Origin of the sequence: Bacillus sp. JJ1533 (genome assembly GCF_036965045.1) — a bacterium.
Classification (GTDB): Bacteria; Bacillota; Bacilli; order Bacillales; family Bacillaceae_L; genus Ferdinandcohnia.
Genome location: NZ_JBALOV010000020.1, coordinates 1 through 57,671, shown reverse-complemented (window position 1 = coordinate 57,671; position 57,671 = coordinate 1). Strand labels below are relative to the sequence as shown.

The window sequence follows — 57,671 nt, the reverse complement described above, 5'->3', positions numbered from 1 at the left end:
TCGAACTTGACCGTGAGAAAAACAGAGTTATCTTATCGCACCGTGCTGTTGTGGAAGAAGATCAAAAAAATAAAAAGCAACAGCTTCTTGATTCATTACAGGTTGGTGCTGTACTAGAAGGTACTGTTCAACGATTAACCGATTTCGGTGCTTTCGTTGATATTGGTGGCATCGATGGATTAGTTCATATTTCTCAACTTTCACACGAACATGTGTCAAAACCATCTGATGTTGTTGAAGAAGGTCAAGTAATTAATGTAAAAGTTTTATCTGTTGACCGTGACAATGAGAGAATTTCATTATCGTTGAAAGAAACATTACCTGGACCATGGGAAAATATCTCCGAGAAGTTATCAGTTGGGGATGTAGTTGAAGGTACAGTAAGAAGACTTGTCTCTTTCGGTGCGTTTGTTGAGGTATTACCAGGTGTTGAAGGACTTGTTCATATCTCACAAATTTCTACAAAACATATCGGTACACCTCATGAGGTATTAAAAGAGGGGCAAACAGTAAATGTGAAGGTACTTGAACTAAATGAGTCTGAAAAACGTATTTCTTTAAGTATGAAAGAACTTGAAGAAAATGTCGAAGAAGACTACAGTAAATATCAGCAACAAGAGGAGACTTCAGGTTTCCAACTTGGTGAAGTCATTGGTGACCAATTAAATAAATTAAAGTGATCGTTCAACAAAAAAGCTCTCACCCAATTGGGTGAGGGCTTTTTATTTCGGATTCATTTGATTCATTTCTCTAGCTTCTTCAGGTGTATCTAATCTTGTTGCACCTTTATTGTTAAGGGATTGGTCTCGGTCTGACTCAACTATACGTGCCTTTTTAAGTTTTCTTTCCTGTCTATCTCTACCCACTTTCAAATCCTCCTTTATCACTCTACATAAGTTGCTGTGATTGGGGAACTTTATGCAGAGGTTATCGAATTCATTTTATCCCGCATTAACTATGCAGTAAGACCCACAATAAGGGTCAACTTCCAGTAAAAGCCCGATTGGTTCAACTAACATTTAGTGGGGGATGAAATAAATCCCCTCTAAATGAAGTTTCACTTTATTGTTTCTTAAAAGGAATTTAGGTATGCAAGTAGGTTAAAATTCATCATTTTGAGCCATAATGGAAATAATAGGAGGTGGAGGAATGGACGGAGCACTATTTTATTGGATTTGTTGGATGGCATGGGTGTGTAGTACATTTTTAATGAAGAAAAACAGAGAACGGTTACTCCTGTCTGTTTTGTTTTTAATGACAATCATCCTATCACCATACTATGTCATTTTTGCTGGGATTAAAATAAATTGCAGTATCATGCTAATTTTCTTTTACTGTTTGAAGGAAATTTCGAAACGGCCCAAAAAACAATTATTATATTTGCTCATTTGTATTCTTACCATTTCTTTAGCATATTGTAGCTTCTTATTGTTTGAATTATATGACCCAGTGTGGCTGCTTTTTAATCGAAATTTAATGCTTGGAGCTGCATTAATATACGTAACCATCATGCTGTTAAAGGATTTTCGTTTACGCTTAGCAGGGCTATTAATCGGTGCTATACAGGGAGATATTCTATTTGGATTTATTATTAAAAATGTCAATTTTCCATACGAAATTGGTTCATTTGTATTTTTAGATGTAATTTCAATTAGTTTTTGCTTTATTTTTATATGGTCATCATTAGAAATACTTTTACATCATGTCGATGTAATGGTTCAAAAAAATTCGAAGGAGAAACATGGTTAGATGAATGAATATACATACCCGATATTGTTCGGGGTTATCTTTGGTGTTGCTGTAAGAATGTATATGCTACGGACAGATTATCGTCAATATCCCACTTACTTGCATGGGAAAATCATACATGTTGCATTAGGGTTTATAGCAGCAGGATTAGGAACTGTGGCTGTTCCTTCAATTATGGAAGAAGAGTTTACTGCGATTACGTTTTTAACGATTGCCGCCTCACAATTTCGTGATGTACGTAATATGGAGCGAAATACACTTACGGAACTGGATTCATATGAACTAGTTCCGAGAGGGAAGACATATATTGAGGGAATAGCAGTTGCCTTTGAAAGTCGAAATTATTTAGTTATTTTTACTTCCTTTTTTTCTACATTTGCTTACCTAGCTTTTAATTGGTGGGCAGGAATTGTAGTAGGTATCATTTGTCTATTGGTATGTAAAAAGCTTATGGCAGGAAGTAAACTGCAGGATATCGTTGAAATTGAGTATGTTGAGCCACATTTTAAAGATGCTGGCTTGTATGTAGATAATATTTATATTATGAATATCGGACTTCCAGCACGGCAAGAAGAGGTTCTAAAATATGGGATGGGGTTTATTCTAAAGCCTAAAACATTCGATGCGCGAGCAACTATAGCAAATTTAGGACAGAGGCAAGCAATTTTACACGATGTTTCAACAGCGTTAGGAATTTTCAGAGACTCTGGTACGCCTGCACTAGTGCCATTGGCAAAAAGAGATTTGGATGATGGGCGAGTTGGAATTTTTGTTTTACCCCAGCAAAAGAATGTGGAGCGGGCCATTGAAGTAATAGGGCGTGTGCCTACTCTAGAAAATGCAATTCGCATGCCTACGGAAAGAGACGAAAAATGAAAAGGGGTTGCCGCTTAAGTGAATATTGAAAAGTTTATCCTAGCCGCAATCACAATGGATTCGTCTAAAGTGAAAATCTCTGGTGGGACACCGGTGTTTACATGTTCAACCAAGGAAGAAATGGAATCTGTTGCAGCTAGTTTAGAGGCCATTATCGATGGAATTGCTCATGAAATCAGCGAGAATTTATACATAATCGTAAAACACTAAACAATTGATTGTTGTAAACACGTATTTTTGATAGAATAAAAAAGCATGACCCTTCTGACGTAGAAGGGTTTATTTTTTACATATGTTTGATTTTTGATATTTTTTATGTGATATATGTAGTATGAGATTCGTTTAGAAGGGAAGAACGCCTGTGGTAAAACCAGTTGTGGCAATTGTTGGTCGTCCAAACGTAGGGAAATCAACAATTTTTAATCGTATAGTTGGAGAGAGAGTATCGATTGTAGAAGATATTCCAGGAGTAACAAGAGATCGCATCTATAGTTCTGGAGAGTGGCTAAATCAAGAATTTAACATTATTGATACAGGGGGTATCGACATTGGCGATGAGCCATTTCTAGCTCAAATTAGGCACCAGGCAGAAATAGCAATTGATGAAGCAGATGTGATTATCTTTTTGACAAGTGGACGTGAAGGTGTGACTAGTGCAGACGAAGAGGTTGCCAAAATCTTATATCGATCAAAAACACCTGTTGTATTAGCAGTTAATAAAGTGGACAACCCTGAGATGAGAGCAGATATTTTTGACTTTTATGCACTAGGCTTCGGTGAACCGATTCCTATTTCGGGATCACATGGAATTGGTCTTGGTGATCTATTGGATGAAGTTATCAAACATTTTCCAAAGGGTGGAAACGAAGAATATGATGAGGACACAATCAAATTTTCATTAATTGGTCGTCCGAATGTAGGAAAGTCATCCCTTGTTAATTCCCTATTAGGCGAGGAAAGAGTAATAGTGAGTGATATTGCTGGTACGACAAGGGATGCTATTGATACAAAGTACACAGTTGATGGAAAAGAATATGTCATAATTGACACAGCAGGTATGAGGAAAAAAGGAAAGGTATATGAAAGTACCGAGAAGTATAGTGTGTTAAGGGCTCTTAAGGCTATTGAACGTTCTGATGTCGTCCTTGTTGTCTTAAATGCTGAAGAAGGAATTATTGAACAGGATAAAAAAATTGCTGGTTATGCTCATGAAGCTGGAAGAGCGGTTGTAATCGTTGTAAACAAATGGGATGCCATTGATAAGGACGAGAAAACAATGAAGGAATTTGAACAAAAAATTCGGGATCATTTCTTATTCCTTGATTATGCACCAATTGTGTTCTTATCGGCAAAAACAAAACGACGCATCCATACCTTAATTCCAATGATTGATATGGCCAGTGAAAATCATTCAATGCGTGTCCAAACAAATGTTTTAAATGATGTCATTATGGACGCTGTTGCAATGAATCCAGCGCCTACGGATAAGGGTAATCGTCTGCGAATTTATTATGTGACACAAGTTGCGGTTAAGCCGCCAACCTTTGTTGTGTTTGTAAATGATCCTGAGTTAATGCACTTTTCATATGAACGGTTCTTGGAAAATCGCATCAGGGATGCTTTTGGATTTGAAGGAACACCAATAAAGCTTATTGCGAGGGCTAGAAAATAGGAGGGGAAGACGTCATGGAGAAAGTAACAGTTATTGGAGCAGGTAGCTGGGGAACTGCACTGGCGCTTGTTCTTGCTGACAATGATCATGAGGTTCGAATCTGGTCGCATCGACAGGATCAGGTTGATGAAATTAATACAAAACATACGAATTCTAAATATGTTCCCTCAATTGAACTACCAAATACGATCAGTGGATATGCGAATTTAAGCGAGGCCTTGGAGGATGTAAAGACGATAGTATTAGCTGTTCCAACAAAAGCAATTCGGGAAGTTCTTCAGAAAATAAGCCAAATTACTACAATGCCATTAACGGTTATTCATGTAAGTAAAGGGATTGAACCAGACACATTAAAGCGAATTTCTGAAATGATTGAAGAAGAGATGCCAGCGAACCTCTTAAAAGCTGTTGTTGTGCTTTCCGGACCAAGCCATGCTGAGGAAGTGGTGCTTCGTCATCCAACAACGGTAACTGTTTCATCTAAAAATATGGAATCGGCTGAATATGTTCAGGACTTATTCATTAATCAGCATTTCCGCGTTTATACCAATCCTGATATTGTTGGTGTTGAAATAGGTGGGGCATTAAAAAATATTATTGCCTTGGCTGCAGGAATTACAGATGGTCTTGGATATGGGGATAACGCAAAGGCTGCTCTTATTACTCGAGGATTGGCTGAGATTTCACGATTAGGTATCAAAATGGGAGCTAACCCACTAACCTTTGCCGGATTAACTGGAATCGGGGATTTAATAGTCACGTGTACAAGCGTCCACTCAAGGAACTGGCGTGCAGGAAATTTACTTGGTAAAGGGCAAAGCATTGAAGAAGTCCTGGATAACATGGGGATGGTCGTTGAAGGTGTCCGCACGACAAAAGCTGCGTATCAATTAGCTAAACAAATGGATGTGTCAATGCCAATCACATTTGCCCTATATGACGTTCTTTTCAATAATCAATCGCCTAAAGATGCTGTGGATAAACTTATGGCTAGAGGAAAAACCAACGAAATGGCTGACCTCTTTAATTATTTTGAAAATGGAACAACATTGTAAAAAATTATTACACAGACTCCCTTTTGGTGCATATGATAGCAAGGAGAATACTAAATAGCGGGATTCCTAACAATTTCGCACAGCAAGAAAATTCCAGTGATTAAAACTTTGCACTTTCTTGCGAAAAATAGGCATAAGACGATACATTTCATGACATTTTCGCATAAAATGCAACGTAGTATACTGTGGGTCTGAGCAACTGGGTTAAAGGGAATATTTAGTTTACGCTTGCTGAAGTAAAGGTGCCCCTCTTTACTTCAGCTTTTTTGTTTTACAATTAAATATATTGCCTTAGTTTAAAGATGCTTATTATGATATAATATTTGACGGAATGTTAGAGTTGGACAAGGGAGTGAACAAGGTGACACCAGGATTACTAAAAATGTGGATTTCATTCGCAGGAATGGCATTTATGTTGATTGCAATTATATCTATTTATCTTAGTCGATATAAACTTAAGGGCTTCCTAAAAGGGATTGTGGCCACGATTGCATATCTTTTTATGATTCTAGCAGGAATTATTATTTTCTTTGTAGTGTTTAGTGGACCTGTTAGTGAGTAGAGTTACAAACATAAGGATGGTATTAAATATGAAAGTTACGTTACAACTGTTGATCATCGTTTTTTCATTATCAATGCTTACAGGATGCCTATACCCGAAAGAAAAGCTTACTCAAAACCAAATTCCCTATGAGGATCAAATTGCGGCTGTTCAAAGAGCGGTAGATCAATTTAAAGAAGATTCAGGGGGACTTTTACCAATAAAAAACAGGGATATGGAGACTCCCATTTATCAAAAATATCCGATTGATTTTTCTCGGATTTCTCCAAAATACATAGCCGAACCACCGGGTAATGCTTATGAAACGGGCGGGGTTTATTTATATGTATTAGTCGATGTTGAAACGAATCCAACAGTAAAACTTTTAGATGTTCGAATTTCAGAAAAAATCAGCGAACTAAATTTGAGAGTGCAAATGTATCGTTCTTCAAATGGTTATGCGCCATTTAAGGAACAGCTCCAAACGAATGTATTTACATTAGATTATAACAAGCTTGGCTTGAAAGAAGAGCCTTTTGTTGTAAGTCCATTCACAGGAAAAAACTTACCTCTGTTGATAACGAACAACAACGAAATTGTTGTAGATTACCGTATAGATTTATTTGAGTATATAGGCAAGTACGAGCATACCTATAAAACAGGCGATGATATTCGAGCTCTTTTAGTCGAAAACTCGATGTTTGTTCCGACTAATTCTTTGCCATATACGATAGATGATAAAAATGAACCAATTTTTTTAGATAATTAAGTCATGAACCCTTCTTTTAGACATAAACTCTAAAAGAAGGGTTTTTATTTTGTAAATTGTTCAAAAAGTGTAAGAAATATAGCTTGCTAGGGTGGTATAAAGACGGTCTTTTTGAACTGAATTTTGCTGCTACATATTATGGGGGGATTTTTTTTCTAGAAATAGTCATATTTAATTAGGACAACGTCATACAAATATAATGTCCTAGAATATGTAGTAAAAGGATAAAATTATCCCAAGAACTGTAAAATCGGGAGGGATCACACTTGGAAAAGGTAGATATTTTTAAAGATATCGCTGAGCGCACCGGTGGCGATATATATTTAGGAGTCGTTGGTGCAGTAAGAACAGGCAAATCTACTTTCATAAAGAAGTTCATGGAATTAGTAGTCTTACCGAATATCGGTAGTGAAGCTGATAAGGCTCGCGCGCAGGATGAATTACCACAAAGCGCTGCTGGAAGAACCATCATGACAACGGAACCAAAGTTTGTTCCAAACCAAGCTGTTTCGGTCCATGTTGAAGAAGGGCTAGATGTGAACATTCGCCTTGTGGATTGTGTGGGATACACAGTACCAGGTGCAAAGGGTTATGAGGATGAGAACGGGCCACGAATGATTAATACTCCATGGTATGAAGAACCAATCCCGTTCCATGAAGCAGCGGAGATTGGCACAAGAAAGGTCATTCAAGAGCATTCTACAATAGGAGTTGTTGTCACAACAGACGGCTCAATTGGGGAAATTCCTAGACGAGATTATATTGAAGCAGAAGAGCGAGTAATTGCTGAGTTAAAAGAGGTCGGAAAACCATTTATCATGGTGATTAACACTGTCCATCCTCATCATCCTGAAACGGATGCGCTAAGACAGGAATTAAATGAAAAATATGATATCCCAGTTTTAGCAATGAGTGTTGAAAGTATGCGTGAGGCAGATGTATTTAATGTTTTACGTGAAGCACTTTATGAGTTTCCAGTCTTAGAGGTAAATGTAAATCTACCAAGCTGGGTTATGGTCTTACGCGAGGATCATTGGTTAAGAGAAAGCTATCAAGATGCTGTAAAGGACACTGTTCAAGATATCAAGCGTTTACGCGATGTGGACCGCGTCGTTGGACAATTTAGTGAATATGACTTTATTGACCAAGCGAGCTTAGCTGGTATCGAAATGGGGCAGGGAGTTGCAGAAATTGATTTATATGCTCCAGATGATTTATATGATCAAATTCTTAAAGAAGTTGTGGGTGTTGAAATCCGCGGAAAAGATCATCTCTTACAGCTTATGCAAGATTTTGCTCATGCAAAAGCAGAGTATGATCAAGTGGCCGATGCATTAAAAATGGTAAAGCAAACAGGCTATGGAATTGCAGCACCTGCGCTATCAGATATGAGCCTAGATGAGCCTGAAATCATACGCCAAGGTTCAAGATTTGGGGTTCGTTTAAAAGCTGTTGCACCATCTATCCACATGATAAAGGTGGATGTGGAGTCTGAATTTGCACCGATAATTGGCACAGAAAAACAAAGCGAAGAATTAGTCCGTTATTTAATGCAAGACTTTGAGGATGATCCACTATCAATCTGGAATTCAGATATCTTTGGTCGATCACTAAGTTCGATTGTACGAGAGGGCATTCAAGCTAAATTATCCTTAATGCCAGAAAATGCACGTTATAAGCTAAAAGAAACCCTTGAAAGAATCATAAACGAAGGTTCAGGCGGATTGATCGCTATCATATTATAAGATGTAGGCTCCTTAATTAGGAGTCTTTTTTTTGTAGAAAATGAATCCTTTTCGTCAATAATCCACTTTCAATGCGCTTGCGCATTTGATGTGATTTGCTTACTAAATATGAATATGATAAGCTTTGTACAAAAAAATAGAGGTTTTTTGGTGAAATATACATAATAAGGTAAAATTTCTGTTGAAATATATTGAATTATGACTAATAATCGTTTATTATAAGGCATGTTAGCATCAAGCTGACGTTGGTAGATACTTGATGACATAAGGCTTATAGGGTAATGAATAATCATTCATATGATTTGTATTTTTAATTTGGGAGGAGGTGAATGTCATGAACAAAACAGAATTAGTTAACGCTGTAGCTGAAAGTGCTGAACTTTCTAAAAAGGATGCTACAAAGGCTGTTGATGCAGTTTTTGATTCAATCCTTGAAGCTCTTAAAGGTGGAGACAAAGTTCAACTAATCGGATTCGGTAACTTTGAGGTACGTGAGCGTGCAGCTCGTAAAGGTCGCAACCCTCAAACTGGTGAAGAAATCGAAATTGCTGCTAGCAAGGTTCCTGCATTTAAACCAGGAAAGGCGCTTAAAGATGCAGTAAAATAATTTTACATAGAACCTATGTGAAAGATACAAAAAGGGTCGCTTGCGACTCTTTTTTGTTTTCTATCCGTAAATATGCTAGAATCAATGAACTAGTAGTATGCGACAAGAGGAGGGGTTGGCATGACTTCCATAGACTATAAAAAAATAGAGCAAGCCGTTACCATGATTTTAGAAGCAATTGGGGAAGATCCGCACAGAGAAGGGCTACTAGATACGCCAAAACGTGTCGCTAAAATGTATGCTGAAGTTTTCTCAGGCTTACAAGATGACCCGAAAGAATACTTTCAAACCGTCTTTGGAGAAGAACACGAAGAATTGGTACTTGTGAAAGATATTCCGTTTTTTTCGATGTGTGAGCACCATCTCGTTCCATTTTATGGTCATGCACATGTTGCCTACATACCTAAAGGCGGAAAAGTAACAGGCCTAAGCAAGCTTGCACGAGCAGTAGAAGCAGTGGCAAAAAGGCCACAATTACAAGAAAGAATCACTTCAACAATAGCTGATTCCATTGTTGAAACACTTCAGCCACACGGGGTTATGGTAGTCATTGAAGCGGAGCATATGTGTATGACAATGCGCGGCGTTAAAAAGCCAGGGGCAAAAACCGTTACTTCAGCTGTCCGGGGGATACTGCAACAGGATCCTGCAGCCCGCAGCGAAGTGCTATCATTAATAAAGAATTGACATCCTCAATAAATTACGAGATAGTAAAAAAAGATATGGATTTCACTCAACTTCCAAATAGTGTTGAATGAGTTGAAATGGTTCCTTACATAGCATTCATAGGAGTTGAAAAGGATGAATAATAATTCAAACTCAGAATTTATTGTAATCAAAGCAGTAGAAGATGGAGTGAATGTAATCGGTCTAACAAGAGGTTCTGATACACGCTTCCATCATTCAGAGAAACTAGATAAAGGCGAGGTCATGATTGCACAATTCACAGAACATACTTCAGCAATCAAAGTACGAGGTCATGCCATAATCCAAACTAGTCATGGAGAAACTGAATCAGATTCAAAAAAATAAGCAGGTAAATCCTGCTTTTTCTTTTGGAATAAATAAAACTAAGGGAAAAACTAAGGGATGTATGTTATAATTAACGTTGTTTTATAAAGACTAATATAAAGAACTTTAAAATAGATAAATGGATTATTTAAATTGGGGAAACAAGGGTGATTGATTTGCATGACATCAAGGAAATAATTGCCAATCTCAAGGAGCGTATTGAGAACAAAACAAAGCACTCATACCTTCAAAGATATATGGAAACACCTAGTATAGATGAGGATAAACTATTATTGTTATACTCCATTTGCGAGGATTTGCTTTTGCCAAAAGAGCAATTAACAAACTATATAGTCACTACTATGCTTGTTCAACAGGCGTTAGATACCCATGAAACGGTCCCCAATCGACTTTCTTATTCAGATGACCGTATGCGCGGTCAACAGTTGGCCGTTCTGGCGGGAGACTATTTTAGTGGATTGTACTATAATCTCCTTGCCGAAGCGTCTGATATCACCTTCATTCGAATACTTGCAGAGGGTATTAAAGATGTAAATGAGGCAAAAATTTATTTGTACCAAATGGATCATGAACAAATCGAGAAGCTTATATCATGTGTGACAGCTGTGGAATCTGCTGTTTTCCAAAAAATCGTGAAAAGCTTTCAAATAAAAAAATGGGATGACCTCGTTCAACACTTTTTATTACTCAAAAGACTGTTATTTGAAAGGGATCAATATTTAGAAAATGGCAATTCGATTCTTATTAAGACCCTTAAGAAAATAGTTCCGGGGGAAAAACAAGATCATATAACCAATGTAATGAATGAATTTAACATGCAAATCTTTCTTGTAACTAAAAAGTTAGAACAATCCTTAGAGAAACCCCCAAAACTAAACAAAATGTTGAGTAACCGTATTGATGAACTACTTCTTGTTGGTACTACATTATCATTGAAAAGATGCGTGGAAGAAGGGTAATTATGGAACAATCGAAAGAACAACGAGTACATCATGTATTTGAAAAAATCTATAAAAACTATGACCAAATGAATTCCGTTATCAGCTTCCAACAACATAAAGCATGGCGTAAGGATACAATGAAACGGATGGATGTTAAAGCCGGTTCGGCTGCACTTGACCTTTGCTGTGGTACCGCTGACTGGACGATTGCCCTTGCTGAGAAGGTAGGCCCACAGGGAAAAGTTGTTGGTCTTGATTTTAGTAAGAACATGCTTAAAATTGGTCAAGAGAAAGTGGACAGGCTAAAGTTAACTCAGGTAGAGTTAACCCATGGGAATGCAATGGAACTTCCATTTGATGATAATTCATTTGATTATGTAACAATTGGCTTTGGTCTTCGTAATGTTCCTGATTACATGACGGTATTAAAAGAAATGCAACGGGTTGTAAAGCCAGGTGGTAAGGTTGTTTGTTTAGAAACCTCACAGCCAACGATGGTCGGTTTTAGGCAATTATATTTTATGTATTTTCGTTTTATTATGCCGATTTTCGGAAAGCTTTTTGCTAAGAGCTATCAGGAATATTCATGGCTCCAGGAATCTGCACGTGATTTCCCGGGTATGAAAGAGCTTGCAAACATGTTTCGGGAAGCAGGCTTGACTGACATCGAAGTGAAACCATACACTTTGGGTGTAGCGGCAATGCATTTAGGTTATAAAAGAAATAGTTGATCGCGTCATATTTTTTAGACTAAGGTGAAACTGATGAAATTATCTTTGACGTATTCGTATTTGAATACAGATTTAGCAATTATAGAAAAAGAATTGGAGTCTTCCATTAAAGGAAAGCATCCCGTTCTTCAGCAAGCTGGATTGCATCTATTACAATCTGGTGGTAAACGACTACGGCCCGTTTTTGTCCTTTTAGGAGGAAAATTTGGGAACTATAATATTGATATCATTAAAAATGTTGCTGTGACACTTGAACTTATTCATACAGCATCTCTTGTGCATGATGATGTGATTGATGACGCGGACATTCGACGTGGTAAGCCTACCATTAAGGCGAAATGGGATAATAAAATAGCCATGTATGCTGGGGATTATATTCTGGGTAGCTCTCTTGAAATTATTACAAAGCTTCCAAATCCCTTATTACACAAACTCCTAGCACATACTATTGTTGAGGTATGCTTAGGTGAAATCGAACAAATCAAAGATAAATATCGTTATGATCAAAACTTACGCTGTTATTTACGAAGAATAAAACGGAAGACAGCTCTATTAATTGCAAGTAGCTGCCAATTAGGAGCGATAGCAGCAGATGTACCTGCAGAGGTCCATAAAAAACTGTTCTTATTTGGTTATTATGTGGGGATGGCATTTCAAATTACAGATGATATTTTAGACTTCACTGGCACAGATGAACAATTGGGGAAACCTGCTGGCAGCGATCTGCTTCAAGGCAATATCACTTTGCCAGTTCTATATGCGATGAAGGATGAAAACCTTAAACAACAAATACTCCAAGTATCAGAACGTACAACATCTGCTGAAATAAAGCCTTTAATAGCATCTATTAAACAATCAGATGCTATCAAACAAGCCGAGGCGTTAAGTTATCGATATTTAGAAAAAGCGTATGGGATCTTAGAAGAATTACCTGCTTGTCGTGCTAGAAATACACTGTATAATGTTGCGAGATATATTGGGAAAAGAAAATTTTAGAATAACATTGCGAACCAATCAAAATAGTGTTACTATTTTGATTGGTCGCTAAAAAATGACTATTATACATATTTTTGGTGGGGTGGAGATTGGTATGGAAAAAACATTTTTAATGGTTAAGCCTGATGGCGTACAGCGTCAACTAGTTGGAGAAATTGTATCACGCTTCGAAAGAAAGGGCTTTCAACTAGTGGGAGCTAAATTGATGGCGGTTACAGAAGAACTGGCAGGGGAACATTACGGTGAGCATAAGGAACGTCCATTTTTTGGAGAACTAGTTGACTTCATCACATCAGGACCAGTTTTTGCGATGGTTTGGCAAGGTGAGAATGTAATTGCAACTGCTCGACAAATGATGGGTACTACTAATCCAAAGGATGCCCTTCCAGGAACAATTCGTGGCGATTTTGGATTGACAGTTGGAAAGAACGTTATTCATGGTTCTGATTCACCAGCAAGTGCTGAGCGTGAAATTGGATTATTCTTCAAAGAAGAAGAATTAGTAGCTTACGATAAGTTAATCAATAATTGGATTTACTAATCTAACAAAAAACCAGCTCTCATTTAGGGCTGGTTTTTCTCAAGGAACAAATACCCCACGAGAATGATGTGTTTTTGAGGAGAAGACATGGATAAGAATTATAATTTATTTACTGAACAGATAAAAAGAAAAACGGGAATTGATTTACGGTTATATAAAGAAGCCCAAATGGTAAGAAGACTGACTTCCTTGTATGAAAAAAGAGGATTTTCAAGCTTTCAAGAATATTATAAGGGAATAGAAAAAGACAAAGAACTTTTGGGTGAGTTTCTGGACCGAATGACGATCAATGTTTCAGAGTTTTATCGAAATGCGAAACGCTGGGAGGTACTAGAAACGAAGATTCTTCCAAAACTCCTTCAGTCGAATCGAAAGTTAAGAGTATGGAGTGCAGCCTGTTCAGCAGGGGAGGAACCGTACACACTAGCTTTGATTCTCTCAAAGTTTTTGCCTTTAAATCAAATATCCATTTTGGCCACGGATATAGATGAAAATATTCTTACAAGAGCAAGAATGGGGATATATCCTGAACGCTCACTTCAAGAGCTGCCGTCTGACATGAAAAAGCGCTACTTCACCCAAGATGGTGCTTTTTACACGATTCATCCAGATATAAAAAAGGCAGTGACGTTTAAAAAACAAAACTTATTAGCGGATTCCTTTGGAGCAGATTTTGACTTGATTATTTGTAGAAATGTTTTAATCTATTTTACGGAAGAAGCTAAAGATATGCTTTATAAAAAATTCAGTGATGCTCTAAAAAGCAATGGAATCTTATTTGTTGGAAGTACCGAACAAATATTTAATCCAGCCTCGTATGGCTTGGAAACAGAAGATACATTTTTTTATCGTAAAAAATAAAACGTCAGAAAAATGACAAATCTAAAAATGTTTGATAAGATATAGAAATCGAATTTGCCTTTTGGTAAATTCTTTTTCTTTATATTCAGGAAACGAATCATAGAATTTTTGTAAAAATCTATCCGAAAATACAAAGAATATGTTATATTGTTACATAATCGCTTTAAATTACGAAAGTAAACTTAATTTTCGCTTTATCATATTAGGGGGTAGCATAGATGAGGTATTTAACAGCTGGAGAATCACATGGACCACAGCTTACAACAATTATTGAAGGTGTACCTGCAGGCCTTGAATTAACTACAGAGGATATAAACTTTGAACTTGCTCGACGTCAAAAAGGGCATGGTCGAGGAAGACGAATGCAAATTGAAAAAGACCAAGTCAAAATCGCAAGTGGTGTAAGACATGGTAAAACATTAGGCTCGCCAATTGCTTTAGTGGTTGAAAACAATGACTGGAAGCACTGGACAAAAATTATGGGTATTGAACCGATAACGGACGAAGAGGCGGATGAGATCAAACGTAAAATTACACGTCCACGTCCTGGACATGCAGACCTTAACGGAGCCTTGAAATACGGGCATCGAGATATGCGTAATGTCTTAGAACGATCATCTGCACGTGAAACAACTGTCCGTGTTGCAGCAGGGGCTGTTGCTAAAAAATTCTTATCTTCTTTAGGAATCGAGGTAGCAGGTCATGTTCTTGAAATTGGTGGTGTTCGAGCGAAGGATGCGGAATATTCGAGCATCGAAGAGCTAAAAAATAAAACAGAAGAATCACCAGTAAGATGTCTAGATGAAGAAGCTGGCGAACAAATGATGAATGCTATTGATGATGCGAAGAAGAATGGTGACTCAATTGGTGGAATTGTAGAAGTCATCATTGAAGGCGTTCCAGCTGGTCTAGGAAGCTATGTCCATTATGACCGCAAACTTGACTCTAAAATTGCAGCTGCAATGGTAAGCATCAATGCCTTTAAAGGTGTTGAATTTGGAATTGGTTTTGATGCTGCAAGAATTCCAGGTAGCCAAGTTCACGATGAGATTACTTGGGATAAGGAAAACGGATATAAGAGAAGAACAAATAATTTAGGTGGCTTCGAAGGCGGTATGACGAACGGAATGCCAATCGTTGTTAGAGGTGTCATGAAGCCGATTCCAACTTTATATAAGCCACTTAAGAGTGTAGATATTGAGACAAAGGAAGTTTTTGAAGCAAGTATTGAAAGATCCGATAGCTGTGCTGTTCCTGCCGCTTCCGTTGTTGCAGAAGCTGTTGTAGCATGGGAAGTTGCTAATGCAATTGTTGAACAGTTTGGACAGGACAGAATCGATTTAATTCAAGAAAATGTTTCGAAAATGCGTGAGTATCAGAGGGAATTCTAATGGATAAGTTGACCATTGCGACAAAATCAAAGACATATCCAATGTTCATTGGGACCGAAATTTTGGAACAACTGCCCAAAGTGATACTGGATACATGTAAATCGGTATCAAAGGTGCTCGTCATAAGTGATGAGTCTGTTGCTGCACTTTATTTAGATAAAGTGCTCGACATCCTTAAGCAGCAATTTGATAAGCCCTTATCATTTGTGATCCCTGCTGGAGAAAGTGCAAAATCTTTTGAGATGTATTATCGCTGTCAAACCTTTGCGCTTGAAAAAGGATTGGATCGTTCGTCGGTCATCCTAGCCCTAGGTGGGGGAGTTGTTGGGGACTTGGCTGGATTCGTTGCAGCAACCTTCATGAGAGGTATTCCGTTTATTCAAATTCCAACGACATTACTTGCTCATGACAGTGCTGTAGGAGGTAAGGTTGCAATCAATCATGAACTCGGAAAAAACATGATAGGTGCCTTTCATCAACCAAATGCGGTTCTATATGATATTAATTTAATGAAGACCTTGCCTAAAACAGAGCTCCGTTCAGGTTTTGCCGAGGTAATAAAGCATGGATTAATCTGGGACCCGGAGTTTTACCGATGGCTAACAGAGGAAATTACATCCTTTGATGACCTAAAAGATGATAAACTTCAATATGCTGTATTAAAGGGTGTAGCTGTTAAAGCTAAGGTTGTATCTGAGGATGAGCAGGAAAAAGGGCTCCGTGCCATCTTGAATTTTGGCCACACTTTAGGTCATGCCATTGAAGCAGAATCAGGATATGGAAAAATCACACATGGTGACGGTGTAGCTATTGGAATGATTTTTGCTTTAAAGGTAAGCGAACAGATCTTTCATATCAATCTAGCATCTGAAAAAATTAGACAATGGTTTGGTTTATTTGAATTTCCTACGACTATACCTAAAGGACTAGATCGGGAAAAACTGTTAGAGCGTATGAAACATGATAAAAAAGCAACCTCTGGAAAAGTGAAAATGGTCTTGTTAAAAAATATTGGAGAAACTGTCATTCAAGACATTGACGATCAGGAATTACTTCGTTTCTTGAAAGACTTTCATTGAGTAAGGAAACGCACAAAGGAGGGGCGAAGATGATAAGGGGAATACGTGGTGCTACAACAATTGAACATAATAATAAACAAGATATATTAGCTGCTACTGAAAAGCTATTACGTGACATGATATCTGAAAACAAGATTGAAGCAGATGATGTTGCGCAAATTGTCTTTTCTGTAACAGAAGATATTGACGCAGCTTTTCCTGCTGCTGCAGCTAGGCAAATAGAGGGTTGGGCATTTGTCCCGGTAATGAGCATGAGAGAGATTCCAGTTCCAGGGTCATTGCCTATGTGCATTCGTGTGATGATGACAGTGAACACTTCCGCCAAACAAGAAGAAATCCAACATATTTACCATGGCGGATCCGTAGTACTTAGACCAGACCTTACAGCCGTTAAAGAAAACAATTAAAACTATGCATTGACAAATATGGAATGCATACGATAAAATAATGAAATAGTTAGAGTTTAGTAAGTTTTCAGTTTAGTTTTAGAGTTAGTTTTAGAGCTTAGTTTAGGGTAGATGAGAATGAGAGAGTTTAGCTGAGGTTAGCAGAGTTAATTATGTTTACTTCTACCCAAGGATACGTATGTGTCTTTGGGTTGTTTATTTTTATCGTTTTTTCAAAAAAACGATTCCAATCTTTATATACCTCCTAAATCCTCATTCGCCATATTACATGGAGGAGTGAGCAAATTGAATACGTATGATTTTTCCTCGTTTGAGTCCGATGCGAAACAATATCGGACAATACCAATCGTCAAACGTTTCTTAGTGGATACGTTGACACCCATTCAAATTTTTCAAAACTTAAAAAACGAAGCATCTTTTCTGCTGGAAAGTAAGGATCACGAATCCGAGTGGTCTCGGTATTCATTCATTGGTTTAAAGCCATTTCTGTTCTTGGATGAAAATAAAGGTCAATATTACGTGAAAAATGAAAACCAACAAAGCCTCGTAAAAAAACAAACAATGAAGGAAGCCTTTAATTGGATCAAGGATTATCTCGTCTTAAAACCACTTGATATCGAAATCCCCTTTTACGGAGGGGCAGTTGGTTATATTGGCTATGACGCAATCTCAACCTTTGAAAAGGTTGATGAACACTCAAACAATGATTTAAACATGGAGCGCTACCAATTTTTCTTTTGTGAAACGATTTTAGCCTTAGATCATCATTCACGTGAATTAATTGTGGTTCATTTTATTCGATTAAATGGTGATGAAGATAAACGGATTCAAAAAGCTGTTTTTGAACATGCCAACTCAAAAATTAATATGTATTTATCACGAATGATTCAAAACAAAGAGCAAAGTGAAATGTTACTGCTTCCAAAATTACATGAAATACCGAATGTGACAGATATTAAAACAAATTTTGAGAAACAAGATTTTCTAAACGCGGTTGTTAAAATAAAGGACTATATCACAGCTGGAGATATTTTTCAGGCCGTTTTATCTCAGCGCTTTGAAATTCCGATTTCTGTGAGTGGATTCCAAGCGTACCGTGTCTTACGGATGGTAAATCCTTCACCTTATTTGTTTTATATCAAGATTAATGACATTGAAATTGTCGGAAGTTCTCCTGAACGGTTAATAAAGATTCATAATAAGCATCTTGAAATTCATCCGATTGCAGGCACAAGACGAAGAGGGAAAACAACGGAAGAAGATGAAGCCCTTGCTACAGAATTACTTCAAGACGAAAAAGAAAAGGCAGAGCATTATATGCTAGTGGATTTAGCAAGAAATGATATTGGAAGGGTATCTACATTTGGTTCCGTTAAAACACCTGTATTAATGGAGGTCGGTCGGTTCTCACATGTGATGCACATCATTTCGAAGGTAACGGGTGAATTAGATGAGAAAATTGACCCTTTAGACGCCTTACTTGCGGCCTTTCCAGCAGGAACTGTTTCTGGAGCACCTAAAATTAGAGCGATGCAAATTCTTTCAGAACTCGAACCTACAGCTAGGAACTTATATGCAGGTGCCATTGCTTATATTGGATTTGACGGAAATATAGATTCGTGTATTACGATTCGGACAGCAATCATTAAAGATGGTGTTGCTTATGTCCAAGCAGGGGCAGGAATCGTTGCAGATTCAGTCCCTGAACATGAGTGGATGGAAACAGTTAATAAAGCTAGTGCATTAATTCAAACAATCCAATTGGCTGAAGAAGCTTTTCAAAAGGAGGATATTCATGTTTAAGCAACTTTTAAATAAATGTATCAATGGTGAGGTTTTAACAGAAGAGGAAAGCTATCAAGTAATGGACGTGATTATGTCTGGCAATGCTACAGCGAGTCAAATTGCAAGTTTGCTTTCAATCCTTCGCTTCCGCGGTGAAACAGTCGATGAGATGACCGGTTTTGCAAGAGCGATGAGGGAGCATATGATGCAGTTAGATTATGAAAGTGATCAAGTGATTGATACGTGCGGAACAGGAGGCGATGGTGCTTCCACCTTTAATATTTCAACAGCTTCGGCGATTGTTGTTTCTTCCTTAGGGATAAAGGTGGCGAAGCATGGAAATCGAGCGGTATCGTCAAAAAGCGGTAGTGCTGATGTTTTAGAGTATTTAGGGGTTGAAATACAATCAACCGGGACAGAAGCAAAAGAAGCATTAAACAAACGAAATATGAGCTTCTTGTTTGCGCCTATTTACCACGCAGCAATGAAGCATGCGGTTACACCAAGACAGGAAATCGGGTTTCGAACCATATTTAATCTTTTAGGGCCAATGGCAAACCCGGCTAGATGCAAAAAACAGGTACTGGGAGTTTATTCAACAGATTATGCTGAAAAAATGGCCCAGGCTCTCGGAAAACTAGGTTCTGAGCACGTTTTATTTGTCTCGGGTCGTGATGGTCTAGATGAATGCAGTATAACAACAGAAACTGATATTGTGGAATTAAAAGATGGTGAGATTACAAGATTTGTCCTTTCCCCTGAGGATGTCGACCTGCCACGTGGAAACATGAAAGATATTCAAGTATCTTCTGTCGTTGAAAGTGCAAACCTGTTGAGAGATGTGTTGTATAGTAGAGCTAATCAAAGTGCTACAAACATTGTGTTATTAAATGCAGGTGCAGCGATCTATATTTCAGGAAAAGTAAACAGTATTCGTGAAGGGGTAGAGATGGCAAGGGAAGCGGTTGTTACTGGAATTGCAAGAAATCAATTTGAGCAACTAAGAAGTCGCGAGGTGGAGTACTATGCTAAATAAAATACTTGAACAAAAGAAAATTGAAGTAGCAAACTTAGACTATCCTGAAATAGATTGTGAGGTTGAAAGAAATTCTTTATATGATGCACTTTCTAAACCAAACCGTTCGCTTGGGATCATTGCTGAAGTGAAAAAAGCGTCACCATCAAAGGGTTTAATACGTAAGGATTTCCATCCTGTCTCCATTGCAACTGAATACGAGGAAGCTAGAGCGGATGCTATATCAGTTTTAACAGATGAACCATTTTTTCAAGGTTCAATAAACTACTTAATGGACATTAAGAAAAAAGTAAACATCCCAGTGCTACGTAAGGATTTTATTGTAGATACAAGGCAAATTGAGCAAAGTGAAAAAATGGGAGCCGACGTCATTTTGTTAATTGGAGAAGCATTAGCTCCTAATCAACTACATGAATATTATTGCGAAGCCTATGAAAGAGGAATGGAATGTTTAGTAGAAGTTCATTCGCGGGAAACGTTAGAGCAGGTTTGCAGCATTTTTACCCCGAAAATTCTTGGGATTAATAATCGTAATTTAAAAGTATTCGAAACTTCAATTATTCATACAGAACAAATTGCAAAAGATGCACCATCAGATAGTTTGGTTGTAAGTGAGAGTGGAATTCACACTCCACAGGATATTAAGGCTATTATTCAATATGGAGCTAAGGCGGCATTAATCGGTGAAGCTTTTATGCGTGCAAAGTCCCCTGGAATCGGGATAAAGCAGATGTTTGGAGAGGTTTTCGTATGACACAACCTCTCATTAAATATTGCGGGAATAAATCACTTGCGGATGTGCATGCAGTTGCTGAAAGTAAAGCCCATTATATCGGTTTTATTTTTGCTAATAGTAAACGTAAAGTTGATCCCCTTCATGTAAATGAGTGGTTGAATAAGGTAGATATACGGGATAAAAAAACAGTCGGAATCTTTGTGAATGCTGGACTAAAAGAAATTGAAGCGGTATTGGCAAAAGTATCTTTATCCGTTATTCAATGTCACGGGACAGAGTCGGTTGATTTTATTAAACTAGTTAAAAGCAAAACCGGCTTAGACGTATGGAAAGTTATCCATCATGATGAGCAAGGTTTCAAGAAGATGAAGGAGTTTGCGGGTGTTGCTGATGGATATGTTGTTGATACAAAGGTTGAAAATATGTGGGGTGGTTCTGGTGTTTCTTTTGATTGGAAGTCCATCCCAGGTTATCAGCAGGAGGCACGAATACAGGGTGTTCCTTGTTTCATAGCAGGCGGAATTGATGCAACCAATATCAAATATCTCCTTAACTATGAGATTGATGGATTTGATATCTCTAGCGGAATTGAAAATGAAGGTAAAAAAGATCCCGCAATCATACAAACTATAGAGAAATGGGTGGATAAATGTGTTGAACGTACCGAATGAAAATGGTAGATACGGTGATTTTGGAGGTAAATTTGTCCCTGAAACACTGATGAAGCCATTGGAAGAAATCGAAACAGCGTTAGAAGAAGTATACAGAGATGAACAATTTCATAATGAATATATTCGTATTTTAAAGGAATACTCAGGTAGGCCAACAGCAATTACATATGCTGATCATTTAACTAAAGAAATAGGCGGAGCAAAAATTTATTTGAAACGTGAGGACTTAAACCATACTGGTGCTCACAAAATAAACAATGCTATCGGTCAAGCTCTGCTAGCAAAAAGAATGGGTAAGAAAAAGATAATCGCTGAAACAGGAGCCGGACAGCACGGTGTAGCCGCTGCTACAGTTGCTGCAAAGTTTGGATTGCAATGTAAGGTATTTATGGGTGTGGAGGATATCGAAAGACAAAAACTTAATGTCTTCCGAATGAGACTGTTAGGTGCAGAAGTAATCCCAGCTACAAGCGGTAACCAAACATTAAAGGATGCAACTAATGAAGCCATTCGATACTGGGTACAGCATTGTGAGGACCACTACTATATGATTGGTTCCGTCGTTGGTCCACATCCATATCCAAAAATGGTCCGTGACTTTCAACGAATCATTGGTGATGAGGCAAGACAACAATTTCTAGAGCGGGAAAACCAACTACCAACTGCTGTTGTTGCTTGTGTAGGTGGTGGAAGTAATGCGATGGGGATGTTTTATCCGTTTTTAAAGGATGATGTTCGTTTAGTCGGTGCGGAAGCTGCGGGCAAAGGTGTCGATACTTCATTGCACGCAGCAACAATAACAAAAGGTACAAAAGGAATCATCCATGGCGCACTTACGTATCTTCTGCAGGATGAGCACGGTCAAATCACAGAACCATATTCGATATCTGCTGGGCTTGATTATCCAGGGGTTGGTCCTGAACATGCTTACCTTGCCAATAGTGGACGAGTACAATATGAAAGTGTAACAGATAAGGAAGCACTTGATGCCTTACAAATGCTAACTCGAATTGAAGGAATTATTCCGGCGATTGAATCTGCTCATGCGATGGCAAAAGCAATCCAAATGGCGAAAGAAATGTCAACAGAAGAATCAATTCTCGTTTGTTTGTCTGGACGCGGCGATAAAGATGTCCATTCACTCATGTCTTACCTAGAAGAAGGAGGAGCTATTCATGAACACAACCTTTACGAACCGATTGCCCAAGGCTGAAAAATTATTTATTCCATTTATCGTGGCGGGGGATCCACATCCAGAAGTGACCATAGAAATTGCTCTTACCTTACAAGACGCCGGTGCTTCCATACTTGAACTAGGAATTCCATATTCCGATCCATTAGCTGATGGACCTGTCATTCAAAGAGCCTCTGCTCGAGCGTTGAAACAAGGGGTTACATTGGAAAATTCCATGAATCTTGTATCAGAAATGAGAAAAAAAGGTTTAAAAATTCCTGTAATTATCTTTACCTATTACAATCCTGTGCTACAATTAGGGGAAGAAAACTTTTTCGCTTTAGCGCGACAAAATGGTATAGACGGCTTGCTTGTACCAGACCTTCCTTTTGAAGAAAGTGAAGACCTCAGAAGAAAATGTGAGAATGAGGGATTGAAATTTATCTCATTAGTTGCTCCAACTTCTTCAAGTCGAATTGAAAAAATCGCATCACATGCACAAGGGTTTTTATACTGTGTTTCATCTCTTGGTGTTACAGGTGTTCGAAATTCATTGAATAATGAGGTATACTCGTTTTTACAAGAGGTTAAACGCTATAGTAGTGTACCTGTAGCAGTTGGGTTTGGTATCTCTAACGCTTCCCAAGTAGAAGCACTTAAAGACCATTGTGATGGGGTTATTATGGGAAGTGCCCTGATCCAAAAGGTGGAAGAGCATCTACAGGAATTAGTGAATGAGGAAACAAGAGCTACCGCCTTATATCATTTCAAAAAATTTGTAAGTGAAGTATTAGATCCTATCAACAATTAAGAGGTGTAGCTTCAGATGAATGTCAAGGAACAGTTATTAGATTTAAAACCATATCAACCAGGAAAACCAATAGAAGAAGTAAAACGTGAATATGGCCTAGAAAAAATTGTGAAACTAGCTTCAAATGAAAATCCATATGGATGCTCTGATCAAGCAAAAGAAGCAGTAAAAAATAGCTTAGATTCATTCGCAATCTACCCTGATGGCTATGCAACAGAGTTAAGGGAAAAACTTGCAAAGCATTTAGGTGTAGATGGCACACAGTTACTTTTTGGAAATGGGTCTGATGATGTTATTCATATTCTTACAACTGCATTACTTGCGCCTGGGAAAAACACAGTCATGGCGAATCCATCATTTTCCCAATATAAGCATAATGCCATTATTGAAGGGGCAGAGGTTCGTGAGGTTGAGTTAATTGATGGCCATCACAATTTAGATGGAATGCTTGGACAAATCGATGAAAATACGGAAATTGTCTGGGTATGCTCACCAAACAATCCTACAGGGGTGTATGTAAGCTCAGAAAAGCTCCACGCTTTTCTAAAAAAGGTTCCAAACCATGTACTAATTGTTATGGATGAGGCTTATTATGAGTTTGCAGCTAATGAAGAGGATTACCCGAATACAGTAGCTTTATTAAATGACTATCCAAATCTGCTTATATTAAGAACTTTTTCGAAGGCATATGGACTTGGTGGACTACGTGTTGGTTATGCCATCGGAAATGGTGCTTTTATTAATAAAATTGAACCTGTACGTCAGCCGTTCAATTCCAACCGTGTTGGTCAGATTGCTGCATCGGCTGCATTGGATGACCAGGACTTTATTTCAGCATATGTTGAAAAAAATAAAAAAGGTCTGCAGCAGTTCTATACATTCTGCGAGGAAAATAATTTAACTTATTATCCATCGTTCGGAAATTTCATTTTGATTAATTTTGAACAACCAGGGGATGATGTGTTTCACTATTTACTGGAGCGTGGTTTTATTGTCCGCTCAGGAAATGCTTTAGGTTATCCGACAAGCATTCGAATCACAGTTGGAACAGAAGAACAAAATAGTGAACTCATAGCAATCCTTACAGACATGCTTAAAAATCAAAAGAACTAAGACTATGGGGGTTAGAACGTAACCCCCATTAGTTGTTTCTATATTCGGTGGTGATGGTATGAAGGCAAATGTGCTTGTAATTGGACTTGGATTAATTGGAGGTTCAATTGCGCTCGCAATCAAGAAGGAACATCCGGATGCTACAATTTATGGTTTTGACAGTAATAAAGAATCATCACTACTTGCAAAAACATTGAAGGTGATTGATGAGGCCGTATTTGAGTTAGAGGATGTCGTACATACATGTGACTATATTTTTATTTCAGTTCCTGTCAAACAAACTGTAAACATTATTCATGAACTAAGTTCCTATTCATTAAAAAAAGAGGTCATTGTGACAGATGTGGGCAGTACAAAACAACAAATCGTTCAAACTGCGGATTCTATTTTTGGGAATCTTGGAGTAACCTTTGTCGGCGGACATCCGATGGCGGGTTCCCATAAAAGTGGGGTTGTTGCTGCAAAGGAACATTTATTTGAGAATGCTTTCTACATATTTACACCTAATAACGAGAAACCTTCAAGTAATGTAGCTGTTGAACGGTTGAAAGCCTTGTTAAATGGTACAAAAGCAAATTTTGTTGTTATGACTCCTGAAGAGCATGACCGAGTGGCAGGTGTCATTAGCCATTTTCCACACATTGTTGCAGCGAGTCTCGTTCATCAAGCACAAAAATATGATAAAGAAAATGAACTTGTCCGTCCATTAGCGGCAGGAGGTTTTCGAGATATTACTAGAATTGCATCTAGTAATCCATCAATGTGGCGTGATATATTATTACAAAATCGGAATGTATTATTGGACCTTTTTGATAAATGGATCGACGAAATGGAACAAATCCGAAATTTTGTGGCAAATGGTAATGCAGAACATATATATGAGTATTTTATGGATGCCAAAAATTTTCGTGATGGACTGCCAACACGGACAAAAGGTGCAATCCCTTCCTTCTATGATTTATATGTTGATATTCCAGATTATCCAGGTATTGTCTCTGAAATTACTGGACTACTTGCACAAGAAAGAATTAGTATTACCAATATCAGAATTATCGAGACGAGAGAGGAAATTTATGGAGTACTAAGAATAAGCTTTCAAAGTGACGAGGATCGTCAGAAGGCTAAAATATGTATTGAAAGCAAAACCAGTTACGATACATATAACGGTTAATGGAAAATGCTTTTAGGGGTGGTAATATGGATTCACTAAAACTACGAACAAATATAGCTGGTTTAAATGGTTCAATTGATATTCCCGGGGATAAATCAATTTCCCATCGTTCCGTTATGCTCGGTGCCATTGCACAAGGTAAAACGATTGTCGATAATTTTTTACTGGGGGAAGACTGTTTAAGTACGATAAGTTGTTTTGAAAAATTAGGTGTAAAAATTACACAGAATAAGGATCATGTTGAAATTGAAGGTACTGGCTACGGTGGGCTTCGTGAGTCAAGTGAGGTATTAGATACTGGCAACTCGGGAACAACCACTAGATTAATGGTAGGTCTTCTATCTGGTGTACCGATTCATACTTGCATGATTGGTGATGAGTCAATTGCCAAAAGACCGATGAAACGTGTTACTGATCCACTGCGCCAAATGGGGGCTAAAATAGACGGACGAGAAGATGGCAATTTTACCCCGTTAGCCATTCGTGGTGGCGTTTTACAGGGGATTGACTATGTTTCACCAGTAGCAAGTGCACAGGTCAAATCCTCAATCCTTTTAGCGGGTTTAAATGCTGCAGGTGTAACATCTGTTACTGAGCCGCATAAATCGAGAGACCATACCGAACGCATGCTACGTGCATTTGGATGCGAGGTAGAGGAGGATGGTCTAACTGTCAAACTAACAGGTGGTCAGCCATTAACAGGTACTACAATTCTAGTTCCTGGGGATATATCCTCTGCTGCATTTTTCCTCGTTGCAGGGGCAATTGTGCCAAACAGTCGAATAACGTTAAAAAATGTTGGAATGAATCCAACCAGAACGGGAATTATCGATGTTTTAGTTAGAATGGGAGCTCGTTTAGAAATTGAAAACGAACGAATCAAGAATAATGAACCTATTGCTGATTTAACCATTCAGACTTCTGAGTTAAAAGGGATTGAAATAGAAGGGGATATTATTCCTCGTCTAATTGACGAAATTCCTGTTATTGCGTTGTTAGCTAGTCAAGCACAAGGTAAAACGATTATCAAAGATGCAGCGGAATTAAAAGTAAAGGAAACAAATCGAATTGATACAGTTGTTACTGAACTTTCCAAACTCGGTGTAAACATTGAACCAACCGATGATGGGATGATTATATATGGGGAAAAGAAACAATTGAGCGGTGGTAATGTTCATAGTCATGGAGATCACAGAATCGGTATGATGCTTGCTGTTGCAGCTTGTATGGCAAATGGTGATGTGTTTCTTTCAGATTCTGAATCCATTTCGGTTTCCTACCCAAGCTTCTTTGAACACCTAAATTTATTAATTGATGTAAAATAATGATTTATAAGCCCGTGGAAAACGATATTCCATGGGTTTTTTTCGTTTAAAAGAATATCTAACATACATCCTCCACTTTTTGCATAGCTTGTCTTAAGGGGATTACGAAAGGGGGGGTTTGATGCCATATATATTAGAAAAAGCGAATGTCCTAAAGAATAATAAGGTCGTTACTTGTTCGATTCTTATAAAAAATCAACGAGTTGATTATATGAAAGAAAACCTCAAAAGACTTTCTTATATGAAAACGAACTTATCACAATATTTATTAACACCTGGACATGTTATGATGAACTACTCCTTTGCGCAAGAACAATCATTTCAATCATTTAAAAAGGAAATGACTGAAAATTATTTGCGTAAAGGTTGTACAACCTTACTTGTCGTGAGTGATGTAAAGAATGAAAAAGAAATACCGAATCGACTTAAGAACACAAGACATTTTTTATTAAATAGCCCAGTTGACTATTATTTAGGCATCCGGGTTCCACTTGAAAGCTTAACACCATCATTCCTTGTCGCATGCAGGCGACAAAAAATCCCAGTCATAATTGTTACGATAAAAAAACTCGATGATGTATACAAGGTCCCATGGGGATGGATTAGAGAATCTTATCATTCCTATCATATTCCAATCATTCCAGAGTGGAAAATGAAAGAGAAAACCGTTTTTACTAGCAGTCGAAAAGAAATGATTTGGAAGGAGATTACCGAAGAAAATCGGATCCCGACAATCCCGGTCTGCCCGAGTACGGATGAGCCACTCTCTATTGATATCTTAAAAAAGATTGGTATTTATCCGGATAAAGGCGATATTCGTGTTGGTGGGGAATTGGATTATAATCTGTATGAGCATGATTCAATAAGCTATTCAGTTGATGAAAAGCCAACTCTCGATTATCATAAACTTATACCTACTATCACCATGCACAAGGGAAATTTTACAAAAGTAGACGCCAAGGTATACTTTCGTTCTGGCTTTGGTAATGAATGTAAAGTAAAAAAACCTGGGTTTTTTGTTTCATCCTTTGATAAGGATGTATTGGTGAATGAGAGATAATAAGAGGAGTTAATAATTCATGCATAGATTAGAGGATGCAATTCAGCTAGTAGAAGATGGAAAAGTTGAAGAAGGGCTGAAAACCTTAAAAAAAATTAGAGAATACTCAAATGATGATGAAAAATACACAATCGCTGAGCATTATTTTAAGTGGGGCTTTGCCCAGAATGCAAAAGAAATTGTTGAGGAACTGATTTCACGGTACCCTGACGAAGGCGAATTATTTGTCTTTTTAGCAGAAATTCTAATTGACCTTGATTTAGAAGAGGAAGCAATCGATATCTTAGAACAAATTACTGAGGATGACCCCGTATACTTAGAATCCCTTGTTTTACAAGCTGATTTATTCCAAGTGCAGGGTTTATTTGAGGTCAGTGAACAGAAGCTATTGTTAGCAAAGGAAAAATCTAATAATGAAACAATCATTGATTTTGCTTTAGCCGAACTGTATTCAAGTCATGGTGAATACAACAAAAGTATACCATTTTATGAGAAGGTACTACAGGAAAATGACGAATTAGCAGGTGTAAATGTTAACGCCCGCATAGCAGAAAGTTATAGTACAACAGGCAAATTTGAAGATGCTCTTCCGTATTATGAGGAAGCCATTAAAAAACAGGAAGACAGCAATACATTGTTTGGGTTTGGTGTTACAGCTTATCAAGCGAAATATTTTAAAAAAGCAATTGAAGTTCTCGAACGGCTAAAGGAGCTCGACCCAGACTATGGTTCACTTTACTTATATCTTGCAAAGGCATATGAAGAAGAAGCAATGCTAACTGATAGCTACAAGGTATTGTTAGAAGGGCTTGAAGTGGAATCACTAAACAAAGAATTGACTTTCTACGCTGGTAAAATATCTATGATGCTAGGTGACAAGGAAAATACGGAAAAATACCTTCGGGCAGCTGTGGCAATTGACCCAGGGTATGTTGAAGCAACACTACAGCTATCCAAGTTTTTATTGCGTGAAGAAAGATTTGAAGATGTCGTGGAATGCCTTAATTCCGTTATGAGCTATGGTGAATACGATGAACGGTTCGAGTGGGATCTAGGCTTTGCAAAAAATAAATTAGAACAATATTCGGATGCATTAAACCATTACCGTCATGCATATACTTCTTTTAAAGAAACTCCAGAGTTTTTAGAAGAGTTTGGATACTTCTTAATGGAGGACGGTAAGAGACAAGAGGCAATCGAAGTATTTAAAGAACTCTTAAAGCTCGACCCTATGAAATATGAGATTGAAGCATTAATTTCCGAACTGGAGTAAGCTAAATTTTAATGTTTAGAAGGATATTTTGATGTAATTGTTGAAGTATATCAGTATATTTATTTTTACTCATTTTACTCAATACTAGCAGAGGAGGGAAGCACGCGATGACTACCCCTGTATCTGTCAACGAGAAAAAAGATTTTATTCGCTGGTTTCTGAATAATTATCAGCTAAAGAGAAGAGAGTGTGTTTGGATACTTAACTATTTAATGAGCCACGACCAACTCATGAAAAATGTCCACTTTGTTGAGCAAGCCCAATACTGCCCTCGAGGGATTATTATGTCGACGCATTGTGTAGATGATGTACCTTTCCGTTTTTATAAGGAAAATGTTATGACAACTGATGCTGAAAAATCATTCCATGATATTCGACTTAACAGGGAAGAAGAAATCTATATTCAACTTAATTTCAGATCCTCCTTCCATTCTCCGAATTATGTGGCTGTACTTGAAGAAAATCCTTACATGCCGAAGCATCTTCAGGTGAATGAACAGGATAAAGAGCTTGCGAAAAAGTTTCTTGAGGAATCCATTCATATGTTTCAAAAGGAACATCTGTTAAAGCGAATTGATGAGGCGCTTGACAAACAGGATGAAACAGAGTTTAAGAGGCTGACTGAACAACTTAAACAATTATAATAGGGAAATGTCATTTAGGGGCTGACAGCGTGTCAGTCTTTTTTATTTATCCTAAATATGGTATGGTAGTTTGGGAGTTTAGCTTTGAATCTGTAAAGTAAACGCAAATGACATAGTACAGTTAATGGGAAAGGAAGCATACATAATGAAATGGGTAACTAAGGATATGGATGTCTATCTGCAAGCAAAGGAATATGTTGATACAGCTGTTATTCCATTAATTCCAGTTTCTCTTGAGGGAAATTTGAAAAATACAGTTTCAATGGGGGAGTTCATTACCATCCTTTCTAATGAAGTTGAACGACAATTTAAAGGAAGAATCATACTTTTTCCCGCCTTTACCTATTCAAATGGGGAAGAGCTGGAAAAGGCAAAAAATCGTTTGAATCAATGGACTAGCGATTTATTTGAAGGTGGGATGAAGCACACTATTTTTATCACATCTGATACCACCTGGAAGCAAGTAGAGTCTGACTTAAATGGTTCACTTATTTGGCTGCCCACCTTACCACTTGAATATGTAGAAGAAAAATATAAGCAAACGATGCTACAGGATCAAATGAAACAGCTTGTGACCTTGTTTACAAACATCTGGCAAAAGTGATTTTTTAACGTTATGGAAGAATAATGATAAAAAATTCCTTACTTTTCCTAAGAAAGTCACATAGTTGCCATTGTTTCGGCAAATCCTATTATTGACCTCTACCAAATATTGATATATCATGAGAATGTCCTAGTTTTTAATGTGTACAATTATGTCCGGATTGGACTTAGCTTAGCATAGAGGGGGGAAAAAAATGAGCGAGAATAAACAACGGGTATCAAGACGCCAATTTCTAAACTATACACTAACTGGTGTAGGTGGCTTCATGGCAGCTGGAATGTTAATGCCAATGGTCCGCTTTGCAATTGACCCATTACTTCAGCCTGAAGCTGAACATGACATGGTACAAGTGGTAAGTGTTGATAAGATAACAAACGAACCACAAAAATTTGATTTTAAAGTAAATCAAGTTGATGCTTGGTACGAATCAGACGTCGCATATTCAGCATGGGTTTATAAAAATGATAACGGCGACATCATTGCGTTGTCACCAGTTTGTAAACACCTTGGATGTGCAGTTTCTTGGGCTGAGGATCCAGCTAACCCAGATCGTTTCTTCTGTCCTTGTCACTACGGTTTATATGAAAAGGATGGTAAGAACGTGCCTGGAACACCACCAATGGGCCCATTAGATTTATATGATAGTCAAGTAAAAGATGGTTATTTATATTTAGGTAAAACAAAGCCAAATCCTATAGGAGGAAAGTAATCAATGTTAAATAAGATATTTGATTGGGTTGATGAACGACTTGATATTACTCCTCTATGGGCAGATATTGCAGACCACGAGGTTCCTGAGCACGTAAACCCAGCGCATCACTTTAGCGCATTCGTTTATTGCTTTGGAGGACTAACATTTTTTATTGTTGTCATCCAAGTTCTTTCTGGTATGTTCTTAACAATGTACTATGTACCAGATATCATCAACGCATGGAATTCTGTCTACTATTTACAAAATGAAGTAGCATTTGGACAAATTGTTCGTGGAATGCATCACTGGGGAGCGAGTCTTGTAATCGTTATGATGTTCCTACATACTCTCCGTGTATTTTTCCAAGGTGCTTATAAAAAACCACGTGAGCTTAACTGGATTGTTGGAGTATTAATTTTCTTTGTAATGTTAGCTCTTGGTTTAACAGGTTATCTATTACCTTGGGATATGAAAGCGTTATTTGCAACAAAGGTTACACTCGATATTGTTAATGCAACTCCAATTTTAGGGCCATACTTAAAGACGTTAATTGCTGGCCACACAGAAATTGTTGGTGCTCAAACATTAACACGTTTCTTTGCGATTCATGTATTCTTCTTACCAGCAGCATTATTTGGTTTGCTAGCTGCTCACTTTATCATGATTCGTCGTCAAGGTATTTCTGGTCCACTATAGGATGCAAGATTTTTTCTTCATGAAGTGTAAAGTGAACATGATTTTGAACAGAATATCTAAATTGAGATGTTCTTGAGTTTTACTCAAAAAAATAATGAAAAATACGTACAATCTCTTTTGAATGAAAATTCTCTAAAAAGGAGGGGGACCGATTATGCATCGCGGAAAAGGAATGAAATTTGTTGGGGACTCCCGTGTTCCTGTAAGTAATAAAAAGCATATTCCTAAGGATTACTCTGAGTATCCTGGAAAAACAGAAGCGTTCTGGCCAAACTTCTTATTAAAAGAATGGTTAGTTGGTTCTGTATTCTTGGTAGCTTTTTTATGTTTAACAGCAGCACACCCATCGCCATTGGAAAAAATCGCTGACCCTACTGCGTCAGGATATATTCCACTACCAGACTGGTATTTCTTATTCTTGTATCAATTGCTTAAGTATTCATATGCATCAGGTCCATACACAGTAATTGGTGCACTTGTAATTCCAGGACTTGCGTTCGGAGCACTTTTACTTGCTCCATTCTTAGACCGTGGTCCAGAACGTCGACCATCTAAGCGCCCAATTGCTACTGGTCTTATGCTTCTAGCTATTGCTTCAGTTTTCTACTTAACATGGGAATCTGCTTCTCAAGTTGACTGGGAAGCAAGAGCTGAATCCGCTAAAATTGTAGCAGAAGCGGAAATTGATAAGGAATCTGAAGGCTACTTGTTATACCAAGAAAAAGGTTGTATTGGATGTCACGGCGGTGACCTAGAAGGTGGTCCTGCAGGAAAGGCGTTAGTTGATAACGGGCTATCCCCTGAGGAAATTGCTGACATTGCGGTAAACGGTCAAGGTGGCATGCCTCCAGGTATGTTCGAAGGAACTGACGAAGAATTACAGAAGCTCGCTGAATTCATTTCTGGTGTAACTTCTAAATAAGCAAACATAAAAGCTGACTTTTCAGAGTCAGCTTTTTTATTTTCTTTAATAACTTGACAAAGTAATCGTTTTTAAGAGAATCTTGAGGTAAGAAAAAAGGAAAGTTGGTACATAGATGAAGTGGATTACATTTTTAATGGGGCAACGTTGGGTGCTTTGGATTCTTCTGCTAATTAACATTCCTGGCACAATCTACGGTTATATTTGGTACGAAAGTCAATTGAACATTACGCCGCCAAAATTTTTAATCTTTGTTCCAGATAGTCCAACGGCAAGCTTGTTTTTTTGCTTTGTGTTAATTGCCTTTTTGCTAAGACGGAATTGGCCTCTTATTGAAGCGTTGGCAATCGTTACTCTTTTTAAATATGGGATATGGGCAGTGGTCATGAATATACTTACCTATTTTGTCGATGGCCTGAATATTTATGGATATATGCTGATTTTTTCTCATTTGGGGATGGCGATTCAGGGACTATTATATGCACCATATTATCGCATAAAGCCGATTCATTTAGTGATCGCAGCTATATGGACTTTACATAATGATGTAATTGATTATGTATTCTTTATGATGCCAAGTTATAGTGTACTTGATCAATACATTCCACAGATCGGTTATTTTACATTTTGGTTAAGTATGGTTTCGATATTAATTACCTATCTTCTTTGTATTAAAAAAGATAGGTATAAATTAGACCTTCCATAAAAAGTAGGTCTACTCTTGTCCAATCTATCATACATTTTAATAGATGTTTGAGGAGGGACAAGTATGAAAATTTTTAGAATAATATGCATTATTTGTTTTATAGTTTTAATTCATCCTATATCCATAATCGCTACCTCCAACGAAGAAAATTGGGAAAAGCTTGATGAAATTTCTGATCAGGCGCTGCAAATGGTTAAGCAAGAACGATACAAGGATGCAAAGCAAATATTAACTCACTTTTCCAATGAATTTTTACGAATGAACCAGCGAGAAGAGTCTTTTTCAATGGATGAACTTCGGATTATTACGTTAACTCATGAATCAGCCATTGAAGCTGTTTCCTCTGATTCGCTTAGTTTTGAAGAGAAAATCAATCGGGTTACTCAATTTCGTTTAGTGGTGGATGCGATGAGGTCAGAGCATCAGCCGATGTGGACGGAATTGGAAGATTCGATTATGACGACCTTTGGGCAAATGAAGGAGACTGTTGAAGAAGGGGATAATGAAACATTTAATAACCTCCTAACTGCCTTTCTATCAAAATATAATATGATTCATCCGAGTATTACAGTGGACATTACACCACAGGATGTACAAAAAATAGATTCACATATTGCATTCTTGGATACGTATCGTCATGAGAACCTGAAGTCCGCTACACGAATGCAGCAACTTGAGCAAATGGAGTTAGATCTAAAAAACATGTTTGAGCGTATGACAGAGGATGACGCCGATCCTTCATTAATTTGGGTAATGATTTCGACAGGTGGGGCAATTATTCTTACATTAATCTATGTGGGCTGGAGAAAATATAAAGGTGACAAGCAGAAGCGTCAAAAACAAAGAGAGCATGAAGAACGGTGACAGTGGGTTTTGACCTGCTGTTTTTTAAAATAAATTTTGTAAGCAAGTCAATTGACATTGAGGGAGTCTCTAACTAAAATTAAAGTATACTATAGTTTGGAGGAACAAAAATGATTCTAGTTTATTTTGCTTTGATCATTATCATTCCGATATATGCACAAATTAAAGTAAAGAGTGCATATAAGAAGTATTCACAAATTCCTTCTTCATCAGGTATGACAGGTGCAGAAGTGGCAAGAAGAATACTCGATCAAAATGGATTATATGATGTAAGAATCGAAGAAACACCTGGTTTACTTTCAGACCATTATGACCCAAGATCAAAAGTTGTGCGTTTATCTTCAAACAACTATTACGGCAATTCAATTGCTGGTGCAGCTGTTGCAGCCCATGAAGTAGGACATGCGATTCAAGATCAACAAAATTACGCATTTCTTCGTTTCCGCCATGCATTGGTTCCGGTAGCGAATATTGGATCGAACTTTTCATGGATTTTAATCATTGCTGGTATTATTTTCACAATGTCGAATTTAATTCTAGTAGGAATTATCTTCATGGCAGCAGCCGTGTTATTCCAACTTGTTACACTGCCGGTTGAATTCAATGCATCATCAAGAGCCATGAGCGAAATCGTCTCAGCAGGCGTCATTCGAAACGACGAAGAACGCGAAACAAAAAAAGTACTAAACGCAGCAGCACTAACATACGTTGCAGCAGCAGCCGTAGCGGTGCTAGAACTATTGAGATTGATCCTCATTTACACAGGAATGACTCGAGAAGAATAAAAAATGAAAGCCGGTTAACCAAATGGATAACCGGCTTTTTTATGTAGTTTTAGCTCATTTATCCACAAGCACATAAAATTAAAGGGAGCAAGCTTGCTTGCTCAAAAAAATTTTATGTGCTTGTGTTAACCTTTCAGCTAGCTGAAAGGCGTGTGAAGCCAAAAGCTTCACACGATGAGCTGAAACACTTGTATCCACCCTAAATCACCGCTCAATCGGCTTCTTATTCTCATCCAGCGTAAACCCTTCTCCAAGCACATCATGCACATCACTAACTGAAACAAACGCATGGGGATCCACTGAAATAATTACCTGCTTAAGACGACCAACTTCACTTCTTCCAACAACACAATATAAAATATGCTTCTCCTGTTTCGTATACGAGCCCATACCTTTTAAGATTGTTACTCCTCGATCCATCTCATGCAGTATCTTTTCAGCAATCTCACTATTCTTTTCCGAAATAATCATCGCGCCTCTAGCGGCATAAGCACCTTCCTGCATGAAATCGATTACCCTTGCTCCGATAAATACAGCAAGCAATGTGTACATTGCCTCACGAGGAGAAAGATAGAAGATGAGGGAAATCGTTATAACCACAGCATCGAATAAAAACATCGTCCGTCCCATCGACCAGCCAACATATTTTCGGACAAGTCTTGCAATAATGTCTACTCCACCAGTTGTACCGCCGTAACGAAAAATAATGCCTAGACCAACACCAATGAACACTCCCGCAAATAGTGCTGCGAGCATTAAGTCCCCATCAAGTGGAATATGAAATTGATACCTTTGAAAGAACCATAAAAAAATTGAAACACTTACAGTACCGATAAGTGTATAATAAAATGCAATACGACCGAGTAGCTTCCATCCAAGAAAAAACAGTGGTACATTTAAAATCAGATTGGTATAGGACGGATCAAATTTAAATAAAAAATATAGTAAAAGTGTAATTCCCGTAAATCCGCCCTCTGCAAGATTATTTTGCATATTAAAATGTACAATCCCAAACGAAAATATAGCAGACCCCAACAAAATGAAAACAATATTCTTTATTGAAAACTTCAAATTAAGATACCCCCGAAATTGAAATAATTGCCACTTCATTATAAAGTATGGTTGAAAAACAAACAAATCATGTCGTATAAAAGAATTATTTGTCAAAAAGCTGTATTTTAAGCTAACATAGGATTAGAAACGATAGAGGTGATAGTGATGGCAGATAAGACAATGAAACAACTCCAACAAGAAGTGGATGCATACATAGGCCAGTTTAAAGAAGGTTATTTTAGTCCGCTTGCATTACTTGCAAGGCTGACAGAGGAATTAGGTGAACTCGCGAGAGAAGTCAATCACTACTATGGTGAAAAGCCAAAAAAGGACACCGAAACCGAAAAAAGCATGGCTGAGGAAACAGGTGACCTGTTATTTGTTCTGATTTGTCTAGCAAATTCCTTGAACATTGACTTGGAAGACGCACATAATACAGTTATGAACAAATTTAATACAAGAGATAAAGATAGATGGACACGCATTGATAATAACAAATAAAGGGGAAGACAATATGGATACAATTAAGATCGTAATTGCTGGCCCACGGGGCAGAATGGGAAAAGAAGCGGTGGCTCTTGTACAAGAAACAGAGAATTATACGCTGGTTGGGGTGATTGATCATAAAAACAATGGTCAGTCTTTAAGTGAAATAGAGGGTTTTTCAAATGTAGATGTTCCTATATTTACCGATATTTTAGAATGTTTCTCAAAAACAAAGCCAGATGTGTTAATTGACTTAACTACACCTGAAACGGGTAAATACCACACGGAAATAGCCATTGAACATGGGGTCCGTCCTGTAGTGGGAACAACGGGCTTTACTAAAGAAGAATTAGAACGACTATCAACAATGGCAGAAGAACGTAAGGTAGGAGCAATTATTGCTCCAAATTTTGCAGTCGGGGCTGTGCTTATGATGAAATTTTCACAAATGGCTGCCAAGTATTTTCACGACGTGGAAATTATCGAGCTCCACCATGATCAAAAGCTCGATGCACCCTCTGGAACAGCTGTAAAAACAGCAGAACTTTTGACAGCAGTTCGAGAATCCAAGCAACAGGGACATCCGAATGAAAAAGAAACAATACAAGGAGCTCGTGGGGCTGAATTCGATGGAATTCGCATACATAGTGTACGCTTACCAGGGCTTGTTGCCCATCAAGAAGTGATGTTTGGTGGAAATGGTCAGATGCTATCAATTCGTCATGATTCATTCAATCGTGCTTCCTTTATGTCAGGTGTAAAATTATCTGTTGATACTGTAATGAATCTTGATGTTTTAGTGTATGGGTTAGAAAATATCATCGAATAAGGGGATACATACAATGAAAATTGCTTTAATTGCTCACGATAAAAAGAAAACAGATCTTGTACAATTTTCAACAGCTTATAAATCGATTCTTGAACAACACGAGCTGTATGCAACTGGAACAACTGGATTACGCATTTCAGAAGCAACTGGGTTACAAATCCATCGTTTCCAATCGGGTCCACTTGGGGGCGACCAAGAAATTGGTGCAATGATTGCACAAAATAAAATGGACATGGTGATCTTTTTTAGAGACCCACTAACTGCTCAACCACATGAACCAGATGTTTCCGCATTGATTAGACTATGTGATGTGTATTCCGTTCCATTAGCAACGAATATGGGAACGGCAGAGGTACTCATTCACGGACTTGAAAAAGGTTTTTTTTCATGGCGTGAAATTATCCGTGACAGACAAGAAGGCATGAATCTATAAGCCTTCTATCCTTAAAATAAGTACATACTTGTATTTAATGCAGAAGTGGGAGATTCTTCAATGAAACTTAAAATCGGGATTACCTGTTACCCATCAGTTGGAGGGTCAGGTATCATTGCAACAGAGTTAGGAAAGCTGCTTGCAGAAAAAGGACATGAAATTCATTTTATTTCTTCAAGTATTCCGTTTCGTTTAAACAAAATCTATACAAATATTTATTTTCATGAGGTAGAAGTGAATCAATATTCAGTTTTTAAATACCCACCCTATGACCTAGCTTTAGCAAGTAAAATGGCAGAGGTTACAAAAAGGGAGAAGCTTGATCTCTTACACGTCCATTACGCAATTCCACACGCAGCATGCGCTTATTTAGCGAAGCAAATGGTGGGTGGGGATGTAAAAATTGTAACTACACTTCACGGCACTGATATCACAGTTCTAGGGTATGATCCATCCTTAACGGAACTTATTCGCTTTGGAATTGAACAATCCGATGCAGTGACGGCTGTTTCTCAATCACTTGTCGAACAAACGCATGCATTAATTGAGCCGAAAAAAGAGATTAAAACAATTTATAATTTTGTAGACGAAAAAATTTACTACAAGCGAAATGTAGCGGATTTACGTAAACAGTATGGGATACAGGACGATGAAAAAGTCATTATTCATGTATCTAATTTTCGAAAGGTTAAGCGGGTTCCAGATGTCGTTCAAGCTTTCAATCTGATTCAAAAAGAAGTAAAGTCCAAGCTATTATTAGTAGGTGATGGACCGGAATTAACCACTGCCTGCAAATTAATTGCTAAATTTGGATTAACTGATAAAGTTCTCCTTTTAGGAAAACAGGAAAATCTCCCAGAACTTTATTCAATTAGCGACTTAAAGCTTTTGTTATCTGAAAAAGAGAGCTTCGGACTTGTGTTAATTGAAGCAATGGCCTGTGGGGTTCCAACAATTGGGACAAATGTTGGCGGTATTCCAGAGGTTATTGATGAAGGTGTTGATGGTTATTTATGTGAGCTTGGAGACATCGAAGACATTGCAAATAAATCAATCAATTTGTTAAAGGATTCCGACCTACATATAAAAATGTCTAGACAGGCAATCCGCTCTGTACAGCAAAAGTTTCATTCAGAACGAATTGTCAATGATTACGAGGATGTATATTATTCTATTCTTTCGAATAAACGTTGATAGGGGTTTAGGACGATGGATGAACCATTTGTAAAAGCAAAAGCAATTCTTACAACCTTACATAATAATGGCTTTCAGGCTTATTTTGTCGGTGGTTCAGTCCGAGATTATCTTCTGCAACGACCGATTGGTGATATTGATATTGCAACTTCTGCACGACCCGAACAAATTATGGATATCTTTCCAAAAACAATTGATGTCGGTGCGGTTCATGGAACAGTAATTGTCTTACATGAGGATGAACAGTTTGAGGTGACAACATTTCGAACCGAGGAGGGGTATGATGACTACCGGAGACCTTCTCATGTTGAATTTGTTACTTCCCTTCATGAGGATTTAAAAAGAAGAGATTTCACAATGAACGCGATTGCGATGACCATTGAAGGAGACCTGATTGATCCTTTTGGAGGAAAGAAAGCAATCCAAGAGAAACGAATTCAAACAGTCGGTAACCCAAACGAACGATTTTTTGAAGATGCACTCAGGATGATGAGAGCTGTTCGCTTTATAAGCCAATTATCCTTTTCGTTGAGTAAAGAAACAGAATCCGCCATCAAGGAAAATTCGTCATTATTAAAAAAGATTTCCATAGAGCGAATAACAATCGAGTTTGAAAAATTACTGAAGGGTCCTAGTTGTCAAGATGCGATTCCACTCTTAGTTAACACAGATTTAGTTCATTATTTACCGGGTTTAGCCGACGAAGCTTACCAAATAGAACGTTTTTCCTCCTATAATTGGAGTCAACTTCAAAAGAGAGAAGAATATTGGACACTAGTATGTTATTTATTGAACAAATATGAAATAGCAGCTTTTTTACGTCAATGGAAGCTTCCGAATAAAATAATTGAACAGACAATTAAAAATAGGACTTGCCTTGAAAAGGTCATACAAACTGGCTGGAACAAACGTCTTCTATATGAATGTGGAGCAGAATGTGTCCAACAGGTTGAACGAATTTTAGAAATTTTAGGCGTTCATCAAGAAGTGTCAGCCTATCAGGAGTTTTGTCAATTACCGATTAAACAACGTTCCGATTTAATGGTAACAGGTGAGGATCTGATCCTTTGGTATAATCAAAAACCAGGCAAATGGATAGCCGAACTTTATGTAACAGTTGAAAATGGAATTTTGGAAAACAAAGTGGAGAATAACAAGGAAAAGATAAAGGAGTGGCTTCTATCGTGCAATCAGAAATAAGAAAAAAATTGTTAGAAGTCTTCTCAAGTGCTAACGGAGAGTTTATTTCCGGTCAAAAATTAAGTGAGCAGCTTGGTTGTTCACGTACTGCCGTATGGAAACATATTGAAGATTTACGAAATGAAGGATATGAATTAGACGCGGTCCGAAAACTTGGATATCGAATTATTACAAAGCCAGATAAAATAAGCGGCAATGAAATTCAGTTAGGTCTTGAAACGAAAAGTTTAGGGCGACATATACATTTTGAGGAGAAGGTAACTTCTACCCAACAAATTGCCCACAAATTAGCGTATGAAGGTGCTGTTGAAGGCACGATTGTTGTAGCAGAAGAACAGACAACTGGTCGTGGCAGACTAGACAGGGCATGGTATTCTCCAAAACATACCGGAGTCTGGATGAGTATGATATTAAGACCACAGATTCCACCATCACAAGCGCCACAACTAACATTATTAGCAGCAGTGGGTGTTGTTCAGGCGATTCAAGAAGTGACAGGTTTGGAACCAGACATTAAATGGCCAAACGATGTTTTAATCAATCAAAAAAAAATTGTTGGCATTTTAACAGAGCTGCAAGCTGAAACAGATCGAATTAATTCAGTCGTTATTGGAATTGGTATTAATGTGAATCATCAATTGAACGATTTTCCTGACAATCTACATTCCATAGCGAGTTCATTAGCTATTGAAAAGGGCGAAAAAATTGATCGTGCCAAATTAATACAGGTCATTTTATTGAAAATTGAAAAGCTGTATAAGGAATATTTACAGCACGGTTTTAAGGTCGTGAAGCTTTTATGGGAAAGCTATGCGGCAAGTATCGGAAAACAAATCATTGCAAGAACTCTTTCGGGTTCAATAGCAGGAAAAGCAATTGGCATCAATGAGGAAGGTGTATTGCTTCTTGAGGATGCCACAGGGACTGTTCATCATATTTATTCCGCAGATATTGAACTTCCAAAAAAATAAAGTGTAGAAAAAAATGTGAATCTTTTATATAATTCATAATAATGGGTGGTATCCTTTTTGGAACTACACCAAGCTTTTTATTTTTTGCAATGCAATTCACAATTGTATTCTGCCTTGATCCATTGGACTGGGACAGAGGGATGAAATTTACCGAACTTATTCATGTTTAATCCTTCTTTCTCTTTTTTGAAAGAAGGATTTTTTACTTTTAAATACTACCACGATCGGTCTTTTCATCTCCTCTTTTTAGGAAAACTCGGGTGAACACTTGAGCAAGGCGACTTTAAAGAAGGTTTGATTACTTTCTAAAAGCCAAAAGGAGGAAAATGATGAAACAAACAACGGAATTTTTGAAAATGAAACAAAGGAAAGAGCCAATCGTTATGTTGACAGCCTATGATTATCCATCTGCTAAGTTAGCGGAAGAAGCGGGTGTGGATATGATCCTTGTCGGTGATTCATTAGGGATGGTTGTTTTAGGCTATGATTCTACTATTCCAGTAACGGTAGACGATATGATTCATCATACGAAGGCCGTAAAACGTGGTGCAAAGGACACATTTATTGTCACGGATATGCCATTTATGTCTTATCATGTTTCGCGTTCAGAAACCTTGAGAAATGCCGCACGGATTATTCAAGAATCAGGAGCACAAGCTGTTAAAGTTGAAGGAGCAAAAGATGTCATCTATACAATTTCTGCTTTAACGGAAGCAGGAATTCCTGTTGTTGCTCATTTAGGTTTAACACCACAAGCTGTAGGTGTTTTAGGTGGGTATAAGGTACAAGGCAAAGACGCAGAAAGTGCAAGACAGTTAATTGAAGATGCGAAAAAAGTTGAAGAAGCGGGAGCTATTGCACTTGTATTGGAATGCGTACCAAAACAATTAGGAGAAGAAGTAACAAATCATATTTCGATTCCTACAATCGGGATTGGCGCCGGAAACCACACGGATGGTCAGGTTCTCGTATTCCATGATGTTATTTCATATGGGGTCGATCGTGTTCCAAAGTTCGTAAAACAATATGTTTCAGTGAATGAACCAATTTTACAAGGGCTATCAAATTATGTGGAAGAGGTAAAAGCACGTTCATTCCCAGAAGAAAAGCATACGTACACAATGAAGGAAGAAGAGCTTGCTAGCCTTTATGGGGGAAAATAAACATGAAAGTCATTACATCAATCAAGGAAATGCAGCACTATATTCAATCATTGAAGCAAGAAGGGAAAACAATCGGATTTGTACCTACAATGGGCTATCTTCATGAAGGGCATTTATCCTTAATGAATAAGGCAAGAAGTGAGAATGATGTGTTAGCTGTGAGTATTTTTGTGAATCCACTTCAATTTGGTCCAAATGAGGATTTTGATTCCTATCCACGTGATTTTGAGAGGGATAGCAAACTTGCAGAAAACAATGGTGTAGATGTTTTATTTCACCCAAGTACGGAAGAAATGTATCCAACAAAAATGTCTCTTACAGCAGTCGTCCATTCAAGGATTAATGTATTATGTGGCAGACAGAGAAACGGTCATTTTGACGGAGTTGCCACAGTACTGATCAAATTATTTAATATCGTACAACCGGACCGCGCTTATTTTGGCTTAAAAGACGCTCAGCAGGTAGCCGTTGTAGATGGTTTAATTACAGATTTTAATTTTCCGATAACCCTCGTTCCAGTGGAAATAGTCAGAGAGGAGGACGGCCTTGCTAAAAGCTCACGCAATGTCAATTTAACCGCGCAAGAACGAGCAGAAGCACCAAGACTTTATGAGAGTCTTCAACTGGCTAAACGAGAAATAGAAAAAGGACAACGAAATCCTAAACAAATTGAGGAATTAATAAAAAAACAAATCAAAGACCACACTTCAGGTGTTATTGATTATGTTGAAATGTATAGTTATCCTGAGCTTGATGAGCTTTCAGAGTTAACTGGAAAAATCATCATTGCCATCGCTGTCAAGTTTACAAAAGCAAGACTTATTGATAATATAACTTTTGACATATAATATTTTTTTGGTGAATCTTAATAGAAAATCTTGAAGATTCAAGGGGGAGCATCATGTTTCGAACAATGATGAACGCTAAAATTCACAGAGCACGGGTAACAGAAGCAAATTTAAACTATGTAGGTAGTATTACAATAGATGAAGACATATTAGATGCAGTCGGAATGGTTGCTAATGAAAAAGTTCAAATTGTAAATAATAATAATGGGGCTCGACTTGAAACATATATCATCCCTGGTGAAAGAGGAAGCGGAGTATTTTGTTTAAATGGTGCTGCCGCTCGTCTTGTACAAGAGGGGGATGTCATAATTGTCATTTCATATGTGATAGTACCTGAGGAAAAATTGGCAGATCACAAGCCACGGGTAGCAATTATGAACAAAAACAATCAAATTAAAGAATTAATTTTTGAAGAACCAGCTGCAACTGTTTTATAAATGGTATTGACGCCCCCAGTATGGGGGCGTTTGTGTTAGGGAGGTGGCACCAATGAATAAACGCTTTGTCGTAGTAGACCTAGAAACAACCGGGAACTCTCCAAAAAAGGGTGATAAAATCATCCAGTTTGCAGCGGTCGTGATTGAAGATGGGGAAATTATTGAGAGATTTGCTACCTTCGTCAATCCAAAGCAAGACATCCCAATTTTTATCGAGCAATTTACGGGTATTTCTAATGAAGTTGTTGCGAATGCACCTGATTTTTCAATTGTTGCGCCTGAAATTATTTCAATGTTTCAGGATTCTTATTTTGTTGCTCACAATGTTCCTTTTGATTATTCGTTTTTACAGGAAGAATTAGCTCAATGTGGGTTTGAAAATTTTCATTGTCTGACGATTGATACAGTTGAACTTTCTAGGGTAATGCTTCCTTTAGCCGATAGCTATAAACTAGGACAGCTCGCTGAATCTCTATCATTAACACATGAAAATCCTCATCAAGCCGATAGTGATGCTGAAGTAACAGCTGAAATTCTTATGAAAATTTTAGATAAAATCGAGCGACTACCACTTGTTACAGTTCAAAAGCTTTATTCCCTATCCATTTATTTCAAAAGTGATATTCGTGAAATCTTAAAAGAAATTTTAGATGAAAAATCAAGCCGAGTTGATACAAATCTAAAATTTGACATTTATCGTGGTCTTGCATTACAAAAGAGAACGACACAAAGACAACAAAAACGAAAACAAAAAAGCCATACATATACAGAGATTTTTCACTCAGTGTTACACGATTTTTCATTCCGTCAAGGTCAATTCGAAATGGTTCAAACGATACATCATGCATTAGAAACAAACCAACATGCGATGATTGAAGCAGGAACCGGGATAGGAAAGTCAATTGCCTATTTGTTACCTGCAATCTATATATCCAAAACGAAGGGGCGTTGCATGATAAGTACGAATACTCTACAGTTGCAACATCAGCTATTAGAAAAGGATGTGGCAACAATGCAAGAGATCCTTTCTTTTGATTTTAATGTAGCACTTTTAAAAGGCAGAGGGAATTACCTCTCGTTACGAAAGTTTGAACAGAGTCTTTATGAAAACACGGATAATTATGATGAGGTGTTAACGAAGGCGCAAATTTTAGTTTGGTTAACAGAAACTGAAACGGGGGATATTGACGAAATAAATTTACCATCAGGTGGGAGGCTTTTATGGGAGCGGGTTAAAACTACAATCGAAAATCCAGGATTTGAAGACACAATCTGGGAATCAAGATGTTTTTATCAAAAAGCAAGGCAAACGGCTGAAAGCGCTGATGTCGTCATTACAAATCATGCTTTACTTTTACAAGATATAGACAAACATTTTGATATTCTTCCGCCATATGATTACTTAATCATGGATGAGGCGCATCATTTTGAAGCTCTTGCTAAACGACAGGCGGGCTTGCAAATTCATTATTTATCGATTCATTCGGTACTCATGAGAATTGGGCTCCTTGAGACAAATGATTTGCTTTCAAAGTCATTAAAACTTATGGAACGCATTGGCTTTGATACTGAATCCTTTTCTCATGTTAATCAAATCATCAAGGATATCAGAATGTCAGTAAATGAATTCTTTCGCATGATACGCAGTCATGTCTTACTAAAAAAGACAGAAGAAAATGATAAGAAACGAATTCAATATATCCTTCATTCCGGCAATGAACATGGTGAACACTGGCAGGAAGCCAATGAGCAGCTTAAAAAACTATACATTTTAATAAAAGAGCTTGTTAATAAAGTTAAATATCAAAAGGAACTCATGATTCAAAATAAGTCTTTATTAACGCCGTTACAGTTTGGTGTATTAAATGATTATATTTTGAGCATTGATTTATTGGTGGATAAGTGTTCTATAATTGATAGGATTATTGGGGACAAGAAGAATCAAATGACTTGGATCGAAATTGACCCAAAAGGTCCTGTTAATTCAGCAACCCTTTTTGCAGAACCGAGAGATATCTCAGATTTTTTAGCTGACCAATTGTTTGCTTATAAGAAAAGTGTGGTTATGACTTCAGCAACATTAACGGTTGATGATTCCTTTGACTATATGATTGAAAAACTCGGCTTAGCTGATTTCCAGCCGATTACGTTATCGATTCCGTCACCCTTTGATTTTGAGCGTCAAGCAGCACTAATGGTGCCAACTGACATACCACTTGTAAATGCCGTTTCGCAGGATGAATTTGTTAACTCTATTTCAGACCACATTGCACAAATTGCGATTAAAACTAATGGACGAATGCTTGTCCTATTTACTTCATATGATATGTTGCATAAAACGTATCTGAATTTAAAAAGTTCGGTTTACCTCGATCAATTCGTTCTGATTGCCCAGAGTATAAGCGGTGGAAGTCGGGCAAAATTAACGAAAAATTTTCAGGCGTTTGATAAGGCGATACTTCTCGGAACCAGTAGTTTTTGGGAGGGCGTAGATATTCCTGGAGAAGACTTAAGTGCACTCATTATCGTCAGACTTCCTTTCGCTCCACCAAATGATCCAATTTTCGCTGTTCGCGCTAAGGAAATTGAAGGAAACGGGGGAGATTCCTTTAGAGACCTCTCGCTGCCAGAAGCAGTTATTCGTTTTAAACAAGGTGTAGGTCGGCTAATACGGTCTGAAAAGGATAAAGGGATTATTTTTATCTTAGACAGAAGAATTGTCACAACAGGCTATGGGAAAAAGTTTCTTTCTTCCGTTCCGAAAATGAAACTTCTCCAAAAATCACTACCTGAGCTATTAGAGCATGCAGACGAATGGCTTTGAAATAAAAAAATTAAAAAGGACCTGTCAAAAGACAGGTAAAGGCATGGGATTAGGAGTTAATTTTTATTGGAAAACTGTATTGTTAATGGTAATACACCTGTTATAATGATGTAAGGCAATATAATGTAAGACAACTTCAACTGTAATGTTGTAGTACTACTATTGTTGCCGTATGTGAGAAATCGTATGAGTAGTAAAATTTGTGATGAATGAAGGGAGAGCTCTTGCTTGGAAAGTAAGATAGAAGTTCTATCGACTGTAAAAATTCAAAATACTCCTGATTTATATAAAATTGTTGATTTGTTAAATCGTACATTAAAGCATGAAGATCTCATGTTTGGCCTTGCACTTGATCGTGAAGATCAAAATAAAGCAGTTTTCACAATTTATCGTACGTAAAGTAGTGATTAAATATGAAAAAATGGATAATCGGGATACTCGTTCTTCTCCTTGTTTTTATATTTTGGGGGGGAGTCAATATTTATCAAACAGCACTAGAGCCATTAGACAAAGCTGAAGCAGCTGGAAATCGGATTGCACTTGAAAAGACACCGATTGATACAATTGAAGAAAGTTATACATATTTTGGAACAAAAGCATATCAAGTTGTCTTTGGGAAAAATAATAAAGGTGAAAAAATGATTGCTTGGATTCCACAAAAAAAAGGGGAAATAGTAACACGTTTTGAACATGATGGCATTACAGAAAACGAAGCCATTTCTATTTTGAAAAACGAGCGTGATCCAAAAGAAATTCGTTCCGTAAAACTTGGAATCGAAGATAATATCCCAATTTGGGAAATTATTTATATTGGTAGTGATAACCGTTTGACCTACCATAAATTGTATTTTGAAACTGGCAAATATCGCAATTCAATCAAACCATAATACGTGGAGGGAATACAATGAAATTAGCAAACAGAGTAGCAGCTTTAACACCTTCTTCAACACTTGCTATAACAGCAAAAGCAAAAGAATTAAAAGCCGCTGGTCATGATGTAATTGGACTTGGAGCAGGTGAACCAGATTTTAACACACCTGATTATATAATCGAGGCAGCAGTTAAAGCAATGAAGGAAGGCCATACTAAATATACACCTTCGGCAGGATTACCCGGCTTAAAAGAAGCCATCTGTAAAAAGCTTTTAAATGACCAACAATTAGAATATAAGCCTAATGAAGTGATTGTTGGATCGGGTGCGAAGTTTGTATTATATGCACTGTTCCAAGTTATCCTAAACAAAGATGATGAAGTTATTATTCCAACTCCATATTGGGTAAGCTATCCTGAGCAAGTTAAGCTTGCAGAAGGTGTTCCAGTATATGTTGAAGGTAAAGAAGAAAATCATTTTAAAGTGACTGTAGACCAACTTGAAGCTGCAATCACTGATAAAACAGTTGCTCTCATCTTAAATTCACCAAGTAACCCAACAGGTATGCTTTATTCGAAAGAAGAATTACAAGCAATTGGAGAATTATGTGTAAAGCATAATGTTTGGATTGTTTCAGACGAAATTTATGAAAAGCTTGTGTATTTTGGAGCTGCCCATACATCAATTGCACAAGTAAGTAAAGAAGTAAAAGCAAAAACGATTGTCATTAATGGTCTTTCTAAATCCCATTCAATGACAGGGTGGAGAATCGGTTATGCGGCTGGCCCACAGGAGATTATAAAGAGCATGACAGATCTATCCAGTCATAGTATTTCAAACCCAACTTCCATTGCCCAATATGCGGCTCTTGCTGCTTATGAAGGTGATCAAGAGCCTGTTGAAACGATGAGACAGGCATTTGAACAGCGTTTGGATGTGATTTATGAAAAATTAGTGGCTATACCTGGAATTTCATGTATTAAACCACAAGGGGCATTCTATTTATTTCCGAATGCAAAAAAATCAGCTGAATTATCAGGTTATAAAAATGTCGATGATTTTGCGAAGGCTTTGCTAGAGGAAGCACTCGTTGCAGTTGTTCCAGGGTCAGGCTTTGGTGCACCTGAAAATATGCGCTTATCTTATGCAACTTCTTTAGAACAGTTAGAAGAAGCAATCGTACGTATTCATAAATTTGTTGAAGAAAAAATGTAATTCGTGAAAATTGGGGACGATTCAATTTGGTTCTTACATCCAGATTGACCGTCCCCATGGTATTTCTTGCTTCGTTGACTTAACAAATGTATAATAAGGAAGGAATTTATACATAAGGTTTCGGTTTTGGAGGGACAATTGTGAAAACAACTATTTCAGAGGTTAATAAATATGTAGGTGAAGAGGTTACAATCGGTGCGTGGTTAGCGAATAAACGCTCAAGCGGTAAGATTGCCTTTTTGCAGCTTCGTGATGGGACAGGCTTTATCCAAGGTGTTGTTGTAAAAGCAGAAGTGGATGAAGTTGTATTTCAGAAGGCAAAATCAATTACACAAGAAACATCCCTATATGTTACAGGGGTTGTGAGGGAGGATGAAAGATCACCGTTTGGTTATGAGCTTACAGTCACGAATATAGACGTTATTCATGAGTCTGTTGATTATCCAATTACACCAAAGGAACATGGTACGGAGTTCCTAATGGATCACCGTCATTTATGGCTTCGTTCAAAGAGACAGCATGCGGTTATGAAAATCCGTAATGAAATTATCCGTGCAACATATGAATTTTTCAATGATAATGGATTTGTGAAGGTGGATCCGCCAATTTTGACAGGAAGCGCACCTGAAGGAACAACCGAGCTGTTTGCCACAAAATACTTTGATGAAGATGCCTACCTTTCACAGAGTGGTCAGCTTTACATGGAAGCGGCAGCAATGGCTTTAGGTAAAGTGTTCTCCTTTGGTCCAACATTCCGTGCCGAAAAATCAAAAACAAGACGTCATTTAATCGAGTTCTGGATGATTGAGCCTGAAATGGCCTTCACTGAGCATGAAGAAAGCTTAAAAGTACAAGAGGAATATGTTTCTCACATTGTGCAGTCCGTCTTGAAAAATTGTCAATTGGAATTAAAAACATTGGGTCGAGATGTTTCGAAGCTTGAAAATATAAAGGCACCATTTCCGCGCATTTCTTATGATGAAGCAATTAAGTTTTTACATGAAAAGGGCTTTGATGACATAAAGTGGGGCGATGACTTCGGGGCTCCCCATGAAACAGCCATTGCTGAAAGCTATGACAAACCGGTATTTATTACAAACTACCCTAAGGGCATAAAGCCGTTCTATATGCAGCCGGCACCTGACCGCGATGATGTCGTTCTATGTGCGGACTTAATTGCCCCTGAAGGATATGGGGAGATCATCGGAGGTTCGGAGAGAATTCATGATTATGAACTCTTAAAACAACAGCTCGAAGCGCATGGCTTAACAAGTGGTGCGTACCAGTGGTATTTAGAATTACGTAAATATGGTTCTGTTCCACATTCAGGATTTGGATTAGGGCTAGAAAGAACAGTGGCATGGATTAGTGGGGTAGAACATGTACGTGAAACCATTCCATTCCCACGTCTGTTAAACCGATTATACCCATAATAAATAACGTTAAGGGACTTTCCGAAAAGGAAGGTCTCTTTCATTTTAGGCAGAAACCTGTAAACCAAATATTTCTTTCTTAGCCCCATAATCCGGACTCATGGTATACTAAGTAATGAAGAGGTGTTTATACATGAAAATGGATAAATTAGTTGATTTATTCGAACAAGGCAGTATTTCAATTCCAAAAATGTTAATGTCCTCGTATCGACATCTACAATTAAACGAAGAGGAAATGATGATTCTATTCCATATATTAACCTTTATGGACAGCGGAAATTTCTTTCCTACACCAACTGAAATCTCAAATCGCATGACAATTACTGAAGAAAAATGTATGGAAATCCTACGTCAGCTTATCCAACGTGGATATTTGGAAATAAATGATGGAAACGATGAAAGTCGAGTTATCTATGAAAAATACTCATTACGACCATTATGGGAAAAAATGCTTCAGTATGTCGTTCAGCAAAACATGAACGAGGAAAAAGAACTAGAGCAACAGCAAGAAAAGGATTTATATAGTATTTTCGAACAAGAATTTGGACGACCACTCTCACCATTTGAATGTGAATCGTTAGCGATGTGGCTCGACCAAGACCACCACGATCCGTCTATTATAAAAGCTGCCTTACGCGAAGCAGTTATGTCTGGAAAACTTAATTTCCGATATATTGATCGAATCCTATTTGAATGGAAAAAGAATGGCATCCGAACAATTGCACAAGCTCAAAATCATTCACAAAAGTTTCGTCAATATCAACAAAAGCACAAACAAACGGAGCAAACCCAACAAGGAAATTACAAACGTACAATTCCGTTTTATAATTGGTTAGAAAATTAAAATAGGTGATAAAAATGTTAAACAAACAACAAATACGATTCTGTCTTGACAAGATGGGGGAAATGTTCCCAGATGCTCATTGTGAGTTAAACCATAAGAACCCGTTTGAGTTGGTGATTGCTGTTGCCTTATCAGCCCAATGTACAGACGCATTGGTAAACAAAGTAACAGCATCTCTTTTTGAAAAATACAAAACTCCTGAGGACTACTTAGCGGTATCTCTTGAAGAGCTTCAAAATGATATTCGATCCATTGGTCTTTATCGAAATAAGGCAAAAAATATTCGAAACTTGTGCCAAATGTTGATTGAAGACTATGGGGGTGTACTTCCGCAAGACCGCGATGAATTAACAAAATTCCCTGGGGTTGGCAGGAAAACAGCTAATGTTGTTGTCTCCGTTGCCTTTGGTATACCAGCGATTGCGGTTGATACCCATGTAGAAAGAGTCAGCAAAAGACTTGGATTCTGTAGATGGAAGGACTCTGTTTTAGAGGTTGAAAAGACATTAATGAAAAAGGTTCCTAAAGAAGAGTGGTCTGCCACCCATCATCGTATGATCTTTTTTGGAAGATACCATTGTAAGGCTCAAAATCCACAATGTGAGATTTGTCCGCTCCTTGATGTTTGCCGAGAAGGGAAAAAGCGTATGAAGGGGAAAGAAAAGGTTGGATAATGAAAAATTAATATCTGCTATTACGGAAAAATGGGGCGCGAGACAAGAATATTTAACAGACCTTTTCCGAAACAGAGAAAAAGCAGCAATAGTTGAACCAATGGGTGAAGCAATTGATGACTTTTTGGCCTTTTTATACTTTCTTAATGGAAAGGGAACCCCAGACAAAAAAACACTCCAACAAGGCCTAATAGGCTTAAAATATAAACCGATTAATCTTGAGGAACGTCTTTTATTTATACTAAAAAAACCAAACCAATATCATTCATTTGTTCAATTAAATGAACTATATCATGAATTACTAAAGCTCCATGTGAAAATGAAAATACTAATGAATAAAAAATAACGCACAGTCATCTGTGCGTTATTTTTGTTACTACTCCCGGTCACCATCACTAGGTGGGAGAGGAGGGAAGATTGGTACTCCACCTTCACCTTCTCCATTGCCGTCGCCTTCTCCACCAGTTTCGCCACCGTTTTCGCCACCATTCCCATTACCGTTCCCATTCCCATTGCCATTACCATTACCATTACCGGGATTCTCTGGTGGTAGTGGAATTTCAATTTCCTCTTCTTCCGGTTCCGGAACTTCAATGGTAGTAGTTGCAGGTTCACTGCGCTTTTCAGGAGTCTTATCATTCACGGCAGTTACTGTGAACTTATAGATAGCCCCTGGAATGGCCTCAGGAAGAGTGTACGTTAATTCTTTCGTTGTTGTAAGAACCTTTGCAGGACCTTCGTCAATTGAAACACTTACCTCAAAGCTATTACCTTCAATCTCACCTTCAGGATAAGCCCAAGATAAGTTGATTTGATTTGTTACTTGGTCATACATCACATCAAGGTTGAAAGGTGGATTGAGCTTATCATACTTATCAGAAACCTCGGTCGGCTCTGTCCCCTTAATAAAATACTCATATACAATTTCCTCTTTTGGCGTAAACTCACTCGGAAGTTTCGCAGGGTTTGAACCTTTTTCCACTCCGACCTTAACGACTGTCTTCGGCATTACGAAATCCTCTGCTTCTTTACCTTCAGAAAGATTGGTAATAATGTCTCTAAATAATTTTAGTGCAATACCTTGATCGGCAGGCAAGATTGCATTTTTGTTACTCCTATATCCTGCCCAAATCGAAACTGTATAACTTGGCGTGTAACCACTAAACCATACATCTGGAACACCACCAGGAGGTATATTATATTCTCTTATATTTTCCGCGGTGTAGTTTGTTGTACCCGTTTTACCGGCAATTTGCAATCCAGATACATCATATCTACGTCCAGAACCAAAATCCATTACGGATTTTAGCATGTCTGTAACCATGAAAGCAGTTGCTTCAGTCATTGCTGTCTCAGGCTCTGGTGCAAGAACAACTTCTCGATTATCCGGAAAGACAATTTTATTCACCGCATGTGGTTTAATGAAGTTTCCTTGGTTACCGAATGCTGCATAGGCACCAGCCATTTGAAGAGGGGAGATGCCCTCTGACATTCCACCAATGGAATAAGCTTCATTAATTCTATCTTCAAATGTAATACCAAGTCTGTTGGCAAATTCCATTACTTTTGGAACACCCACCTCTTGGAATGCTTTGAGTGCTGGAATGTTTCTAGAATGGGCTAAAGCAACTCTTGCTGTAATTTGTCCCATATATTTTCTGTCATGATTGTTTATAGGCTTTTTATCCGAATAAGTGTAGGGCTCATCTTTAATTTGATGATAGGTTGACCATTTTAAATATTCGATTGCAGGGCCATAGTCCAGAATAGGCTTAATCGTTGATCCAGGTTGGTTTGAGTTATCAAGTGCAAAGTTAACACGGGTATTTTGCGCTTGATTTCTACCGCCACCTAATGCTCTAATTTCGCCTGTTTTCGTATCGACAACCGCGATTCCAGCTTGAAATTGCTCATCCGGAAATTGAATATCAGGATTATTATTTGCTAATAATGAATCAATATGTTCTTGTGCCTTAGGGTCAAAGGTTGTATATATTTTCACGCCTGCATTATACACATCAATATCGCCGTATTCCTTAAGCTCAAGTTTTACTTGGTCCATAAATGAATCGATTGGATGAGATTGTTCCTTTGATTCTACTAGAGATGATTCAATAGGAATTTTCTTTGCAGCGTCTGCTTGTTCTTTTGAAATGAATTCATGTCTAACCATTAGATTTAACACGATATTTCTTCGTTTTTCTGCTGCTTCAGGGTGGACAAATGGGTTATAGATTCCGGGATTTTGTCCAAGTCCTGCGATAAAAGCAGATTCGTGAAGCTCAAGTTCATCAAGTGGCTTACCAAAATATAATTCGGCTGCTTTAGCAACACCATACGTGTTACCGACACCGTAGTAAATTTTATTTAGATACATTTCAAGAATTTCATCTTTTGAATATTTACGTTCTAATTGAAATGCAAGCCATAGCTCCTGTGCTTTTCTTGTAAGCTTCTTCTCTCCCTCAACGAAGAAGGAATTCTTGATTACCTGTTGCGAAATGGTACTTGCACCTTCTGCACCGAATCCTTCGGTGATATTAGCGACAACAGCACCACCAAGACGTATGACATCTAAGCCATGGTGCTCATAGAAACGAGCATCCTCAACCGCTAATACCGCGTTTTTTAAATCATCGGGTATTTGATTTAGAGGGACATAAGTCCTTTTTTCCGCCCCGAATTCATAAATTTTATTTCCATTCATATCATAAACCTTTGAAGAAAGTGGATCCTTCAATAAAGAGTCATCTAATTTTGGGGCACCACTTGCCATTACGAAAAATGTAGTCGCACCTGTTACCATACCGATAATCCCAATTAATAGAATAATTAGTAGGATTCGTTTAAATAGCGAGCCCTTTGATTTTTTACGCTTTTTTTTCTTTTGATTTGCATGTCGGCGTTCTTCACGTGATTGATATTTTTCAGACATACTTGTTTCCTGCCTTTCAAATGCTTTCCCTACTATATGACGTATTTAAGTAAGGAAAGGTTTCATTCCTAGCTTAACTGCCATTTTTGCTAGTTAAAATAAAGTTTGTCAATTACCTTAATATAATCAATTCTTGGACGATAGCCAATAGCTAGTTGGTGGCCAAACGTTTCAATTTCCTGTTTCGTAATTGATTTTCTGCCATTTTGATTTTTTCGATCCCAAAAGGTTAATAGATGCTTAGCTTCAAGATAAAAGATTTCATCTAATGTTGTGAACCGTAGAATCACGAAGCAAATTCCATCCAGTTTTAAACAATCGGACATATGTTTAATTTGGTGCTCATGAAAGTTTTGAAGTGGGAACGAGGTTTTATTTTTCGTTTCCTTGGCTTCAAAATCAATATAGCGACCTTTATATAGGCCATTATAGTCGGTAGTCGATGCTTGCTTAAAATAGGCTTCCTTGATGACGGCAGCGCTTCGTTTTGGGTAATCCACATTTACGATTTGAACAGGTGTTGGTTTTTTATGAATGACGGCGATTTCCTGTTCCAAATAATATTGATTCGTTTCATTAAGATCTTCTTCTAAAGTCATCCCACGATTCCCATATATTCTTTGTTTGAGATGTGGTTTGTTTTTTACCTGCTGGGGCTTATATACTTTCCCATTCGGATAACGAAACTCCATTCTCCCATCCCCCTTAAGACACCTATTATACCAAAAATATTTGTTAAAAAGTTTAACGAAATTTAAACAGTAGGGAAAAGGTCGATAGAATTTCCTTTCACTATACCATACTATTCGGCAACAAATATACTTTTGAGGGCGTGTAGAGCGAATGGATGGATACACTATTGGGAAGAGGTGTTAGGTATGAGTGAAATCGAAAAACTAGAATTTATGGTAAATGAACGCAGAAACCGGGAAAACGAATTAACAATAGATGAAAAAGAACTTTATAAAAAAATTCAAACAAAAACAGCTAAAGGAAATCTCGATAATATTTCAAGAACTATGAGTTATGCAAATTTCTATCGAAGACATCAAGAGATTAGATGGTCCTTCTTAGCAAGTATGGTATCACGGAATGCTGGCTGGAATATGACAGACCTGGAAGGAGAATGGTTTCCGAAAATCCTTGGCAAAAAAGAAAGAAACGTTTTGTTCAATACTTATGAACGTGCGAATTGGCTTATTTTTTCCGATGCTTTTCCGCAGCTCTTAGTTTATGAGTATTCAAAGAAACTTGGTAAACCATTCTTTCACATCCTAAAAATGTTTTCGGTATCCCGATTTATTGAAATAGAATGGGAGTATTATTGGAGGCATCGGGAAGGAAATCGTTTAGTAACTGCGCAAATTATCAATGAACAAAATATTATTCAAAAACCAGTCATTGAACACCCATTTTATAAGAAAAGGGTTTTTCAACGTTTTTTTTATAATCTCCAAGATTCTTTACACTTTAGTTCAGTCATTTTTCCAACTCTAGAAGGAAAGTTATTCGGTTTTTCTGTCCACGAATTTACAAAACTTAATGAAAGAATTGAGCTTGGAAAAAAGCTGGCGGCCCTGTTGTTTCATGATAGATATTATGATTTTTTTATCAGATTTTCTAACAATGTGGAGCATACTGGCTCAAGATATGATTATGAACGGTATATTAAGGAAAGGAGATTCCGCAATACTCCATTCTTACGAACTACATTTCCAATTATTAAACATGCTCGAGCTAAACCTGTCGATTGGTATATAGGAAAAAGAAAAGAAAGGTGGTTCAATGAAGTCGAACTTAATGAAAATCAATTTGAACTTACAAATTGGTACTTAACAAAACAAAAGCAAATACAAGCGGGGATTTTAATAGAAGAATTATTACGAAAAAACAAAGGCTAAAATTAGCCTTTGTTATGTATATTATGTTGAAGGTCTATCAGGTCCTTCAAGTTTCTTGTCCCCATATCCAGGAGCTTTCTCTTCATTACGTTCTTGTTTGTTTTTCTTTTTATCTTGCTTTGCCATGGAATCTTCACCTCCTACTAGTAGTGTGAGCATTTTAATAAATACCATTCTTAAAAGGTTGAAACTGTTGTCGAAAAAGGGGAATGATGATGGGGGAATACCACTTTCTTTGACGAATAGAAACTAGTTTTGTCAAGTGTGCAGGAGGAAAAAACCGCACGTCGAAACTAATTAAAAAGACCGTTTAGGAGGGTGGATATGTTGAAGGATGAACTAAAAACAAAAGCTCATGTTTTGGAGGAAATTGATCAATTGCTTTTTACATTAAACAAGATTGATATGCAAATTCAGACAGAGGTAAATAAGCATATTCATGAAGAAGGATACCAGAATATCACTCAAATGAAGCAACTTGAAAATGAGCTTATCTCTTTGCGTAAGGCGTATCGGAATCAAAAATCTGAACAAGAACTACACACAGAAAAGGAGCATTCCTATCACTTAACATTAAGCTATTAAAGAGGTATGATAGATGTTGAGGTGAGAGAATGTATACCGAATTACTCGCAAAAACAAATATGTTAAAGGATCTCTGTAATCAGTCGATTAAACGATTAGAGGTTGTTAAAAAAAGTGAATCCTATGACGTGGATTTTTATAAAGAAGTAAAGCCTTTTGTTGATTCCACAATGGAAATAGCGGATAGCTGGAGAGAATTAGCGATAACTTGGATAAAAAATGAGTATCCTAAAAATCTTCATCCTAATCAGATTGATGCGACCCATGAAAATATCCAACATATCTCTATTCAAAGCTTTTATCAGGATACGAAGGTCAAACGATTTAAGAATATGTATGAATCAATCCAGTACGTCCTTGACAACATCCTTGAGAAAGCACCAATACAACAACAAATTAAATAACCTCCTTTTAAAGATACCCATATAGTAGGTATCTTTTTTGTGACACCTGACCTGATTATTACATAATCTATAGAAAAAGAACATCACAGGAGGTTGTTCCACATGTATGAAAATTATCAAAGGAACAAAGCTATACCTTATGGCTTTTCGTGGCCTTATTATGAGCAGCCGACCTATCCTCCATTTAATGGAGGAGGGTATCAATCCGGGTGGAATCAATCCTACCCTCCTTTCTACATGCAATATAATATGAACAGTTATCCTGGGTATTCATCATCTGGGTATCAAACACCATACCCGACCCCTTATCC

Annotated in this window: 64 protein-coding genes (1 of these 64 running past the window's edge); 60 read left to right on the top strand and 4 right to left on the bottom strand. The window is 37.6% G+C overall.

Annotated elements, in window-relative coordinates:
- Positions 1-680 carry the 3' portion of a 30S ribosomal protein S1 gene (rpsA, locus tag V7138_RS10030; protein ID WP_335396593.1) on the top strand. It extends 457 nt beyond the left edge of the window, so only the last 680 of its 1,137 coding nucleotides appear in the window; its start codon lies off the left edge, out of view; it ends in the stop codon at positions 678-680.
- Between the two features lie 42 nt (positions 681-722).
- Here rpsA and V7138_RS10025 read toward each other — a convergent pair whose 3' ends face one another.
- A complete protein-coding gene (locus V7138_RS10025) occupies positions 723-866 on the bottom strand; it encodes a YpzI family protein (RefSeq protein WP_335396591.1) in 144 nt (47 codons plus the stop codon).
- Positions 867-1,149: 283 nt separating this feature from the next.
- Between V7138_RS10025 and V7138_RS10020 the strand changes: the two genes are divergently transcribed.
- From V7138_RS10020 to V7138_RS09835, 38 genes are all read left to right on the top strand, one after another.
- Entirely contained in the window at positions 1,150-1,749 is a 600-nt protein-coding gene (locus V7138_RS10020) for a YphA family membrane protein (protein WP_335396590.1), read from the top strand.
- A complete protein-coding gene (locus V7138_RS10015; RefSeq protein ID WP_335396588.1) occupies positions 1,750-2,625 on the top strand; it encodes a YIEGIA family protein in 876 nt (291 codons plus the stop codon).
- Positions 2,626-2,643: 18 nt separating this feature from the next.
- A complete protein-coding gene (locus V7138_RS10010) occupies positions 2,644-2,835 on the top strand; it encodes a capping complex subunit for YIEGIA (protein ID WP_335396587.1) in 192 nt (63 codons plus the stop codon).
- Between the two features lie 151 nt (positions 2,836-2,986).
- Positions 2,987-4,297: a ribosome biogenesis GTPase Der gene (gene der, locus V7138_RS10005; protein ID WP_335396586.1), complete on the top strand. Its 1,311-nt coding sequence runs from the start codon at positions 2,987-2,989 to the stop codon at positions 4,295-4,297.
- A 14-nt stretch (positions 4,298-4,311) separates the two neighbouring features.
- Positions 4,312-5,352, top strand: coding sequence for an NAD(P)H-dependent glycerol-3-phosphate dehydrogenase (locus V7138_RS10000; RefSeq protein WP_335396585.1), 1,041 nt, complete (start codon positions 4,312-4,314; stop codon positions 5,350-5,352).
- A 361-nt stretch (positions 5,353-5,713) separates the two neighbouring features.
- Positions 5,714-5,914 carry a DUF2768 domain-containing protein gene (locus V7138_RS09995; RefSeq protein ID WP_335396584.1) on the top strand — a complete coding sequence of 67 codons (201 nt, stop codon included), beginning with the start codon at positions 5,714-5,716 and terminating at the stop codon, positions 5,912-5,914.
- 28 nt (positions 5,915-5,942) lie between these two features.
- Complete coding sequence (locus V7138_RS09990; RefSeq protein WP_335396582.1) at positions 5,943-6,662, top strand: hypothetical protein; 720 nt, start codon at positions 5,943-5,945, stop codon at positions 6,660-6,662.
- A gap of 266 nt (positions 6,663-6,928) precedes the next feature.
- Complete coding sequence (gene spoIVA, locus V7138_RS09985) at positions 6,929-8,407, top strand: stage IV sporulation protein A (RefSeq protein ID WP_335396581.1); 1,479 nt, start codon at positions 6,929-6,931, stop codon at positions 8,405-8,407.
- Positions 8,408-8,741: 334 nt separating this feature from the next.
- Positions 8,742-9,014 (top strand): HU family DNA-binding protein, encoded by a 273-nt coding sequence (locus V7138_RS09980; RefSeq protein WP_057997427.1) that lies wholly within the window; start codon positions 8,742-8,744, stop codon positions 9,012-9,014.
- A 120-nt stretch (positions 9,015-9,134) separates the two neighbouring features.
- Positions 9,135-9,701, top strand: coding sequence for a GTP cyclohydrolase I FolE (gene folE / locus V7138_RS09975; protein WP_335396578.1), 567 nt, complete (start codon positions 9,135-9,137; stop codon positions 9,699-9,701).
- Between the two features lie 114 nt (positions 9,702-9,815).
- A complete protein-coding gene (gene mtrB, locus V7138_RS09970) occupies positions 9,816-10,046 on the top strand; it encodes a trp RNA-binding attenuation protein MtrB (protein WP_335396576.1) in 231 nt (76 codons plus the stop codon).
- A 146-nt stretch (positions 10,047-10,192) separates the two neighbouring features.
- Positions 10,193-11,005, top strand: a complete 813-nt coding sequence (locus V7138_RS09965; RefSeq protein WP_335396574.1) for a heptaprenyl diphosphate synthase component 1 — start codon at positions 10,193-10,195, stop codon at positions 11,003-11,005.
- Positions 11,006-11,007: 2 nt separating this feature from the next.
- Positions 11,008-11,718 (top strand): demethylmenaquinone methyltransferase, encoded by a 711-nt coding sequence (locus V7138_RS09960; protein ID WP_335396572.1) that lies wholly within the window; start codon positions 11,008-11,010, stop codon positions 11,716-11,718.
- Positions 11,719-11,751: 33 nt separating this feature from the next.
- Positions 11,752-12,714 (top strand): heptaprenyl diphosphate synthase component II, encoded by a 963-nt coding sequence (hepT, locus tag V7138_RS09955; RefSeq protein WP_335396571.1) that lies wholly within the window; start codon positions 11,752-11,754, stop codon positions 12,712-12,714.
- A gap of 94 nt (positions 12,715-12,808) precedes the next feature.
- Positions 12,809-13,255, top strand: coding sequence for a nucleoside-diphosphate kinase (ndk, locus tag V7138_RS09950; RefSeq protein ID WP_335396569.1), 447 nt, complete (start codon positions 12,809-12,811; stop codon positions 13,253-13,255).
- Positions 13,256-13,342: 87 nt separating this feature from the next.
- A complete protein-coding gene (locus tag V7138_RS09945) occupies positions 13,343-14,116 on the top strand; it encodes a CheR family methyltransferase (RefSeq protein ID WP_335396567.1) in 774 nt (257 codons plus the stop codon).
- Positions 14,117-14,334: 218 nt separating this feature from the next.
- Positions 14,335-15,507, top strand: a complete 1,173-nt coding sequence (gene aroC / locus V7138_RS09940) for a chorismate synthase (RefSeq protein WP_335396565.1) — start codon at positions 14,335-14,337, stop codon at positions 15,505-15,507.
- A complete protein-coding gene (gene aroB / locus V7138_RS09935) occupies positions 15,507-16,586 on the top strand; it encodes a 3-dehydroquinate synthase (RefSeq protein ID WP_335396563.1) in 1,080 nt (359 codons plus the stop codon). Before aroC ends, aroB begins: the two co-directional genes overlap by 1 nt.
- A gap of 29 nt (positions 16,587-16,615) precedes the next feature.
- Positions 16,616-16,993, top strand: coding sequence for a chorismate mutase (gene aroH / locus V7138_RS09930; RefSeq protein WP_335396561.1), 378 nt, complete (start codon positions 16,616-16,618; stop codon positions 16,991-16,993).
- Between the two features lie 285 nt (positions 16,994-17,278).
- Entirely contained in the window at positions 17,279-18,796 is a 1,518-nt protein-coding gene (trpE, locus tag V7138_RS09925; RefSeq protein WP_335396559.1) for an anthranilate synthase component I, read from the top strand.
- Positions 18,789-19,814 (top strand): anthranilate phosphoribosyltransferase, encoded by a 1,026-nt coding sequence (gene trpD / locus V7138_RS09920; RefSeq protein ID WP_335396557.1) that lies wholly within the window; start codon positions 18,789-18,791, stop codon positions 19,812-19,814. The genes trpE and trpD overlap by 8 nt, the downstream gene beginning before the upstream one ends.
- Complete coding sequence (gene trpC / locus V7138_RS09915) at positions 19,804-20,568, top strand: indole-3-glycerol phosphate synthase TrpC (RefSeq protein ID WP_335396555.1); 765 nt, start codon at positions 19,804-19,806, stop codon at positions 20,566-20,568. The genes trpD and trpC overlap by 11 nt, the downstream gene beginning before the upstream one ends.
- Entirely contained in the window at positions 20,565-21,221 is a 657-nt protein-coding gene (locus V7138_RS09910) for a phosphoribosylanthranilate isomerase (RefSeq protein WP_335396553.1), read from the top strand. The genes trpC and V7138_RS09910 overlap by 4 nt, the downstream gene beginning before the upstream one ends.
- On the top strand, positions 21,202-22,434 hold the full coding sequence (gene trpB, locus V7138_RS09905) for a tryptophan synthase subunit beta (RefSeq protein ID WP_335396551.1): 1,233 nt from the start codon (positions 21,202-21,204) through the stop codon (positions 22,432-22,434). The genes V7138_RS09910 and trpB overlap by 20 nt, the downstream gene beginning before the upstream one ends.
- Positions 22,397-23,206 (top strand): tryptophan synthase subunit alpha, encoded by an 810-nt coding sequence (trpA, locus tag V7138_RS09900; RefSeq protein WP_335396549.1) that lies wholly within the window; start codon positions 22,397-22,399, stop codon positions 23,204-23,206. Before trpB ends, trpA begins: the two co-directional genes overlap by 38 nt.
- A gap of 15 nt (positions 23,207-23,221) precedes the next feature.
- The gene (gene hisC, locus V7138_RS09895) at positions 23,222-24,319 is read left to right on the top strand and encodes a histidinol-phosphate transaminase (protein WP_335396547.1); all 1,098 of its coding nucleotides are present in this window, start codon (positions 23,222-23,224) and stop codon (positions 24,317-24,319) included.
- Positions 24,320-24,377: 58 nt separating this feature from the next.
- Positions 24,378-25,490 carry a prephenate dehydrogenase gene (locus V7138_RS09890; RefSeq protein ID WP_335396545.1) on the top strand — a complete coding sequence of 371 codons (1,113 nt, stop codon included), beginning with the start codon at positions 24,378-24,380 and terminating at the stop codon, positions 25,488-25,490.
- A gap of 26 nt (positions 25,491-25,516) precedes the next feature.
- Positions 25,517-26,815 (top strand): 3-phosphoshikimate 1-carboxyvinyltransferase, encoded by a 1,299-nt coding sequence (gene aroA / locus V7138_RS09885; protein WP_335396543.1) that lies wholly within the window; start codon positions 25,517-25,519, stop codon positions 26,813-26,815.
- A gap of 121 nt (positions 26,816-26,936) precedes the next feature.
- Entirely contained in the window at positions 26,937-27,875 is a 939-nt protein-coding gene (locus V7138_RS09880) for a hypothetical protein (RefSeq protein ID WP_335396542.1), read from the top strand.
- Between the two features lie 19 nt (positions 27,876-27,894).
- Positions 27,895-29,148, top strand: a complete 1,254-nt coding sequence (locus V7138_RS09875; protein WP_335396540.1) for a tetratricopeptide repeat protein — start codon at positions 27,895-27,897, stop codon at positions 29,146-29,148.
- Between the two features lie 107 nt (positions 29,149-29,255).
- Positions 29,256-29,792, top strand: coding sequence for a ReoY family proteolytic degradation factor (locus V7138_RS09870; protein ID WP_335396539.1), 537 nt, complete (start codon positions 29,256-29,258; stop codon positions 29,790-29,792).
- A gap of 145 nt (positions 29,793-29,937) precedes the next feature.
- On the top strand, positions 29,938-30,396 hold the full coding sequence (locus V7138_RS09865) for a YpiF family protein (RefSeq protein ID WP_335396537.1): 459 nt from the start codon (positions 29,938-29,940) through the stop codon (positions 30,394-30,396).
- A gap of 193 nt (positions 30,397-30,589) precedes the next feature.
- The gene (locus V7138_RS09860) at positions 30,590-31,105 is read left to right on the top strand and encodes a ubiquinol-cytochrome c reductase iron-sulfur subunit (RefSeq protein ID WP_335396535.1); all 516 of its coding nucleotides are present in this window, start codon (positions 30,590-30,592) and stop codon (positions 31,103-31,105) included.
- A 3-nt stretch (positions 31,106-31,108) separates the two neighbouring features.
- Positions 31,109-31,783 (top strand): menaquinol-cytochrome c reductase cytochrome b subunit, encoded by a 675-nt coding sequence (qcrB, locus tag V7138_RS09855; RefSeq protein WP_335396534.1) that lies wholly within the window; start codon positions 31,109-31,111, stop codon positions 31,781-31,783.
- A gap of 154 nt (positions 31,784-31,937) precedes the next feature.
- The gene (locus tag V7138_RS09850; protein WP_335396533.1) at positions 31,938-32,705 is read left to right on the top strand and encodes a menaquinol-cytochrome c reductase cytochrome b/c subunit; all 768 of its coding nucleotides are present in this window, start codon (positions 31,938-31,940) and stop codon (positions 32,703-32,705) included.
- Positions 32,706-32,820: 115 nt separating this feature from the next.
- Positions 32,821-33,411, top strand: coding sequence for a DUF1405 domain-containing protein (locus V7138_RS09845; RefSeq protein ID WP_335396531.1), 591 nt, complete (start codon positions 32,821-32,823; stop codon positions 33,409-33,411).
- A 63-nt stretch (positions 33,412-33,474) separates the two neighbouring features.
- Positions 33,475-34,275, top strand: coding sequence for a sporulation protein YpjB (gene ypjB, locus V7138_RS09840; protein ID WP_335396529.1), 801 nt, complete (start codon positions 33,475-33,477; stop codon positions 34,273-34,275).
- Between the two features lie 110 nt (positions 34,276-34,385).
- A complete protein-coding gene (locus V7138_RS09835; protein WP_335396528.1) occupies positions 34,386-35,060 on the top strand; it encodes a zinc metallopeptidase in 675 nt (224 codons plus the stop codon).
- 204 nt (positions 35,061-35,264) lie between these two features.
- Here the strand turns inward: V7138_RS09835 and V7138_RS09830 are convergent, their stop codons facing one another.
- Positions 35,265-36,170 carry a YitT family protein gene (locus V7138_RS09830; protein ID WP_335396526.1) on the bottom strand — a complete coding sequence of 302 codons (906 nt, stop codon included), beginning with the start codon at positions 36,168-36,170 and terminating at the stop codon, positions 35,265-35,267.
- Positions 36,171-36,278: 108 nt separating this feature from the next.
- On the opposite strand from V7138_RS09830, the gene V7138_RS09825 reads away from it, so the two are divergent.
- The 17 genes from V7138_RS09825 (at position 36,279) to V7138_RS09745 (ending at position 51,881) form a co-directional block, all read left to right on the top strand.
- A complete protein-coding gene (locus V7138_RS09825) occupies positions 36,279-36,614 on the top strand; it encodes a nucleotide pyrophosphohydrolase (RefSeq protein ID WP_335396524.1) in 336 nt (111 codons plus the stop codon).
- Between the two features lie 13 nt (positions 36,615-36,627).
- Positions 36,628-37,428, top strand: coding sequence for a 4-hydroxy-tetrahydrodipicolinate reductase (gene dapB / locus V7138_RS09820; protein WP_335396522.1), 801 nt, complete (start codon positions 36,628-36,630; stop codon positions 37,426-37,428).
- A 13-nt stretch (positions 37,429-37,441) separates the two neighbouring features.
- Positions 37,442-37,861, top strand: a complete 420-nt coding sequence (gene mgsA / locus V7138_RS09815) for a methylglyoxal synthase (RefSeq protein ID WP_335396520.1) — start codon at positions 37,442-37,444, stop codon at positions 37,859-37,861.
- A 60-nt stretch (positions 37,862-37,921) separates the two neighbouring features.
- Positions 37,922-39,055, top strand: coding sequence for an N-acetyl-alpha-D-glucosaminyl L-malate synthase BshA (gene bshA, locus V7138_RS09810; RefSeq protein WP_335396518.1), 1,134 nt, complete (start codon positions 37,922-37,924; stop codon positions 39,053-39,055).
- Between the two features lie 15 nt (positions 39,056-39,070).
- The gene (locus tag V7138_RS09805; RefSeq protein WP_335396517.1) at positions 39,071-40,255 is read left to right on the top strand and encodes a CCA tRNA nucleotidyltransferase; all 1,185 of its coding nucleotides are present in this window, start codon (positions 39,071-39,073) and stop codon (positions 40,253-40,255) included.
- Entirely contained in the window at positions 40,240-41,226 is a 987-nt protein-coding gene (locus tag V7138_RS09800; protein WP_438824336.1) for a biotin--[acetyl-CoA-carboxylase] ligase, read from the top strand. Before V7138_RS09805 ends, V7138_RS09800 begins: the two co-directional genes overlap by 16 nt.
- A 329-nt stretch (positions 41,227-41,555) precedes the next feature.
- Positions 41,556-42,389: a 3-methyl-2-oxobutanoate hydroxymethyltransferase gene (panB, locus tag V7138_RS09795; protein ID WP_335396515.1), complete on the top strand. Its 834-nt coding sequence runs from the start codon at positions 41,556-41,558 to the stop codon at positions 42,387-42,389.
- A 2-nt stretch (positions 42,390-42,391) separates the two neighbouring features.
- Positions 42,392-43,237, top strand: coding sequence for a pantoate--beta-alanine ligase (gene panC, locus V7138_RS09790; RefSeq protein ID WP_335396513.1), 846 nt, complete (start codon positions 42,392-42,394; stop codon positions 43,235-43,237).
- A gap of 53 nt (positions 43,238-43,290) precedes the next feature.
- Complete coding sequence (gene panD / locus V7138_RS09785) at positions 43,291-43,674, top strand: aspartate 1-decarboxylase (protein ID WP_335396511.1); 384 nt, start codon at positions 43,291-43,293, stop codon at positions 43,672-43,674.
- A gap of 52 nt (positions 43,675-43,726) precedes the next feature.
- Entirely contained in the window at positions 43,727-46,498 is a 2,772-nt protein-coding gene (gene dinG / locus V7138_RS09780) for an ATP-dependent DNA helicase DinG (RefSeq protein ID WP_335396509.1), read from the top strand.
- Positions 46,499-46,726: 228 nt separating this feature from the next.
- Positions 46,727-46,897 (top strand): YpmA family protein, encoded by a 171-nt coding sequence (locus V7138_RS09775; RefSeq protein ID WP_335396508.1) that lies wholly within the window; start codon positions 46,727-46,729, stop codon positions 46,895-46,897.
- Between the two features lie 14 nt (positions 46,898-46,911).
- Positions 46,912-47,385, top strand: coding sequence for a cell wall elongation regulator TseB-like domain-containing protein (locus tag V7138_RS09770; RefSeq protein ID WP_335396506.1), 474 nt, complete (start codon positions 46,912-46,914; stop codon positions 47,383-47,385).
- Positions 47,386-47,402: 17 nt separating this feature from the next.
- Positions 47,403-48,584 (top strand): pyridoxal phosphate-dependent aminotransferase, encoded by a 1,182-nt coding sequence (locus tag V7138_RS09765; RefSeq protein ID WP_335396504.1) that lies wholly within the window; start codon positions 47,403-47,405, stop codon positions 48,582-48,584.
- Between the two features lie 140 nt (positions 48,585-48,724).
- Entirely contained in the window at positions 48,725-50,017 is a 1,293-nt protein-coding gene (asnS, locus tag V7138_RS09760; protein ID WP_335396502.1) for an asparagine--tRNA ligase, read from the top strand.
- 133 nt (positions 50,018-50,150) lie between these two features.
- Complete coding sequence (locus V7138_RS09755; RefSeq protein WP_335396501.1) at positions 50,151-50,861, top strand: DnaD domain-containing protein; 711 nt, start codon at positions 50,151-50,153, stop codon at positions 50,859-50,861.
- A 14-nt stretch (positions 50,862-50,875) separates the two neighbouring features.
- Positions 50,876-51,535, top strand: a complete 660-nt coding sequence (nth, locus tag V7138_RS09750) for an endonuclease III (protein ID WP_335396500.1) — start codon at positions 50,876-50,878, stop codon at positions 51,533-51,535.
- Entirely contained in the window at positions 51,528-51,881 is a 354-nt protein-coding gene (locus tag V7138_RS09745) for a YpoC family protein (protein ID WP_335396499.1), read from the top strand. The genes nth and V7138_RS09745 overlap by 8 nt, the downstream gene beginning before the upstream one ends.
- Before the next feature lie 30 nt (positions 51,882-51,911).
- On the opposite strand, the gene V7138_RS09740 is transcribed toward V7138_RS09745, so the two are convergent.
- Positions 51,912-54,470, bottom strand: coding sequence for a PBP1A family penicillin-binding protein (locus tag V7138_RS09740; protein WP_335396497.1), 2,559 nt, complete (start codon positions 54,468-54,470; stop codon positions 51,912-51,914).
- Positions 54,471-54,559: 89 nt separating this feature from the next.
- Positions 54,560-55,162 (bottom strand): Holliday junction resolvase RecU, encoded by a 603-nt coding sequence (gene recU, locus V7138_RS09735; RefSeq protein WP_335396495.1) that lies wholly within the window; start codon positions 55,160-55,162, stop codon positions 54,560-54,562.
- 186 nt (positions 55,163-55,348) lie between these two features.
- On the opposite strand from recU, the gene V7138_RS09730 reads away from it, so the two are divergent.
- From V7138_RS09730 to V7138_RS09715, 4 genes are all read left to right on the top strand, one after another.
- Positions 55,349-56,371 (top strand): DUF2515 domain-containing protein, encoded by a 1,023-nt coding sequence (locus tag V7138_RS09730; RefSeq protein ID WP_335396493.1) that lies wholly within the window; start codon positions 55,349-55,351, stop codon positions 56,369-56,371.
- A gap of 324 nt (positions 56,372-56,695) precedes the next feature.
- Positions 56,696-56,956 (top strand): hypothetical protein, encoded by a 261-nt coding sequence (locus V7138_RS09725; RefSeq protein ID WP_335396491.1) that lies wholly within the window; start codon positions 56,696-56,698, stop codon positions 56,954-56,956.
- Positions 56,957-56,985: 29 nt separating this feature from the next.
- On the top strand, positions 56,986-57,360 hold the full coding sequence (locus tag V7138_RS09720; RefSeq protein WP_335396489.1) for a YppE family protein: 375 nt from the start codon (positions 56,986-56,988) through the stop codon (positions 57,358-57,360).
- A 102-nt stretch (positions 57,361-57,462) separates the two neighbouring features.
- Positions 57,463-57,671, top strand: a 209-nt coding sequence (locus V7138_RS09715) for a hypothetical protein (protein WP_335396487.1), incomplete at its 3' end; no start/stop codon positions are given.

Bases quoted from the DNA above. Each gene is read 5' to 3' on its own strand.
- trpD (WP_335396557.1), top strand. From the start codon at position 18,789: ATGTTTAAGCAACTTTTAAATAAATGTATCAATGGTGAGGTTTTAACA.
- folE (WP_335396578.1), top strand. From the start codon at position 9,135: ATGACTTCCATAGACTATAAAAAAATAGAGCAAGCCGTTACCATGATT.
- V7138_RS09805 (WP_335396517.1), top strand. From the start codon at position 39,071: ATGGATGAACCATTTGTAAAAGCAAAAGCAATTCTTACAACCTTACAT.
- dapB (WP_335396522.1), top strand. From the start codon at position 36,628: ATGGATACAATTAAGATCGTAATTGCTGGCCCACGGGGCAGAATGGGA.
- mtrB (WP_335396576.1), top strand. From the start codon at position 9,816: ATGAATAATAATTCAAACTCAGAATTTATTGTAATCAAAGCAGTAGAA.
- panB (WP_335396515.1), top strand. From the start codon at position 41,556: ATGAAACAAACAACGGAATTTTTGAAAATGAAACAAAGGAAAGAGCCA.
- V7138_RS09890 (WP_335396545.1), top strand. From the start codon at position 24,378: ATGAAGGCAAATGTGCTTGTAATTGGACTTGGATTAATTGGAGGTTCA.
- ndk (WP_335396569.1), top strand. From the start codon at position 12,809: ATGGAAAAAACATTTTTAATGGTTAAGCCTGATGGCGTACAGCGTCAA.
- aroC (WP_335396565.1), top strand. From the start codon at position 14,335: ATGAGGTATTTAACAGCTGGAGAATCACATGGACCACAGCTTACAACA.
- panD (WP_335396511.1), top strand. From the start codon at position 43,291: ATGTTTCGAACAATGATGAACGCTAAAATTCACAGAGCACGGGTAACA.
- V7138_RS10015 (WP_335396588.1), top strand. From the start codon at position 1,750: ATGAATGAATATACATACCCGATATTGTTCGGGGTTATCTTTGGTGTT.
- hepT (WP_335396571.1), top strand. From the start codon at position 11,752: ATGAAATTATCTTTGACGTATTCGTATTTGAATACAGATTTAGCAATT.
- V7138_RS09880 (WP_335396542.1), top strand. From the start codon at position 26,937: ATGCCATATATATTAGAAAAAGCGAATGTCCTAAAGAATAATAAGGTC.
- V7138_RS09845 (WP_335396531.1), top strand. From the start codon at position 32,821: ATGAAGTGGATTACATTTTTAATGGGGCAACGTTGGGTGCTTTGGATT.
- V7138_RS09960 (WP_335396572.1), top strand. From the start codon at position 11,008: ATGGAACAATCGAAAGAACAACGAGTACATCATGTATTTGAAAAAATC.
- V7138_RS09830 (WP_335396526.1), bottom strand. From the start codon at position 36,170: ATGAAGTGGCAATTATTTCAATTTCGGGGGTATCTTAATTTGAAGTTT.
- V7138_RS10000 (WP_335396585.1), top strand. From the start codon at position 4,312: ATGGAGAAAGTAACAGTTATTGGAGCAGGTAGCTGGGGAACTGCACTG.
- recU (WP_335396495.1), bottom strand. From the start codon at position 55,162: ATGGAGTTTCGTTATCCGAATGGGAAAGTATATAAGCCCCAGCAGGTA.
- V7138_RS09990 (WP_335396582.1), top strand. From the start codon at position 5,943: ATGAAAGTTACGTTACAACTGTTGATCATCGTTTTTTCATTATCAATG.
- V7138_RS09740 (WP_335396497.1), bottom strand. From the start codon at position 54,470: ATGTCTGAAAAATATCAATCACGTGAAGAACGCCGACATGCAAATCAA.
- V7138_RS09865 (WP_335396537.1), top strand. From the start codon at position 29,938: ATGAAATGGGTAACTAAGGATATGGATGTCTATCTGCAAGCAAAGGAA.
- V7138_RS09725 (WP_335396491.1), top strand. From the start codon at position 56,696: ATGTTGAAGGATGAACTAAAAACAAAAGCTCATGTTTTGGAGGAAATT.
- aroA (WP_335396543.1), top strand. From the start codon at position 25,517: ATGGATTCACTAAAACTACGAACAAATATAGCTGGTTTAAATGGTTCA.
- V7138_RS09825 (WP_335396524.1), top strand. From the start codon at position 36,279: ATGGCAGATAAGACAATGAAACAACTCCAACAAGAAGTGGATGCATAC.
- V7138_RS09910 (WP_335396553.1), top strand. From the start codon at position 20,565: ATGACACAACCTCTCATTAAATATTGCGGGAATAAATCACTTGCGGAT.
- V7138_RS09755 (WP_335396501.1), top strand. From the start codon at position 50,151: ATGAAAATGGATAAATTAGTTGATTTATTCGAACAAGGCAGTATTTCA.
- trpA (WP_335396549.1), top strand. From the start codon at position 22,397: ATGAACACAACCTTTACGAACCGATTGCCCAAGGCTGAAAAATTATTT.
- V7138_RS09945 (WP_335396567.1), top strand. From the start codon at position 13,343: ATGGATAAGAATTATAATTTATTTACTGAACAGATAAAAAGAAAAACG.
- V7138_RS09870 (WP_335396539.1), top strand. From the start codon at position 29,256: ATGACTACCCCTGTATCTGTCAACGAGAAAAAAGATTTTATTCGCTGG.
- mgsA (WP_335396520.1), top strand. From the start codon at position 37,442: ATGAAAATTGCTTTAATTGCTCACGATAAAAAGAAAACAGATCTTGTA.
- dinG (WP_335396509.1), top strand. From the start codon at position 43,727: ATGAATAAACGCTTTGTCGTAGTAGACCTAGAAACAACCGGGAACTCT.
- aroH (WP_335396561.1), top strand. From the start codon at position 16,616: ATGATAAGGGGAATACGTGGTGCTACAACAATTGAACATAATAATAAA.
- nth (WP_335396500.1), top strand. From the start codon at position 50,876: ATGTTAAACAAACAACAAATACGATTCTGTCTTGACAAGATGGGGGAA.
- V7138_RS09770 (WP_335396506.1), top strand. From the start codon at position 46,912: ATGAAAAAATGGATAATCGGGATACTCGTTCTTCTCCTTGTTTTTATA.
- hisC (WP_335396547.1), top strand. From the start codon at position 23,222: ATGAATGTCAAGGAACAGTTATTAGATTTAAAACCATATCAACCAGGA.
- aroB (WP_335396563.1), top strand. From the start codon at position 15,507: ATGGATAAGTTGACCATTGCGACAAAATCAAAGACATATCCAATGTTC.
- V7138_RS09765 (WP_335396504.1), top strand. From the start codon at position 47,403: ATGAAATTAGCAAACAGAGTAGCAGCTTTAACACCTTCTTCAACACTT.
- V7138_RS10020 (WP_335396590.1), top strand. From the start codon at position 1,150: ATGGACGGAGCACTATTTTATTGGATTTGTTGGATGGCATGGGTGTGT.
- bshA (WP_335396518.1), top strand. From the start codon at position 37,922: ATGAAACTTAAAATCGGGATTACCTGTTACCCATCAGTTGGAGGGTCA.
- ypjB (WP_335396529.1), top strand. From the start codon at position 33,475: ATGAAAATTTTTAGAATAATATGCATTATTTGTTTTATAGTTTTAATT.
- qcrB (WP_335396534.1), top strand. From the start codon at position 31,109: ATGTTAAATAAGATATTTGATTGGGTTGATGAACGACTTGATATTACT.
- panC (WP_335396513.1), top strand. From the start codon at position 42,392: ATGAAAGTCATTACATCAATCAAGGAAATGCAGCACTATATTCAATCA.
- trpC (WP_335396555.1), top strand. From the start codon at position 19,804: ATGCTAAATAAAATACTTGAACAAAAGAAAATTGAAGTAGCAAACTTA.
- V7138_RS09720 (WP_335396489.1), top strand. From the start codon at position 56,986: ATGTATACCGAATTACTCGCAAAAACAAATATGTTAAAGGATCTCTGT.
- V7138_RS09860 (WP_335396535.1), top strand. From the start codon at position 30,590: ATGAGCGAGAATAAACAACGGGTATCAAGACGCCAATTTCTAAACTAT.
- V7138_RS09730 (WP_335396493.1), top strand. From the start codon at position 55,349: ATGAGTGAAATCGAAAAACTAGAATTTATGGTAAATGAACGCAGAAAC.
- V7138_RS09980 (WP_057997427.1), top strand. From the start codon at position 8,742: ATGAACAAAACAGAATTAGTTAACGCTGTAGCTGAAAGTGCTGAACTT.
- V7138_RS09850 (WP_335396533.1), top strand. From the start codon at position 31,938: ATGCATCGCGGAAAAGGAATGAAATTTGTTGGGGACTCCCGTGTTCCT.
- V7138_RS09875 (WP_335396540.1), top strand. From the start codon at position 27,895: ATGCATAGATTAGAGGATGCAATTCAGCTAGTAGAAGATGGAAAAGTT.
- V7138_RS09835 (WP_335396528.1), top strand. From the start codon at position 34,386: ATGATTCTAGTTTATTTTGCTTTGATCATTATCATTCCGATATATGCA.